This is a genomic window from Acinetobacter sp. FL (assembly GCF_040744925.1).
GTDB lineage: Bacteria > Pseudomonadota > Gammaproteobacteria > Pseudomonadales > Moraxellaceae > Acinetobacter > Acinetobacter radioresistens.
The window spans coordinates 2364530-2422200 of the sequence record NZ_CP160437.1 but is presented as its reverse complement, the minus strand read 5'-3'; the positions used below and the strand labels follow the sequence as shown (position 1 = coordinate 2422200).

Sequence of the window (57671 nt, the reverse complement as noted above, 5' to 3'; positions counted from 1 at the left end):
TTAGATATGGTATCTAGCTGCCCATAGCCTGTTTTATTATTTACTTAGGACACACAAAGCAGCCGAAGCTGCTTTTTTATTCACATGATTTTTATAGTATTGGATCAGACTGCATCATTCTCTAGCTGTACATTTAGCTGTACGCCTGTAACCGCCTGAATCTGCTCTAGCGTCACCTCTTTGGCCAGTTCTATCAGTTTCACCCCTGCGGCGTCAATATCCATCACACCAAGGTCAGTAATAATCCGGTGGACTACACCTTTACCTGTAAGTGGCAGGCTACACTGTTTTACAATTTTTGGTGTTCCGTCTTTCGCACAGTGTTCCATCAACACCACGACTTTTTGTACACCTGCAACCAGATCCATGGCTCCGCCCATGCCCTTAACTTTCTTGCCCGGAATCATCCAGTTGGCCAGATCTCCCTGTTCGGAAACTTCCATTGCCCCTAAAATCGCAATATTGACGTGTCCACCACGAATCATGGCAAAGGATTCGGCACTTGAGAAAAATGCAGCGCCGGGCCGGGCTGTTACGGTCTGCTTACCCGCATTGATCAGATCAGCATCCACCGTTTCTTCAGTCGGAAACTCCCCAATCCCCAGTAAACCGTTTTCAGACTGGAGCCAGACATTGACCTGTTCTGGAATATAGTTGGCGACCAAGGTCGGCAATCCAATACCCAGGTTGACATAGAATCCGTCTTCGAGTTCCTGTGCGGCACGCTGTGCCATTTCATTACGTGACCAGGCCATATTTATCCCTCCGCCGTTTTCAGTGTCATCTGTTCAATCCGTTTTTCAGGTGTGGCATTGAGTACAATACGGTTAACATAGATTCCCGGCAGGTGAATAGCATCCGGATCCAGCTCACCAATCTCGACAATCTGTTCAACTTCAGCCACGGTAATTTTTCCGGCCATGGCACAGACCGGATTAAAGTTCTGTGCGGTTTTACGAAAGACCAGATTTCCGGCTTTGTCGGCTTTATAGGCTTTAACCAGCGATATATCGGCTGTCAGTGATTCTTCCATAATATAGGTTTTGCCGTTGAACTCTCGCTCTTCCTTCCCTTCAGCAATGAGAGTGCCTACGCCGGTCTGGGTAAAAAAAGCGGGGATACCAGCACCGCCGGCCCGCAGTTTTTCGGCCAGCGTACCTTGAGGGGTAAGTTCAACTTCAAGTTCACCACTCAGGTATTGACGCTCAAATTCTTTATTTTCTCCAACATAGGATGAAATCATTTTCTTGATCTGACGGGTAGCCAGCAGCTTTCCTAAGCCGAAGTCATCTACTCCTGCATTATTGGAAATACAGGTCAGATCTTTTACTCCGGTTTCTTTTAGAGCTGAAATCAGAGCTTCAGGAATACCACACAGGCCAAAACCACCGACTGCCAGAGTCTGTCCATTTGCGACTACATCCTGAAGGGCAGCAGTTGCACTTTCATAGACTTTATTCATAAGTTGAATTCCTATGGTTTAAGCGGTAGTCTGATCCAGTTCGTCAGCATGCAAAAAATGAGTATGATGAGGCGCACGCTTGGTTTTACTCCATTCTTCTAGCATCTCATATTTCATTTCTTCAGTAATCATGGCAATTTTCTGCGGGGCTTTTTCATCATCATAAGCCAGCTCCAGACGGTGACCGTTTGGATCAAAGAAATAAATTGAATGGAAAATGCCGTGGTTAGTAATACCGAGTACATCTACACCATTTGCCTCTAGATGTGCTTTGGCGGCTTCAAGAGCTGTACGATCTTTAACTTTCAATGCAATATGCTGGACCCATTTTGGTGTATTTTCGTCGCGGCCCATTTCTGGCTGGGTTGGCAGTTCAAAAAAAGCAAGAACATTACCATTCCCGGCATCTAAAAACAGGTGCATATAAGGGTCAAAAGCTTTGGTAGAAGGTACATGGTCTTCGGCAAATGCCAGAATAAAATCCATGTTCAGGTTTTTCTTATACCATTCGACGGTTTCTTTAGCATCTTTACAGCGGTAGGCCACATGGTGAATTTTTTCGATTTGAATAGTCATGAACAAATGTCCTTATTTTTTATGCGGCATCCGACTGCGCTTCTGGCGCAGCATTCTGGAATGCGCTCAATGTTGAGCAGTGTGTATAAATACTTTCAATTTTGGGGAAAGCTGTCAGGTCAATATTAAAACGCTTGGCGTTATAGACCTGAGGAATCAGGCAGCAGTCTGCCAGTGTAGGAGTATCGTTAAAACAGTAGCTGCCATTTGAGTCGTGTAATAAAGCTTCAAGTGCTTTAAAACCTTCAGTCACCCAATGGGCGTACCATTCAGATTTTGCTGTTTCACCAATTTGCAGGGTTTGACTTAAATACTGTAATACCCGCAGATTGTTCACCGGATGAATATCACAAGCAATACTCTGACAAAATGCCCGAATTCTTGCTCGCGAATGTGCATCTTTGGGTAAGAGGGGCGTTTCAGGATGAGTTTCTTCAAGATACTCTAAGATACTCATGGACTGGCCCAGATTGAAGTCTCCATCTGTGAGCGTAGGCACCAATGCAGTTGGGTTCATGCGGCAGTAAGCTTCAGAACGCTGTTCGCCTCCATTTTTCAGCAGATGTACAGGCACAAGTTCGTAGTGCAGTCCTTTAAGATTCAGGGCAATACGCACCCGGTAAGCCGCGGAACTACGGAAGTAACTATACAGCTTCACGTTGCTCTACCTCTGATTCATCAGTATTAAAATCAAACTGGACAGCTGGCAGTACCTTGCCGCTTACCTCACCAAAACCGATACGCAGACCATCTTTTTCACAGTAGCCTTTCATGACCAGGGTATCGCCATCTTGCAAGAAACTGCGCTGTTCGCCATTTGAGAGTGTAAGTGGCTTGGTCGTATTCCAGGTAAGCTCCAGCAGGGAGCCATAAGAATCGGGGGTAGGGCCAGAAATGGTACCTGAACCCATCAAGTCACCGACCTGAACGTTACAGCCAGAAATCGTATGGTGAGTCAGTTGCTGGGCCATTGACCAGTACATATATTTAAAGTTGGTTTGGCAGATCACATCGGCCTGTACCTGTCCGGCTGCCTGAAGTTCAACAGAAAGCTGGATATCGTAACTGTTGGCACTGTTGTCTTCACGCAGATAAGCTAATGGACGTGGTTCCTGTTCCGGACTGTTGGTCTTGAAAGGTTGCAGGGCGTCTAGCGTGACAATCCACGGTGAAATAGAGGAAGCAAACGTTTTGGCATTAAATGGACCAAGTGGTACATATTCCCATTGCTGAATATCACGTGCTGACCAGTCATTAAACAGTACCATTCCAAAAATATGGTCCCAGGCATTTTCAATGGAGATCGGTTCGGCCAGCTGGTTTGGTTTGCCAATAATAAAACCGGTTTCCAGTTCAAAGTCGAGCTTGCGACAGGCAGTGAATACAGGGCGTTCTTCACTTGGCAGTTTAACCTGGCCCGACGGGCGAACTATATCTGTACCACTAACTACTACTGAGCTGGCACGACCATTATAGCCGACCGGAAGTTCTGACCAGTTAGGAAGCAAGGCATTCTTGGGATCACGGAACATACAGCCAACATTGGTAGCATGCTCTTTTGAAGAATAGAAATCGGTATAGCCGGGAATATGGACTGGTAAATGTAGCACTACTTCTGAGCGTTTAAAGAAGGCTTTTTCACGCAATTCGCTATTATCACGCAGTTCTGGATTTGTACTGGAAAGAAGCAATTGCAGGGTAGAGCGAACTTGAGTCCACTGATCACGTCCAGACTCAATAAACTGATTTAAGGTTGACTGATCAAAATAGTTTCTGCCTGCTTCAATCGTGAGTAAGCCAGCCTGTTCAAGTACTGCCAGATCTACTACATACTCACCTAGTGCAACACCGGCGCGACGTTTTCCATCAGCTGTTTCACTAAAAATACCATAAGGCAGGTTCTGAATCGGGAAATCTGAATCTGGTGCAACATCGATGAATGATTTAAGTTGTGTCGTCATTTAACTGTTCCTTTTGTCCAAATGAAGGCAGCCTGCCGCTTTTATCTGACCTGATGTATCTATGGAAATCAGGCTACTTGCTTAAAGTTAGTTCATGTCCAGAAATTAAAATGTCTGCAAATTTTCCAAAGCTTAAGACAGCTGTTTTTATCTTAGTTCTATCATACTTATTTTTATATATTACACAATATATAATTTAATTATGGATATCGTAATAAGCGAAAATTAAAATAATACTCAGCCATTATTTTTCGGTTTTTATATAGAATGACCTATTGAAATCCGCTTGCACCCCGGCAAAAATCCGTTATGCTGATATAGCTAATATACGATTTGTGGACCTGAACGTGCGCCTTGGCAGACTTTTAAAACAGTCTTGGCTTATCTGTTTTCTTGTTTTTCTAACAGGATGGTCTACTGTGTCTGCTCATCTGCTAAGTCATTCCGGCGGATCTCAACCTACGCAGCAAGTGAACCAGCATGTTGGCCATGCAGGCTGTCACGAAGTGTCTCATGCTGCATCACAATCTGCGCAGTATTCTTGTATCAATGGTGATAACCATCAAACAGTGCAGCAGGTTCATTGTCACGATTGCAGCTCACTACATTGCAATACACTGCAAGTGGTTTTAGCAGCAGCTGATAACGTGCCTGAATCTTTATCAAATCTTTCTTTACCCGAAACAAGCCACAGCCATTATTTTGCCCGTTACTTGCCAGGATACTGGCAGGAAATTCTGCGCCCTCCTAAAGCCTGACCTTAATTTCACGATTAAAAATTATTTTTAATTATCAAGGTCAAATCATGTCTATAAAACTGAGTCAAGCCCTGTTACTGGGTGCCTGTCTGTCCTCATCCACCTGGTTAATGGCGGCAGTCAAAGAATATCATCTTACTATTGATGAACAGCTGGTAAATGTAACCGGCAATCCACTAAAACGTATTACTGTAAATGGAAAATTTCCAGCTCCTTTACTTGAGTTTGAAGAAGGCGATGAAGCCGTAATTCATGTTTATAACAAGCTTAAAAATGAAGACTCTTCCTTACACTGGCATGGATTGTTATTGCCGGCTTTAATGGATGGTGTACCTGGCTTTAATGGATTTCAGGGTATTAAACCGGGTGGTCATTTTGAATACCGCTTCAAAATTCGTCAGAATGGAACTTATTGGTACCATGCACACAGTAAGGGACAGGAGCAGGATGGCCTATATGGGGCATTTGTAGTCTATCCCAAAGATCGCCAGTCTGTCGCCAAGCATGAACAGGCAGAGCGTGATTACGTAGTGATGCTATCCGACTTTCACCAGAGCAAGAGTGACCAGATTCTAAATAACCTGAAGAAATCAGCAGAATATTATCAGAACCGGCGTGAAACCCTAGGTGATGTCTGGCAGCAGGTAAAACGTGAAGGTTGGTCAGCTACCTGGAAAGACCGTTCTATGTGGAACCGGATGCGCATGCTAAAAACCGATTTATCGGATGTCACAGGTTATACTTTTCTGGTTAACGGCAAGACACCAAAGCAGAACTGGACAGGTCTGTTCAAGTCAGGCGAGAAGATCCGCTTACGTTTTATCAATGCCTCAGCCATGTCCTTTTTTGATGTCCGAATCCCGGGCCTGAAAATGCATGTAGTGAGTGCAGATGGGCAGCCAGTTCAGCCAGTACCTGTAGATGAGTTCCGGATTGGTACAGCCGAAACCTATGATGCAATTGTCGAGCCCAAAGATAGTCATTACCAGATTGAGGCCGAATCAATTGATCGTACCAGCTTTGCACTTGCCTCATTGCATGATCAGGCGGATTCTGCCCGGCCCGCAACCCGGCAGCCTGATGCCAGACCACGTGCCTTGCTGACCATGGCTGATATGGGGATGCAACATGGCGGCCATAATAATGATATGGCCAATCAGCATGCCGGACATATGAGCAATAGCGACGCTCAGGGTGAGATACATTCCCAAATGCCCGTACCGGGCACAGACCATGCTGCCATGGATCATTCCAAAATGATGACTTCATCAAAAAAACAGGAAGCAGCAGAACAGCGGACTATGTCGGATATAACGGAGCAAAGATTATCACAAAGTACCACTACACCGGTCTATGGCTGGGCTAATGCCTCGACCCCTGCAGGACATAAAGCACTCACTTATGCAGACTTAAAATCCTTAAATCCTCAATCTGACCAGCGTCAGCCTGAACAGGAGCTGGTCATCCGTCTGGGGGGAAATATGGAGCGCTATGTCTGGACTATGAATGGTAAGAAATTTACTGAGGCTGAGCCTTTACAGGTGAAATACGGTGAACGTGTCCGGCTAAAATTTATCAATGACAGCATGATGGCCCATCCGATGCATTTGCATGGCATGTTTATGCAGCTGGAAAATGGTCAGCCGCTGGCAAACATGCCGAATAAGCACACTGTGATTGTACCGCCAGGCCAGACCGTCACGGCTTTACTCACCGCCGATGAGTTGGGTGAATGGGCGGTTCATTGTCATCTGCTTTATCACATGAGTGCCGGTATGATGAATAAACTGGTAGTAGCCCAAGTTGGATCAGCAACTCATACGCCAGCAGCAAGTCACTCGTCACAAGGAGCTGGGCATGCACATCACTAAGTTATGTAATCGTCTGCTAATTGGTAGTGGTATTTTGCTTTTAAGCAATATAAGCCTTGCTGAAACTTTGCATGACCATCAGGACAAGTTACAGCAGCAATCTGTTACAATGCAGAAAACCATGACGGTAACTTCAGAAGCACAAGCTCATGCCAACCATATACGTGAACATGGTGGACAAATTTTTCAACGTACTGAACTTGAGCATCGTTGGATCTGGAATCCGGATGGGCAGGGAATATTAAAAACCGAACTTGAAAGCCGAATCGGAACAGATGAGAACAGGCTGTTTATAAAAGGTCATATTCATAAGGCTGAGTCAGAACAGGCAGATTATGATATTGCCGCTTTGTATAGCCGGGCTATTTCTGACTTCTGGGACGTGCAGACCGGTGTGCGTTATCGCTACACAGAACGGCAACCAGAGCAGCAGGAGCAGATAGACGCCATGCTTGGATTGCATGGTCTGGCGCCCTATTTCTTTGAAACAGATGCCTACCTGTATGCTGGAAAAGACCAGCAACTCTCTTTTAACTTGAAGAGTGAGCGTGATCTGTTAGTAACGCAAAAGCTGATTTTACAGCCTTATATTGAGTCAGAGCTGGTGTTAAGTGATGATTCAAAGTATGCGCGTAAAAAAGGTTTATCCAGCTTGCAACTGGGTGTGCAGACCCGTTATGAAATTAATAAGCGAGTCATGCCTTTTATTGATGTGGCTTATGCCTATGAGAAAGGGCGTGAAGCTACAGTTTGGCAGCAAGAAACCTCGTCAGAAAAAGACTGGCAGTACGGACTCGGTCTGAAACTGATTTTTTAAATAGATAGAAGTTTATGAACTTGCAATATTTATAAAAAAGGAAGGGCAAGCCCTTCCTTTTTGTTAATTATGACTTTAAAAAGTTAAGGTAAATCAAACCAGATCATGCGGCTGTCTGCTAGGGCTTTAACTTCAGTTTCAGCTTCGAAAACTAAAGCATCACCGGCATTTACGGTATATTCACCAATTTGCACACAGCCTTCAATTACATGAACATAGTTGATCTTATGCTTTGCAGCAATCTCTAGAGAAGCATCTTTTTGCAAGACAGCAGTTTTAACCTCTGCATCTTGGCGTATGTGCATTGGTGCATTTGCTTCTGGTCCGGCAATCAGATGCCACTGGTCCGGATGTTTGCCCGGGTCCAGACTGATCTGTTGATAATTTGGCTCAGCATTTTTGATATTAGGATGAATCCAGATCTGGAGCAGATGTACGGGCTCATCATGATTATTGATTTCACTGTGCTGAACGCCGTGGCCTGCACTCATGAGTTGCCATTCACCGGCATGAATCTGGCCTTCATTACCCATACTGTCGCGATGAGAAATAGTTCCAGACAGGACACAGGTCAAAATTTCCATATTGTCATGGGAATGCGTACCAAAGCCGTTATGGGCCGCAATCCGGTCGTCATTGATAACACGTAATGCACTGACACCCATGTATTTTGGATCATACCACTGACCAAAGGAAAAGCTGTGTCTTGTGTCGAGCCAGCCTGCCTGCACATGACCCCGGTTTTCACTGCGGTGTAAATAAGTATTCATTTTGACACCTCTATATAACTGTTCTATCTGTTATCTATTTTATTGTTTTTAGCGGCACGATAAACCCGTATAGCTATAACGAAACGTAGCATTTTTGGAACGATAAGAGCTGATCTGTATCTTTCCATACACCCGATTAAAAATTCTGGTTTTTCTATTAAAAGGCACAGTAAATTAGCTGAAAATTACCTGCCAAAATAATTGGTATTTAAACCATGTCTGTCCAGATTCCTACTACACCAGTAATCACCATATCAATTGCAATTGTACCAATGAGTAAGGCAGCCAGCCGTCCGACAATTGCAGTGTACATATCTACATAACGGGTCGAGCGTTTCTGTAAATGATCATGTGCATATTTCATCAGGATCAGCAGGCTACAACTGAGTAACAGGGTAAATGCAATGACTGCCGCTGTCTCTAGTATAGACATTTTCATACCGGTAATGACTGCTGCACTGATGGTCCCTGGCCCGATCATGAAGGGCATGGCAATTGTGCCGGCCAAATGCTCGGGTGCTCCACGCATAACGCCGATAGTTTCTGCACCTTCAAAAACATACCGATAGCCAATTACTAAGAAGATCAGGCCACCAAAAATCTGGAAAGATTCAAAACGCACATGTAGGTACTGGTTAAATACCGTTTCACCACCCCAGGCAAAAAGCAGAAAAACCATGAAACTGATCAGACTGCCTGTAATCAGCGCTGTATTGAATGTTTTTGCCTCAGAGGTGCGGATAATTCCCAGCATATAAATGCTCATCAGGAAAGGATTGAGCAGTGAAAAGAACAGGGCAAATGAATGGATTGCATCTGGGTTCATTGGAGTCATCCGTATTGAGTTTAAGCATCTGGATCTGGGAAAAGTGGCCGTGTACCCGGACTAATCCGGTTAATGTGCAGGAACATCATATGACGTTCATATTTATCCAGAATATCGTTAATCACCTGTTCGCGACTGTAACCAACCAGGTCATTTCCTTGGGAACCTTCATAGAGATAGCTTTCCAGACGGTAATAGTGGCGTTTACCACGTTTGCCACGTTCACTAAAGTTGGGTGTGATGTAGCGTATCGGCCAGATCTGATAAATAAAATTCTGTTCCTGTTCTAAATGAATAATAATATCCAGATGATAAAGCGGCAGTTCATCTTCAAGCAGTTTTTGTTCTACACTGGCTTCAACACCCCGTTTCATCAGTTCATCTGCTACAGCCTGCATGGCGGGCAAACAGACCTCATCCAGCATACGCTTGGTTTCGGTAGTTCCCGGATGGTGCATAACCCGGTTCAGACGTTTTTTCCAGTTAAAAATATCGACATTGCCCACCACAGGAGCGGCGTTCATACTGGTACTGGCTTGCCGGAAATCTTCCAGACGTAATGATTTATATAAACCGGCCATAACCAGAAAAATTACAAAGCTAAAGGGCAGTCCCATAATAATAGTGGCATTTTGTAGGGCTGTAATACCGTTTGCCATCAGCATTGCCAGCGTAAGCAGGCCAATCGCAACTGACCAGAAAATGCTGAGCCAGCGGGGTGAATCATGGTCAATGTGGGTAAATTTCGTTGTAAAGTTCCCCAGCACCAGCGCCCCTGAATCGGCTGAAGTCACATAGAACAGGAGACCAGTAATAGTGGCCACTGAAGCAATAAATGGAAAGCCCGGATACTGGGCCAGCAGATCATAAAAACCATGGGCCGGGTTGGCAATTACTGTCTCGGCAAGCTGAATATTGCCTTCAAAAATTACACTATGAAGGGCGCTGTTACCAAAGATGGATAGCCATGTCATGGTAAACAGCAAAGGAATGATCAGGGTGCCACAGACGAATTCACGGATGGTGCGGCCTCGGGAAATACGTGCCAGAAATAGACCCACAAAAGGAGACCATGCCACCCACCAGGCCCAGAAAAACAGTGTCCAGCTCTGCATCCACTCTGTTGGCTGTTCAAAGGCAAAACTCTCTAAAGTAAGTTTTGGAAACTGGCTAAGATAATCGCCGAAATTTTGAATTAGGGCATTCAGCAGGAACTGGGTATTGCCCAACAGCAATATAAAAATAAGCAAACCCACTGACACATAAATGTTGACTTCGGAAAGTATCCGCAAACCTTTATTTACACCAGATGTGACCGAGATAATACAGATAATTACAGCCACTAGAATTAGCAGAGTTTGGACCCATAAATTCTCTGGCAGGCCAAGAAGTACGTGTAAGCCATAGTTAAGCTGTACAACACCAATACCACAAGTGGTAGCTATACCAAAAATTGTTCCCAGTACCGCAGCCGTATCGACCGTATGACCCAAGGCACCATTAATTCTTTTACCAAAGATGGGATAAAGCGCAGAACGAATGGTTAAAGGCAAATTATAGCGATAGCTGAAATAAGCCAGTGACATACCGATCAGGGCATACATACACCAGCCAGTCAAGCCATAGTGAAACATGGTCCAGACCATACTCTGCCGCGCAGCTGCATAAGTTTCGCCCGTACCTACTGGCGGATTAATATAGTGTGACAGTGGTTCAGCCACCGAAAAAAACATCAGATCGATACCGATTCCGGCGGAGAACAGCATTGCTGACCAGCTGAGCAGACTAAATTCCGGCTTTGAATGCTTGGGTCCAAGTTTAATATTGCCATAACGTGAACAGGCAATAAAAATAACAAAGACCATATACAGGGTAGCTGCGAGGAGGTAATACCAGCTAAATGTACTGGATACCCAGTTTAGTACAGCTGTAATGACATAATTTGCCTGTTCATTAAATAAAATAGTAATAGTAGAGAACAGTAGAATGAGTGAAGCAGAAACGTAAAAGACCACCTTATTCAGGCTGTCCCTCGGCTGCTCGACTGTTTTATTCGCCATAAATCTCGAGATTCCAAAGAATATGTAAATTTCGGATTTACAGTACACTTTATTCTTTTTTAAACAGTTTTTTTAAGTAAATAGCTTGGTTTTAAAGCTACAACGGGTCCAAAAATAAAGTGTGCTGTACATCTTTGCTATAAAACTATAGTTTTTTTTAATTGAACGTTCAATAAAAATAAAGATAAAATATGTAGCAGTTCACACTTGTTCTGTATTTTGGAAGATAAGACCAATGCCTAAAGTTGGAATGCAACCGATTCGTCGCCAACAACTGATTGATGCCACACTGGAAGCTATTAACGAGTTAGGCCTTGCTGAGGCTTCAATCTCCCAGATTGCCAAAAGAGCAGGTGTATCGACCGGTATTATCAGTCACTACTTTAAAGACAAGCATGGTCTTATTTTTGCCACCATGCAGTATTTGCTGGCGCAGCTGGAAACTGCAGTGGTACAGGCATTAAGCCAGACAGAAGCTTCTCCCAAAGCTCGGCTTATGGCCATTGTGCGGGGCAATTTTTCGCCTTCCCAGGTAAATCAGGCTGCCATGAAAACTTGGCTGGCTTTTTGGTCGGTTAGTTTATATCAACCGGATTTACATGAATTACAGCAAGTCAATGAGCAATGGCTGTATTCCAGCCTTAAACACGAATTTTGCAAGTGTCTGGATGAAAAACAGGCCGAAGATGCAGCTCTTGGACTCGCTGCACTGATCGATGGTTTTTGGTTACGCGGCGCATTAAGCCAGACACCGCTCAGGATCGATGAAACCATCCGGATCTGTGAGCAATACATCGATCACAAGCTTGCATATTAAAAATCACAACAAAAGGAGATTTCTCATGTCGAAGTTCAATCTGCAACGTCCCTACATCCACGGACAATTTACAGACAGTTCTTCTCCTGATGTTTTTAAGACCATTAACCCGGCCAATGGTGAAGTTCTGGCAGAGGTTCAAGTCTGTACCAAAGATGATATTGACCGGGCAGTTATGTCTGCACAAAAGGGTCAGAAAATCTGGGCAGCTATGACCTTGATTGAACGTTCACGTATTTTAGCAAGAGCAGTCAGCATCTTACATGAACGTAATGATGAGCTTGCAGTGCTTGAGAGCCTCGACAGTGGCAAGGCATATAGTGAAACTTCAACGGTCGATATCGTGACTGGAGCCGATGTACTTGAATATTATGCTGGAATTTTACCGATGCTTGAAGGGCAGCAGATTCCATTACGTGAGGGTTCATTTGCCTACACCCGCCGTGAACCATTAGGGGTGGTAGCAGGGATTGGGGCTTGGAATTATCCAATTCAGATTGCCTTATGGAAATCTGCCCCAGCTTTAGCTGCCGGAAATGCAATGGTATTTAAGGCCAGTGAAACTACACCACTGACGACCCTGAAACTGGCTGAAATTTATACCGAGGCCGGCGTGCCAGCCGGTGTCTTTAATATTGTAACTGGTGGGGGAGAAATCGGGCAGTATCTGATGGAACATCCTGATATTCAGAAAATCTCGTTTACCGGTGGGGTAGAAACCGGCAAGAAAGTTATGGCGTCAGCAGCAGGTTCTTCTTTAAAAGATGTAACGATGGAACTGGGTGGGAAATCACCTCTGATTATTTGTGAAAATGCCGATCTGAATCTGGCTGCCGATATTGCGATGATGGCAAACTTTTTCAGTTCAGGTCAGGTGTGTACTAACGGTACTCGGGTATTTATTCCTAAAAAATTACAGTCAGCTTTTGAAACAAAGCTTCTGGAGCGGATTCCATATATTCGGATAGGAGATCCCTTGAAACCTGATACCAATTTTGGTCCGCTTGCCAGTTTTCCTCATATGCAGAAAGTCTTGGACTTTATTGAGCGCGGTAAGCAGCAGGGTGCACGTGTATTAACCGGGGGGCATCGGCTTACTGCAAATGAACTGGCCAAGGGTGCTTTCGTTGCACCCACTATTTTTACTGACTGTCATGACGAGATGGAGGTTGTGCAGCAGGAAATTTTCGGGCCGGTCATGAGTATCTTGAATTATGAGAATGAAGAAGAAGTCATTCAGCGCGCTAACGATACCCATTACGGACTTGCCGCGGGAGTAGTAAGTTCAGATCTGGCACAGGCACATCGAATGATTCATCAACTTGAAGCCGGAATCTGCTGGATCAATACGTGGGGAGAATCGCCTGCACAAATGCCTGTTGGAGGATACAAACAGTCTGGTGTAGGGCGTGAGAATGGTATCCAGACCCTGCAAAATTATACCCAGCTCAAATCGGTACAGGTAGAACTGCAACCATTTCAGTCTATTTTCAAAGCCTGATCAGGAGAGGATAGTGTGCAAAAAGAATATGACTACATCATTATCGGTGCCGGCTCTGCAGGTAACGTACTGGCAGCACGCTTAACTGAAGATGCGCAGACCAGTGTCCTTTTGCTAGAGGCAGGTGGACCGGATCACCGTCTGGATTTTCGTACCCAGATGCCGGCTGCTCTGGCTTATCCTTTGCAGGGACGCCGTTATAACTGGGCTTATCAGACTGACCCTGAGCCTCATATGAATAACCGCCGTATGGAATGTGGCCGCGGTAAAGGTCTAGGTGGCTCTTCACTTATTAATGGCATGTGTTATATCCGGGGTAATGCCATGGATCTGGAACAGTGGGCCAGCTTTAAAGGTTTAGAAAACTGGAGCTATGCAGACTGTCTGCCCTACTATAAAAAAGCAGAGACACGTGATATTGGTGGCAATGATTATCATGGAGATTCAGGTCCCGTTTCTGTAGCCACCCCTAAACAGGGCAATAATGAGTTATTCCATGCTATGGTTGAGGCAGGGGTACAGGCTGGTTATCCACGTACTGATGATTTGAACGGCTACCAGCAGGAAGGTTTTGGTCCTATGGATCGTACTGTAACACCGCAAGGCCGACGTTCCAGTACAGCGCGTGGCTACCTGGATATGGCGAAGGGCCGTCCGAACCTCACGATCCTGACTCATGCCACGACTAACAAAATTTTATTTCAGGGCAAACGTGCTATTGGCGTTGAATATATTCAAGGTGCAAATACTGCTCAACTACATCAGGTATATGCTAGAAATGAAGTGTTACTGTGTGCAGGAGCTATTGCTTCACCGCAAATCTTACAGCGCTCAGGCATCGGACAGAGTACTTTTTTGAAGTTAATGGATATACCGGTAGTACATGACTTGCCTGGGGTGGGCGAGAACTTGCAGGACCATCTGGAAATGTACCTGCAATACAGATGCAAAAAACCGGTCTCACTTTATCCTGCGTTAAAGTGGCATAATCAGCCGGCAATTGGCGCCGAGTGGCTGTTTTTAGGAAAAGGTATTGGAGCCAGCAATCAGTTTGAAGCAGGTGGTTTCATTCGCAGTTCAGATGAATTTACATGGCCCAATATCCAGTATCATTTCTTGCCGGTTGCCATTAACTATAATGGTTCTAATCCGGTGAAAGAACATGGCTTTCAGGCCCATGTTGGCTCTATGCGTTCACCTTCACGGGGCCGGATCAAGCTTAAATCCAGAGACCCATTTGAGCATCCGAGTATCCTGTTCAATTACATGAGTACTGAGCAGGACTGGCGAGAATTTCGTGATGCAATCCGTATCACCCGAGAAATTATGCATCAGCCCGCATTAGATGCATATCGTGGGGAGGAGATTAGCCCGGGTAAAAACTTACAATCTGATGCTGAACTGGATGAATTTGTGCGTAATCATGCAGAAACAGCTTATCATCCCTCCTGTAGCTGTAAAATGGGTGAAGATGATATGGCTGTAGTTGATGGTCAGGGCCGTGTTCACGGCATAAATGGTTTAAGAGTAGTTGATGCGTCTATCATGCCCGTGATTATGACCGGGAATCTGAATGCAACCACCATCATGATTGCAGAAAAACTGGCTGACCGGATTCGTAACCGGCCATCTTTACCCAAATCACAGGCCCCATTTTATCGGGCAAGTTAAACAAAAGCCGGCATCTGCCGGCCTTTCTATTCAGGCAGATGTACTCATTAAAAGCCTTAAAGCTTCTATTAATATGTTTTTAAATAACTTATTTTATTGTTACAGGTGATTTGCCGCTTTGAACATGTTTTTTCAGTGAAAAGCGATATAATAATGTCCCTTAAATATCCCAGTTATAGATGAGACAAAGAGACAATGTCACCATTAGATCAAGTCGTTCCTGCTACAGATGATCAATCTGAACTTACAATGTCTGTCCTGATGACGCCTGATATGGCTAACTTTTCAGGTAATGTCCACGGAGGAACGATTCTGAAGCTACTGGATCAGGTGGCATATGCTTGTGCCAGCCGCTATTCAGGAAGTTATGTGGTGACGCTGTCTGTAGATAAGGTAAATTTTAAAGAACCCATTCATGTTGGTGAGCTAGTGACTTTTCTGGCCAGCGTAAACCATGTAGGCCGTACTTCAATGGAAATTGGCATACGGGTAGAAGCACAGAATATTCAAAAGCGTACAGTGCGCCATACTAATAGCTGTTATTTTACTATGGTTGCCGTAGATGAGCAGGGTAAACCACGTCAGGTTCCTCCACTGAATTTGAACAATGACTGGAAACGTTGCCGCTTTGAAGCTGCTGAACAGCGTAAGGTGCTACGCCTGCAAGAGCATCATCATCCTTCTTGCAGTATTTATAAAAAGACAACATCCCCAAGTTAAGCCAATATATTTACCAGATGATCGCTCCGGCGATCATTTTTTATATCTCTTATTTAAACTTAAATAAATATATTTCAATCATAATGTACTAAAAAGCAAAAGGCCAAGCCGCAGCAAGGCTTGACCTATTTCTTTAAAACTTTTATACAGCTTTAAAAAAATGATGTCACTAAAACATAAAATTACTGTGGCTGAGCAACAGAATCTTTAGCTTCTTCAGCAGCACTTTCAGATGCAGGCTGAGCAGTTGTAGGTTGAGCAGCTGCACTTTCTGTACCAGCAGCAGTTGGTTGTTCCTGAGTTGAAACAACCACTTTTTCTTCAGTAGCTGACTGATCTTTAGCAGTTGCAGCAAAGCTGGTAGCAGCAGTTAGAGCAAGAGTAGTAGCAAGTAATGTTTTAACAAGTTTCATATTGGCATCCTTCTATTTGTAAACAATAAAGAACCCAGTACATATCCCTCAACAGTGTATATGTTCAGGACTTCTGGGTTGGATGTCATGCTATGTTCCCTTTTCTGAGCCTGCAATAATTCATACAAAGCGTAACTTTACGGTTACACTCAAAACACAATTAAGGATTTAATGTAAGTTTAATGTAAAAAATTAAATGATAAATCATACTAAAATGTATAAAATCATGTAAATTAGATTAATATTTGATCAATAAATTAACCTAAATACACAATAGAGGTGATATATTTTTATAGCAATGATTGGTTATTTCTTATATTTTTTATAAATCAATAAAATTTAACAATCATAGAAATTAAATTTATTAAACAATTCAATAATTTGCTTAATTTAAGGTTCTTTCTTTATTTTTCTAAAAATTATTATAAAAATCCAGTAAAAATCTTGTATCTTGAGAAAATAAACTATATTTAAATTAAATTGATTAAAAATTGATCTTAAATGTAAGCAAATAAAAATTATTATGTTCATCATTTATATTTAATATGAGCCTAAAACTCTTAAAATCACATAAATCTGGTCAACAAAACACAGCTATAGAATGGTTCAGAATTTTAAAACAGTAGTACGGTGTTTTTGAAAATTATTTTTCCATCTGTATATAGTAAAGAAAAATAAATTTGAAAGAGGATTATTTGAATAGATACATGGCGGAGAGCAGTTAAAAAGTAAAAACTTAAATTAAAAAGATTTCGCAAGCTTTATAAGAGTAAGATTAAGCCTGAATAATTTGTTTATGTTCAGATTTCAATGCAAGTCCAAGTAAAAACTGAACCTATGGTATGAATAGGTCACCAGTATAAAATTGAGATCCCTTGTCTACTATTTTCATTAAGCAGAGTAATTTTCGTGAAGTTGATTCAGACACCAGCCGCAATACCAACCCACATTATTTCCGGTTTTCTAGGTGCAGGAAAAACCACACTGTTACAACATCTGTTGAGGCAGAAACCAAAGCATGAAACCTGGGCTATTTTAATGAACGAATTTGGTCAGATCGGAGTTGACCAACAACTGTTACCTCAGCAGCAGGGGTACGCAATAAAGGAGCTGCTGGGAGGGTGTTTATGCTGTAGCAGCCAGCTTCCTATGCAGATTGCTCTTTCAAGACTGTTATCTGAAACCAAGCCAGACCGGCTATTTATTGAACCTACTGGGCTTGGACATCCGGCCCAGTTACTCGAACAGCTTACTGAGCCTCATTGGCAACAGACGCTTACCGTTCGTGCTCTGGTGACAGTGCTGGATGGTTCACGTTTACACGAACAGGAGTGGGTAAGCCAAAACCTTTATCAGGATCAGCTTAAAGCCGCACAAATCATAGTGGTTTCACATGGTGATCTGATGAGTTTTGCTGATGGGGAGGCTTTAGAACAGCTCAAAAAGGAATATGCGGCCTATGGCCAAGACTGGATAATGGCCGAACAGGGGCAGCTTGATCTGGCAGAAATTGATTTGCTGTATCAGGGTATACAGCGCAAGTTACAGCCTTTGCTTAAAGTACAGCGTTTACAAACAGCACTGCTGAGTGAAGAACCAATTAAAAAGTTACCTTATCATTATGTAGAAACTGCACAAGGTTATAGTGTAGCGGGCTGGAAATTACCTAAGCGCTGGCAATTTGATTTTTATGCTTTGCTGGATCTGTTTTGTACAACCGAAAACTGGCTGAGAATCAAAGGGATCTTTAATACTGATCAGGGCTGGATCTATTTTAACTTCAATCCGCAACAGCTGAATTACAAGTCAGGTGAAGAAGGGATAGATAACCGGATAGAGATAATTACAGCTGAAAATCGTAATTGGGAAAATTTTGAGATGAGCCTTTTGGCTGCACAGTTAAATATAGCCGAGGAAAATAGCCAGATTTAAAATTTTCCTTGAGATGGCCATTACTTAAAATAAATAGACCTATTTTTTTGCTATGCTTGGCGCCATTTATACTTTTATGATGAAGATACCGTTATGGCGTTAAAAGCAACAATATATAAGGCAGACCTGAATATTGCCAATATGGATACACACCAGTACAGTGACCATCAGCTGACTCTGGCTTTGCATCCATCTGAAACCATTGAACGCTTGATGGTACGTATTGCTGCTTTTGCTCGTTTTGCTGATGAGCAGCTTGAGTTTACCAAAGACCTGTTTGAGACCACTGAGCCAGCCTTGTGGCAAAAGGACTTAACGGGGCAATTGGAAAAATGGATTGAGGTAGGCTGTCCGGATGAAGATAAAGTTAAAAAAGCCAGTTCACGCTGCAAGCAGGTCGCCATTATAGCCTATGGCAGCCAGGTGTCGGACTGGTGGAAAAAGAACAGCAAGATAAAAACTTTGGATAATGTCGAAGTATGGCAGATTTCTGAGGCATCTACTGAGGCGTTACAAGCCTTGTGTGAACGAACCATGCAACTACAGCTCAATGTAATGGATGGTGAATGGACCTTAATTGGTAACCATGCACAAGCTGTAATTGAGTGGCAACAACTCAAGTAATAGAAGTGTTTTATTCATGATGAAAATTTATTAAAAAGACTTGCCTCATTCAGGACCTGTTGTTTAGATCATGTTTAATATAAAAGCAAGATTCTTCGCGCTATGGACAGTGAACTCTATTATTTGTTATGTGCCGCAGCAATAGGCGCAGTCATCGGGCTGGAACGGGAATATAAAAATAAGACCGCCGGCCTACGTACCATGATTATGGTCAGTATGGCTTCCTGTCTATTTACCATATTGTCTCGGCAAATTGGGGAGGTTAGTGATGACCGTATTGCTGCAAATATTTTGACTGGACTGGGTTTTCTCTGTGCTGGCGTTATTTTTAAAGATGAAAACCGCATTTCTGGTATTACTACCGCGACCACTATCTGGATGGTCGCGGCTTTAGGCATGGCAATTGGCGCAGGCTATATTGCTTTAGGCCTGTATGGCACCATACTGGTACTATTGATCTTAAGCCTGTTAACCTACCTTGAAAAAATGGTAGAAGAATTCAATTTAATCCGTGACTATAAAATGATTTGTCATTATGAGCAGGGATTATCACATTATTATGAGCAACTCTTTAAGCAGTATGGCTTGAAGGCCAAGCATGTATTGCAGGTTCTAAAGTCCGATGAAATTATTTTGCACTGGAATATAAGTGGTAAACGCCAGCGACATGATTTATTGGTTGAAGAACTGAGTCAGGACCCGCGAATTAAACGTTTAAGTTTCTAGATAAAATTCTAGCCTTTCAAAATATTCTGAATTCCAACTTGTCTTCAAAAAGCATGAACTCGGAAAAAGACTGACCAAGTTTCAGTTATAATAAATGCAATATGACGATTTAGAGTGTATTAAATGTCCAATGAACTGGAAATTATAGATTTGAAAGTGGGCTCTGGTAAGGAAGCAGTAAAAGGCGCACTGATTACCACCCATTATACTGGCTGGCTGGAAGACGGAACAAAATTTGACTCATCAATTGATCGTGGTAATTACTTTGAATGTGTGATTGGTACGGGCCGGGTCATTAAAGGCTGGGACCAAGGTATTATGGGTATGAAGGTAGGTGGAAAACGTAAATTGCTGGTTCCCGCACATTTAGCCTATGGAGAGCGAAAAATGGGCAAAATTATTCCGGCTAATTCGAACCTGATATTCGAAATTGAATTATTTGATGTGAAAACCCGTGATGAATAACTGCGGTCTTTAAGAGCTTTTAAAAAGCCCGGTAGCGGGCTTTTTATTTGGTTGTGCTTAAACAGATGATTTGCGGATTTTACCGTGTTAAATAAAAATAGTCCTTTTCCTATAGGAAAAATACCATGACCCCCTTAGAAATCTTTGCTGTTCTGATGAGTGTGATGGGAGTAGCTCTTACCATTCAGCGAAATATACTGTGTTGGGGCTTTAATATTGTGGCATGTGCCTTATATGCTTACCTATTTTTTGAATTTAAACTGTACGGAGAAACCCTTTTACAGGGAATATTTATAATTATGAATTTTTATGGTTTGTACCATTGGTGGACAGATCATCAGCAGAGTCATGAAATCAAGATCATTTCTATTGCCAGGCAGCTGGTAATATTACAGCTCTTACTCTCAGCAGTTTTAGGGCTGCTACTCGGACTGACTTTAAAATACTGGACAGATGCTGCTGTTCCATTGCTAGATGCGCAGCTGGCTGCCTTTAGTTTGCTTGCTACATACTGGACCAGTCGTAGATATATTGCTACCTGGATGCTCTGGGTATGGATTGATATTATTTATGTTGGAATGTTTATCTATAAAGATTTGCTGCTGACAGCAGGTTTATATGCAGGATTTGTCGGGCTGGCTTTATTTGGCTGGTGGCAATGGAAACAGATTGAACAAAAACAGCTACAAGCCAGCTAAGTACTGTTTGACTGTTAAACTCTTGTCTAGCTGCTAATCTTTTCCAGCTGAAAATCTGGATAAGCTGCATAGGGCTGGCCGGATTTAGTATCTATAATTTCGGTATAATCTGCCCCCAATACCAGAATATTACGGTCTTTTACTTCATTTAGCTGAATTTTAAGTTTATCACCATCTAAAAATTCAAAATGTCCGGTGTAGACCTCGGCAGCACTTTGAGTGCTATAGCTGGTGCGCACCAGTTTAAAACTCATATCAGGATGCAGTTCAAGGTCTACGCCCATACTGTCACAGCTTTCACAACGTGAAATACAAGTAGCGCAGGGGATTATTCCTTCATATTTCCCAACCCAGGCTTGCAGTTTGGGATCGCTTGTCTGGCCTTGGTCGGTTTTAACCGCAGAGGTCTTCTGTTCAGGTTCAGTCGTCTGGTTGGAACAGCCAAAAGAAATACTTGCTGCAACAAAAGAGGTCAGAAGTGCTTTTTTCATGGCTTACCGGAAAGAAGTATTAAATTGTTATAATGTTACATAAATTCTTTTTAAACTTCACCTGTTAAATCATTTTAACAGCACAATTATGCAGTCTAGCTTAAAGAAGGTTTATATAATGAGTACCAGACTCATTTAATGTCGTAAGTAGAAGTAACATGCTAATTGATTTTATTCAAACTCAGGAACAGCAATTTTTTCGGGTTGCAGAGAGAATCATGACTGAGCCTGAGCGTTATCTGCGATTTGATTCAATTTCTGATTTTTACAAGGCAGTATGGCTGGCAGAGTTTCCTAAAGGTACGGTCTGGTTTGCAAGCGGGCTTGACGATGGAGCCGAAGAATTTTATGCCGTAATTGAATATCGGCAATATATTTTAAATATGACCTGTACCGGGCAAAATACAGTATGTTCTGGCATCATTCGGAAAGATCAGTATTATTAAAGTCAATGACAGATCTGAAAAATCAGGATTTAATCGAACTATTATAATGTTTTAACCCTGTTTAATAATCAAAAGGGTTTAACAGCGCAATTTGAATGGATCACTTTGCGACAGAGTCTACAATAAAAAAGAAAGGATTAAATTATGGCACATCGTTTTACTGTTCATGCCACTATTCCAGGTGTTTCTCTGAGTGATTTTAAACGGCTGAGTGCCGATACTTCACTGCATGAAAAAGTCTGTAAACGTATTCCGGGGGATAAGCTGGAAATTCTGGAATCCAGGATTGATCAGGGGGTTTATACACTCAAACGTGCTTATAATCTAGATGTCAATATTCCTGACATTGCCAAAAAATTATTAAAAGATGCTTTTCGTCTGAGACGTACAGATATTACCAATCTTGAAGCACTAACCTCGACAGTGGCACTTGGCGCCAACCTGCCACTGGAGGCAAGTTGTGACCGTAGTGTAACTGGTGATGACCAGCAGATTCATATAAAACTGGACTGGCAGGTCAAGGTAAAAGTGCCATTAATCGGTGGAATGCTGGAGAAACATGCTGAAGGTGAAATCCGCAAGTTTAGCGATATCGAAATAGAAATTGTAGAAGATGAGCTCAGAAAAAACTTGCAGGCCTAGAAATGCTTGCCCCTCATTCATTTAACTTAAAAAGAATGAGGGACAACAGACTTATTCAAATTTTGATCTGTAAATTATGGCAGTAAAAAATGCCACCAGACATACCACCCAAATATAGTACATTGCACCAATTTTACTGTAGAGGCTCAGCCACTGTACCAGTGGCAGAGTCAGACCACCCGCAATTGCATAAGCGACATTATAAGAAAATGAAATTCCCGAAAAACGAATCGGGGCGGGGAACATCCTGACCATGCTGTAAGACACCATACCGACCGTACCTGAGAACAGCCCGAGCAGCATATACAATATAAAAATGGTTGACTGTGACACATGACCCAGACTGGTATAAAAAATTCCTGCAATCGCAGCGACGCAGAATGAACCGATCAGAATAACTTTCCCGGCACCAAAACGGTCAGCCAAAAGTCCCGCCAGAATACAGCCTGCCATCTGCATAACAATAGCAGCACTTTGCATGGTAAAGGCATCTGAGCGTTCAATACCGAAAGCGCCGGTAAGCAAGTTAGGCATTGCTAAAATCAGTACCACTACACAACCAGTTAAAAACCAGGTAAACATCATGCCAATAACAACTGCTGTCTTGTGGCGAGCGAGTACCTGCTTGACCGGTAACTCTTTAGACAGTTCTTTACGTGCCTGCATGGCTTTAAAAATGGGTGTCTCTTTCAAGTAAGATCGCAGATATAAAGCAACCAGTCCAAATACACCACCAATAATAAATGGAATGCGCCATGCCCAGTCATGAATCTGCGTTTCACTAAATTTAAGGGAAATAAATAGTGACATCAGGGCACCAAGTAGAATTCCCAGTGAAAGTCCGGCGGTTAACAGGCCATTAGCAAAGCCAATCTTTTTCTCGGGCACATGTTCTGATACAAAAGTCCAGGCAGCCGGTATTTCTCCACCAATTGCAATACCTTGTACTACCCGCATTAGAAGTAATAATAAAGGGGCAGCATAGCCAATACTTTCAAAAGTAGGCATCAGGCCAATGACTAAAGTCGGCAATGCCATCAGCAAGATAGATAAACTAAAGAGACGTTTGCGTCCTACCAGATCGCCAAAATGAGCCATAACTACGCCCCCTAAGGGCCTGAAAAAATAACCGGCTGCAAAAATTCCATAAGTATTCAGCATAGCCCAAAAAGGACTCAGACCAATTGGAAAGAATAGCTCTGAAATAATTTTGGCGTAAAAAACATAAATGACAAAATCATAAAATTCGAGTGCGCCCCCCAAGGATGATAATCTAAGGGTACGTTTATCCTGCGCACTTAAACCTGAATGTGCTTCCATGCATTGAATTCCATAAAATATATTAAATTTAACTGATTGTAATAAAATGTTAATTAGATGATTAATCAATCTTTTTTAAAGCATAGTTAACAAAATTTTATATGCCAGCTCCATGGGCCAAGAGTAATTTTAGTTTACTTTTCTATTAAGTCGAACACTGTGAGCATAGCATCTTTATTTTTAACTTTAGCCTGCTAACGAAAATTATTAAAATATTCTTTAAGCCAGCTTCTGGGTAAAATAAATAAAGATAATACTATGCTTGAACAGGGGGGCTTAGTTTAAAGCCCGTACCGCATCATTTAAGGCCTCTAAAACGGCTTCTTTATTAACTTCTCCAATACTGACAATTCCAATAGCCATATGCCGCTCTGGAATTGGCATAAACAGGCCTACGGCTCCAGATTGCAGCCGACCTTCAGAATAACCATAACCAAGCTGGCGGGCTAGCTTGATTTCTCCTTTCTCCTCCGGTTGAGGCGGATAGGTTGTAGCAATTGCAATACCAGCTGCAGCTGTACCAATCGGATGCCGTGAACCCAGCTGATAATTAATACGTAAATAAGAGGAACCAGTCGATGCAGTTTTAACTACTACACAGTCTGATCCTTCAGCAATTACTAGCGATGCGCTGGCTTGAGTCCGATTAGACAGACTATTCAGAATCTGCTGGCTATTAGATGGAATCGTCATTTCATAGCAGTGATATAAATCCTGAATCTTGCTGCTGAGCTCCAGCCCCAGATTTTCATTGGTTTTAATATAACCTAAATGAGTTAAGGTCCGGGTAATACGGTAGGCAATAGTCCGGTTAATCTCTAATAGTTCAGCCAGCTGCGCTACGGTCAACTGGCCTTGATGTCTGGCAATCAGTTCTAATGCATGAATGCCCCGTTCCAGCGTCTGTAAGGTCTCCAATTCTTTTTCTACTCCGCTTGGTCAACCCGGATTTGGGTCTGTCTTAAATAGTAAACAATTGCAAAAAGACATTTTAGCCAATTGACAACATGTCTGCTCATTATTTATTCTTTTACTATATTAGAACATAATGTACGATAATAGAACAGGAAGTTCAGGATGAACGTAAAAGTACCTATGCATGGGCAATGCCCTTTTCATGCCGAGTTACAACAGAAGGGTAAAAACTTTGACATGTTTGCAGTGCCATATCAGCAAGACCCTGCATTGGCTCTGAAGGAGTTTCGTGCACAGCTCCCGATTTTTTTCTCTGAAGCGATGGGTTACTGGATTGTGACCCGTTATGAAGATGTCAAAGCAATTTTTCGTGATCCTATTACCTTTTCTGCCTGTAATGCACTCGAGAAACTGACGCCTTCTTGCCCTGAAGCATTAAAAATTCTCGAAAAATATAATTATGGTATGAATCGTACACTGGTAAATGAAGATGAACCGGTTCACATGGAACGGCGTCGTGCCTTAATGGATGCTTTTACACCACAGAATCTTGAAGAGCATCAATATTTCGTCAGAGAACTGGTCAGGAAGAAAGTCGACGGATTTATTTATAAGGGACGGGCAGATCTGGTACAGGAAATGCTCTGGGAAATACCCTTAATGGTAGCGTTACACTTTTTGGGTGTACCTGAAGATGACATGCAGGAACTACGTAAATTTGCGGTTGCTCATACCGTTAATACCTGGGGAAGACCAACATTAGAACAGCAGTTGGAAGTTGCCGAGGGAGTAGGACAATTCTGGGAGTACTCTGGCCGTGTGCTGGAGAAAATGAAACATAATCCAGAAGGTAAAGGCTGGATGTATGACATGATTGCTAAAAATCGTGTAATGCCAGAGGTAGTGACAGACAATTATCTGCATTCAATGATGATGGCTATTATGGTTGCCGCCCATGAAACTACCGCACTAGCCTCTGCCAATGCATTAAAACTACTTTTAGCTGACCGGAAAGTGTGGAAAAAAATCTGTGATAACCCGCAGCTGATTCCGGGTGCAGTCGAGGAGTGTTTACGGCATTCAGGTTCTGTAGTGGCTTGGCGCAGACAGGTCACTACCGAGAGTGAAGTCAGTGGAGTCAAGTTTAAGAAAGGCGATAAATTGTTTTTGGTGTCGGCTTCTGCTAACCATGATGAACTGCATTTTGAAAATGCCGATGAGCTGGATATTTATCGTGATAATGCTATTGAGCATCTGACATTCGGTTATGGTGCACACCAGTGTATGGGTAAGAATATCGGCCGTATGGAAATGTGTATTTTCATTGAAGAACTGTCACGCCGTATACCAGACCTGAAACTCTGCGAGCAGGAATTTACCTATCTGGCCAATACCTCGTTCAGAGGACCAGAGGCCTTGTGGGCTGAGTGGCATGCCCAGCCAGAACAAACTGCCAGACAAATTACCAGTTTTCCTATTGGAGCGCCTGATCTCAAGGCCATGACCCGCCCGGTACGTGTCCAGGCAGTTTATCCTGAAGCAGAAGATATTATACGTATTGAGCTGGCTGCTATACACGGTGAAGAATTACCACGCTGGAGTGCCGGTTCACATATTGAACTGGTATTGCCTAATGGCCTGAGCCGTAAGTACTCTCTATGCGGTTTAGCGACTGATCAATTTTATACGATTGCTGTAAAGAGAGAGCCGGAAAGCCGGGGTGGTTCACAATGGATTCATCAGTATTTAAAAGCAGGAGAACAGATCTACATTAAGGGACCTAAAAACTTTTTTAAATTAAATTTACAGGCGAGCCAGTATGTGCTGATCGCAGGGGGGATAGGTATTACTCCTATTCTGAGCATGGCCAACAGCTTACGTGAACAGGGGCGCCCTTATCGACTAATTTATCTTTCACGCCAGCGGGCTAGTATGGCATTACTTAAGGAAGTTGTTGCACATGGTAGTGCTGCCGAACTCTATATTTCTTCTGAAGGTAAACGGATAGACCTGCAACAGCTCTTGTCAGCGCTGCCTGCCGGTACACAGGTTTGCGCCTGTGGTCCGGAAGCATTACTTGATACCTTGACCAACTATACCGAAGACTTTTCACAGGTTCAGCTCACGGTCGAGCATTTTGGTTCAGGGAAGAACCACTTTTTATATGAAAATGATACCGACTTTGAGGTTGAACTGCTGGATAGCGGTTTAACACTGACAGTAGCCCGGGACCAGACCTTATTGGACTGTTTGCTGGACAAAGGAATTGATGTCAGCTTTGACTGTACCGAGGGTTTATGTGGAAGCTGTCAGCTTCCGGTTGAAGAAGGTGAAATTGATCATCGCGACAAGGTGTTGACCCGAGCCGAGCGTGACGGAATGAAATCGGTAATCAGTTGCTGTTCACGAGGAAAAGGAAAACTCAAACTCAAGCTTTAAATGGTAATAACAACAAATCCAGGGAAAATGATAAAAGGAAAACTAAAATGGATCAGATTAAATCTGTAGCGCTGACGGATGTCAGTGCTATACCTCAACAGGTTCATACACAGGCTGACAAAAAAGTTGCCTATGCCACTATTATTGGAACCACAATCGAGTGGTATGACTATTTTATTTATGCAGCAGTGGCAGGCCTGGTCTTTAACCAGCTATTCTTTGCACCTGCCGGACCAGTGGTTGCCAATTTGCTGGTATTTGCCTCTATTGGAATCAGCTTTTTATTTCGTCCTTTAGGTGCATTTATTGCCGGCCATTATGGGGATAAACTCGGGCGTCGTGCCATGCTGGTAATTACCCTTATATTGATGGGTGGCGCTACAGCATTGATCGGTCTGCTTCCTACCTATGCCTCAATCGGTATTGCAGCTCCTATTATCCTGATCATCTTACGGATTCTACAAGGAATTTCAGCTGGTGGAGAATGGGGCGGAGCGGTATTGATGGCTGTTGAGCATGCATCAGAAAACAAGCGCGGGCGTTTTGGTTCATTTCCGCAGCTAGGTATTCCATTCGGGCTATTGCTGGCTTCTCTGGTATTAGTGATTATGACAGCTTGGGTCTCACCAGGGGATGCCTTTGTTGAGTGGGGCTGGCGCATTCCATTTCTGCTTAGCTTGTTGCTACTGCTGATTGGCCACTGGATACGTCGTTCTATTGGTGAAAGTCCAGTATTTGAAGAAATCAAGCAGCGTAAGTCTGCCAATCCGCATCCGATTAAAACCCTATTTAAGCATCATAAGCTTTCAGTACTGCTTGCGGCACTACTATGTGCTGGAACAACGGCACTGGGTTACATGACGACTGGGGGCTTCATCCAGAATTATACAACGAACCCGGCCGGACCGATTGCACTGGAACGCTCGACTATTTTAACGCTCGTAACGTTATCTGCGATTGTGTGGGCTGCATTTACTTGGATTTCTGCCAGCCTGTCTGACCGATTTGGGCGTAAGAAAATGTATATTCTAGGGGCATTACTACAGCTGGGTGCGGCTTTTGTAGTATTCCCTCTGGTCGATACAGCAACCTACTCTGGTATTGCTATTGCCCTGTTTTTGCTGTCAATGGGTGTTGGCTTTACCCATGGTATCAATGCAATTGTTTATACCGAATTATTCCCTGCCTCGATTCGTTTTTCGGGAATCTCAATTACTTATGCACTTGGTTCTATCATCGGCGGCGCATTCGCACCCCTGATTGCAGCCTGGCTCATCAGTGTTTCAAATTCGACCACATTGGTAACTGTTTACTTAATGATGATGGCGAGTTTTGCCCTTATAGCCATCTGTTTACTCAAGGACCGTACCGGCATGCCACTAGGTGCAGATCATGAGACAGAACAGAATCAGTCGCCATTTATCTGGCATAAATAATAGCAAGCTATCTAGCCTCCTATGGGAGGCTTTTTATATTTTATTGATCTAAATCATAAATTTTTGTACTAGATGTCTACTCTATGCCTGGTCAATTTTACTGTCTGATAAACCGGATTGTTCAGTTCTAAAAATGCCATATTATTTTTGGAAATTAAAATGAGGGGGTCAGTTCAATATAAAATTAACGGGAGAATGAGCAAGGAATCTGAATCTTAGCTATGTTTTATGGGAAATCATGTGACCTGAAAGACTTATTTATTTATATCGGTCATCGAATGATACTTATAATATTTGCTCCTTTATATAAATGAAAAATCAACCAATAAAAACAGATTGTGATTGTTTAAATTTAAAAAAAATATTATATTAATTTTTTGATAAATATATATTTTTATAGATTTTAGTAGTAGGCCTGATTGACTTTTAAAATGCTTGATTTTTACTCTAAAACTTAGCATACTAAAAATTATATTTTACGGTAAAAGTAATTTAATTATGTTTATCGTAATTTATTGGACTCTTGAAGATGCTATAAATCTCATAAAAATGCTATAGAAAGAAAAAGCAGAAACTATTAGAAGAAATAGAAGAAAGCACGCAGTTTGAGCAATGCTGCGTTAAAAAACATGACAAGGAGTTCAAATATGCATTTTCCCGAAACGCAGCCAAGAAAGTCACTCTATTATCCTTATCAGGTTTATCCCTACTTTCATAGTCCGCAAAAGACTGTTGCCCAAACAGGTACAGTAACTATTGTAGGAGCAGGACCAATTGGTATGGCAACAGCATTACTGCTAGCCAGACAAGGTATACAGGTCGTTCTACTGTCTGCTGAACAGCAGTTATCTGAAGGTAGCCGGGCACTGGTATACACCAGGCGCTCTATGGAAATCTTACAGTCTGCTGGCGCTGCCCAACGTATCATGCAAAAAGCCCTACCGTGGACACATGGCAACTCTATTTATAAAGGACAGGTGGTTTTTCGAATGGCTTCACCATCTGGCTCACATGATCAGTTCGCACCATTAAATAATCTGCAGCAGAACTGGCTGGAAAGTTACTTGCTTGAGACCATACATGAGCAGGATAATATTGAGATTCGCTGGGGTAATAAGGTCATTGCACATGAACAGAATGATGAAACAGTCACTTTAACCATCCATACTCCAGAAGGTGAATATCAGCATGAAAGTAGCTGGGTGGTTGCAGCAGATGGAGGACGCTCTGCATTACGCGAACAGATGAAGCTGCGGATGCAAGGCGCCAGCTATGAAGGCCGCTTTGTTATTGCGGATATTCGTATCAAGCTGGACTATCCGACCGAACGTTTGGCCTTTTTCTCACCGGACTGGAACCCGGGCAATACCATTCTCATGCACCGCGAACCAGATCATATCTGGCGTTTTGACTATCAGCTTGATCCAAGTATCAGTCCGGAAGAAGCACTCAAACCGGAAAATCTGAGCAAGGCTGTCAATGACCAGCTCAAAATGATTGGACAGGAACATTTACAGTGGGAAATGGACTGGAGTACAGTCTATTCGGCACGTGCGTTAACACTCGACAATTATGTGCATAACCGCATTATATTTGTTGGTGATGCTGCGCATCTGTTACCAATTTTTGGCGTGCGCGGTGCCAATACCGGCTTTCAGGATGCCAAAGATCTGTCATGGAAACTGGCCGGTGTAATTCAAGGCTGGGCATCCCGCGAGCTTTTAGAAAGTTATACCTTCGACCGGGTTGGAGCAGTGCGGGAGATTATTGCTGAGGCCGGGAAATCTACCCGCTTTATGGCACCACCCACCCAAGGCTACCGCTTGCTACGTAACGCAGTACTGTCTTTATCGCTAGAACACGAACTTGTACGTCCACTCTATCATTGGCGTACATCACGGCCACATGCCTATAGCTATTCACCTTTGAACAGTCAAAATGATGACAATGCCAGCATGAAGGAAATGACTGAAAATGGTGCCTTGATTCCTAATGTTAAAACTGTAGATGGTTCATTTTTGTATGACCGGATCGATGGTAAGTTCAACGTTCTGGTTTTCACAGAGCAGGGCGAACTTCCTGCCGGTCTTTATACTGAAATTAAAGCATTACAAGCCTGTGCTATTCCTGTGCAGATTATTGCACTTGCGCTGGATGGCCAGACAGTACATAACGCAGAGATGACTTTAAAGATCACTGCAGAACTTGCAGCAGAACATTTTTTTGCACAAAGTGGTTCAATTTACCTGATACGCCCTGATCATCATATTCATGGCCGCTGGCTGCATTATAGGAACTCTGCCATTACCCAAACTTTTGAGCAGTTTTGTCAGCTAACAAAAGGAGTAGCAGCATGAGTAATATTCGGATTGAAGACCTAGAACAGGTATATGACCATCTGGCAGAAAGTATTGATCATCTGGATGCAGAAAAACGTGAGCTGTTTCTGGTCAAGCTGGCTTTACTCAGTGCAAACCAGATTCAAGACAGCACTATATTTTTAAGACTGATTAACCAGGCAAAAGTATTTGAAGATTAATATCTGACTCTATAAGTATTTTAAAATACGAAAAAAAATGAAAAGTACTTGTATTTCGTATTGAAAATATTTTTAATTTTGAATGATATAACTCTGCTGGTAAAGTTTAAAGCAAGCTAGTACAAGAAAAGAGTTTAAAATAAAAATCCCCTCAATAGAGGGGATTTTTTAAACCGGATATTTACTTAGACAATTGAATCATCCAGATTTGGTGCTAGCCAGCGTTTGGCCTCATCCAGCGTCCAGCCTTTACGTTTTGCATAATCTTCTAACTGATCCAGAGAAATCTTGCCAACATTGAAATACTGAGATTCGGGATGAGCATAATAGAAGCCGCTCACCGATGAAGGGGGCCACATTGCAAAGCTGGAAGTGAGCTGTGTACCAATCTTGTCAGTAGAACCCAGCCAGTCGAATAGAACCGCTTTTTCAGAATGCTCAGGGCAGGCCGGGTAACCCGGTGCCGGACGAATACCGATATATTTCTCTTTAATCAGTTCCTCATTGCTTAGCTGTTCACTGGCCTGATAGCCCCAGAACTCTTTACGGATACGTTCATGCAGGTGCTCGGCAAAAGCTTCGGCAAAACGGTCACCCAAAGACTGAACCAGAATAGCACTATAGTCATCACCTTTAGCTTTATATTCATTGGCAAGTTCTTCAGCACCAAAAATTGAAACTGTAAAACCTCCCAGATAGTCCTGAGTCTGGTTCTCTTCGGTGACAATAAAATCTGCCAGAGATAAATTTGGCTTACCGGTAACTTTGTCAGACTGCTGGCGTAAATGCTCAAAATGATGTGTCGCAGTACCTTGTTCATCGTATACCGTGACAGTATCGGCAGCCGTACGTTTAGCAGGGTATAAACCAAATACGGCCCGGGCATCAAAACGTTTATTCTCAATAATATCTTTGAGCATAATCTGTGCCTGCTGATATAAATCAGTTGCTGCTTCACCGACTACTTCATCTTCCAGAATTTTCGGGAATTTGCCTGCCAGGCTCCATGAAATAAAGAATGGAGTCCAGTCAAAATACTCAACCAGTGTTTCTAGCGGATACTGGGTAATGGTTTGAACACCGATAAAATTTGGTTGCGGTGGTACGTAGTCCGGAGCGATCTTGAAACCGTGCTTAACCGACTCGGCATAAGACAGTTTGGCTGCTTTTGGCTGCTTGTTCGCCAGGCGCTCGCGTACCTTAACATATTCATCGCGGTGACCCTGTACAAACGCAGGCTTCATTTCCGGCGAGAGCAGGGAGGTGGCGACACCTACCGCACGTGATGCATCGGCAACATAAATGACAGCATCATTTGAATATTGCGGATCAATTTTTACAGCAGTATGGGCTTTTGATGTAGTTGCCCCGCCAATCATTAAAGGAATTTTAAAGCCTTTACGCTGCATCTCTTTAGCTACAAAGACCATTTCATCCAGACTTGGCGTAATCAGGCCGGATAGCCCGATAATATCAACTTTTTCATCAATTGCAGTTTGCAGAATTTTCTCTGCCGGCACCATTACGCCTAAATCTACAATGTCATAACCGTTACAGCCAAGTACTACACCGACAATATTCTTGCCAATATCATGTACGTCACCTTTGACTGTTGCCATCAGGATTTTTCCTTTGGCTTCACCAGCAGTTTTTTCAGCTTCAATATACGGGTTAAGCCAGGCTACTGCCTGTTTCATAACCCGGGCCGATTTTACAACCTGTGGCAAGAACATCTTGCCTGAACCAAACAGGTCGCCTACGACATTCATTCCGGCCATAAGCGGGCCTTCAATAACATCCAGCGGACGGGCAGACTTTAGCCGTGCTTCTTCAGTATCTTCATTAATAAAGGCAGTAATACCTTTCACTAGCGCATACTCAAGTCGTTTTTCTACCGGTTCGTTGCGCCATTCCAGATTTTCAGCTTCACGTTGGGTTCCGCCCTGACCACGATATTTCTCAGCAATACTCAGTAACTTTTCAGTGGCTTCCTGTCCGCTTTCTCCCTGATTGCGGTTCATCACTACGTCTTCAACCGCGTCTTTTAGCTCAGCCGGAATATCATCATAAATTGCCAGCTGCCCGGCATTTACAATTCCCATGGTCAAGCCCTGCTTGATGGCGTAATAAAGAAAAACCGCATGAATTGCTTCACGTACCGGCTCATTACCGCGGAACGAGAAAGAAACGTTAGAAATACCGCCCGAGATCATGGCATTTGGCAGGTTTTGCTTGATCCACCCTGTAGCCTCAATAAAGTCCACACCATAGTTGTTGTGTTCTTCAATACCTGTTGCTACCGCAAAGACATTCGGGTCAAAAATAATATCTTCAGAAGGAAAGCCAACTTCATTGACCAGCACATTATAAGATCGTTTACAGATTTCTTTCTTGCGCTCAACCGTATCGGCCTGACCTTTTTCATCAAAAGCCATAACAATGACAGCCGCACCATACTGACGGCATAAACGTGCTTTCTCTACAAACTCATCATAACCTTCTTTCAGCGAGATTGAGTTTACTACGGCTTTACCTTGTACACATTTCAGTCCTGCCTCGATAATTTCCCATTTTGATGAGTCAATCATGATCGGTACACGGGAAATATCAGGCTCAGAAGCAATCAGGTTCAGGAATGTCACCATCGCATTTTGCGAATCAAGCATCCCTTCGTCCATATTGATATCGATGATCTGTGCACCGCCTTCGACCTGTTGACGGGCAACATCCAATGCTTCTGCATAATTCTCTTCACGGATCAGCCGTGCAAATTTCTTTGAACCGGTTACGTTGGTTCGTTCACCTACGTTTACAAATAGTGATTCATCGTAAATATTAAACGGCTCCAGACCACTCAGTCGGCAGGCTGGTTTAATCTGGGGAATCTGGCGGGGAGCGATATCTTTTACAGCATTATAAATAGCTCGTATATGGTCCGGAGTCGTACCACAGCAGCCACCGGTAATATTGATTAAGCCACTTTCTGCAAACTCTTTCAGAAATGCAGCAGTTTCTTCCGGTGTTTCATCATAACCGCCAAAAGCATTGGGCAAACCGGCATTCGGATGGGCAGAAACAAATACATCAGCAACATCAGCCACTGTTTTAACATGTGGGCGCATGGCATCTGCACCCAAGGCACAGTTAAATCCGATTGAAAGCAGATCGCCGTGGCGCACCGAATTCCAGAAGGCTTCAGCAGTTTGTCCGGTCAGCGTACGTCCGGAAGCATCTGTGATCGTGCCGGAAATCATTAAGGGTAATTCATAACCTAATTCTTTAAAGACTTCCTTTACCGCAAAAATAGCTGCCTTACAGTTCAGGGTATCGAACACGGTTTCAATCAGAATAATATCTGCACCGCCTTCAATGAGGGCATGAGTCGCCTCTATATAATTTTCTTTTAGGGCATCAAAAGTAATATTACGAAACGCCGGGTTATTAACATCCGGTGATATAGAACAAGTACGTGAAGTAGGGCCAAGTACACCGGCCACAAAGCGCGGTTTATCAGGGGTTGAATATTTTTCACAAGCTGCTTTGGCCAGCCGTGCAGCTTCACGATTAATTTCTGGTACCAGATCTTCCATATGGTAGTCTGACATGGAAACGCGGGTACCGTTGAAACTGTTGGTCTCGATAATATCTGCACCAGCATCCAGATAAGCTTCATGTATGCCCTGAATAATTTGTGGCTGAGTCAATACCAGCAGGTCATTATTGCCCTTCAGATCATGGGCCCAGTCTGCAAAACGTTCACCACGATAATCTGCTTCCTCAAGCCTATGACGCTGGATCATGGTTCCCATCGCACCGTCAATAATCAGGATGCGTTTGGCAAGAAGCTCTTTTAGGGTGGCAAGCGTAGACATGAAGAGACCCCCAATGCGGATAACTGTAAAATGGGCGCTATTGTAACAGATTCAACTTATATAGTTATGCCTTTGCATGTTAAGCATTTCCTATAAGGATTGTGGCTATTCCTGATATAGCCGGCTACTTTTACCTGATTGGTCCTGTATTTTTTTCATGAAATTGCAATATCTTTGCAGCATAGTCATTAACTGAACATGAAACAAACAATTGGTGACTTATAGCTGTAATAATTCAATAAAAGTAATTTATTAGCCCGTAGCTTGTTCTTTTTTATTATTTTAAATATAAGTTATTGAATTTATAACTATAAAAAATAGTAGGAATAGAATGAGTACAAAGATATGGGTTCTAAGGATGACCTGAATAAGCTCAATTAGATGAAAATTGGCTTTATATGACACCCTTTTGTCATATAATTGTCACAATTTAAATAAAGAATAAGGGGATTTTATTATCCTCTTAAACCATCTAGATGAATTCGAATATTCCTCCCGATTCAGATCCAGTACTTCCCGTGGCATCCAGTAATGTACACGTGCCAACACCGAAGTTTTTTATGCCGGTGTTCCTGACGGTAATTGTTGCCACGCTAATCTATATTGGCTTTCAGGTAAATGCTGATCTGGCTCATGTTCCGCCGCTTGGTTTATATTCTATTATTCTGCTAGCCACTGCTTTATTGATTGCATTAGGCTTTGAATTTGTTAATGGTTTTCATGATACAGCTAATGCTGTAGCGACGGTTATCTATACCAATGCCTTGCCAGCACCTGTGGCTGTGATGTGGGCAGGCTTTTGTAATTTTCTTGGGGTAATGGTAGCAAGTGGGGCAGTCGCGTACGGTATTATTGCGCTGCTTCCGGTTGAGCTGATTATGAATGTCAGTAGCGGTGCCGGTTTTGCGATGGTATTTGCTTTACTGATTGCCGCAATCATCTGGAACCTCGGTACCTGGTTTCTTGGTATACCTGCCTCAAGTTCGCATACCCTGATCGGTTCAATTTTGGGGGTGGGTATCATGAACCATCTTCTAAATGCCGCGACTGGTGCCAGTGGTATCGATATGGATCAGGTCATCAAGGTAGGTAAGGCCTTACTGTTTTCACCACTAATTGGTTTTGCATTTGCTGCGGTCTTATTCCTGCTGGTTAAAAAGATCTTTAAGAAACAAATGGAACTGTTTCAGCCGCCAGAAGGAAACAAGCCGCCTCCGCCACTGATCCGTGCCATCCTGATTTTTACCTGTACCGGTGTTAGCTTTGCTCATGGATCAAATGATGGGCAAAAGGGCATGGGCCTAATCATGCTGATTCTGATTGGTCTGGTACCTTTAGCTTACTCTCTGAATAAAAATCTGGATCAGGCACATTTACAGTCATTTGAACAGCTATCTACTCAAACTGCTTCTGCTATTTATGCTAATTATCAGGATATCCCGGATGAGCAGGCACGGACTGTACTGACCCGTTATATCCAGACCAAGGAAATTAGTCCTGAAGTAGTGCCAGCATTGGCAAGCCTGACTGACCATCTGGGTGAGCGTGTAGCAGCCTATGATAATTTAAGAGACATGCCTGAAGCAGTAGTCAGCGAAATTCGTAATGACATGTACCTGAGTACCACTACATTTAAGCGTCTAGATAAGGCAGAGGCCTTACCTGCGTTACCTGAAGCTCAGAATAAACTGGTAGATGAATATCGCGATAATCTGGATTCATTCCTGCAATATATTCCGACTTGGGTCAAAGTGGCGGTAGCCCTGGCACTGGGCCTTGGAACTATGGTGGGCTGGAAGCGAATTGTCGTGACAGTAGGTGAGCGTATTGGTAAGCATCATATGACTTATGGTCAGGGGATGTCTGCCGAGCTGGTAGCTATGTCTACAATTGCTGCAGCAGATGGCCTGGGTATGCCTGTATCGACTACACATGTTTTAAATAGTGCAGTTGCAGGTACCATGGTGGCCAATAAATCTGGCCTGAACTTTAATACTGTCAAAACCATTCTGTCCGCATGGGTATTTACACTGCCAGCAACCATTTGCTTATCTGGCGGTTTATATTGGCTGTTTCTCAAGTTATTTGTTTAATTAAAATAGACATTAAAAAAGCTTTGCCTCGGCAAAGCTTTTTTTGTATCTGCTGTTATTTATTCAGAAAAAGCTTCAGCTTTTCTTTTTGAATTTTGAAAGAAGTTTTTCTACTGGCAGTTTATCTGAAGCCAGGCCATATAAGGCAGCAAAAGGTAGTGCAGTTCGTGCCAGATAAGCGACACGCCACAGACCGCCATGGTTAGCACCTTCCATCATCAGCTCTAAAGGATGTTCTAGTTCAGTGTCTGGATGTGCAGCTGAATCAGGATTGCGCAGATCGTGGATCCATAGGGCTGCCATGATGGCATTGGTAGTTTCAGGTGCAAATGCCTCTACATCAAATAAGCTGGCGCCAGTAAAGGCAGCCTTTAGTAATGGATTCTTGGTGACAGAATGCGTCGTGGTTGATGGGGCAATATTAATACTGACCTGTTGACCCTGATGGCGTGCGAGTACAGCGCGCCATTGTTGTAGGCGCTTGGCTAGTGCATAATTCGGGCCTTGTTCCAAGACCAGACAGTCAGTAATGCCGTAATGTTTGCCATTATCTGACTTTACAAGTATTTGCTGGTTCTTCTGGAAAAAATGTTTCAAAGAAGCGGTTGAAATACCCTTAGTTAGAAGCTTTTGTAACTGCGAGCGGTGTTTGAACTTGTCAGATGCAGCTTGAGCAACTTCTTCCGGCACCGCATATACATCGGTCGGAGTACACATAAACATCAGGCTGGTATCCGGTTTATGCTGGCTGACATATTGCATGATGGCATCCATTGCCATAGAAACCCGTACATGTTTTTCACCATCCAGATAGGCGATAGCTGCCAAATCCAGTTGCTGCTTAAAGGTCACCAGCCACTGGCCAATCTCTGGTAACTGGGTCAACAGATTGGCTCCCAGATGCTCTTTTAGCTCGGAAATACTGGCCTGTTCGGGAAAAGGCTGATCGCTGGGTGCGATAAGCGTGGCATTTCCTGCTTCAATAATATTTAAAATTCTTTCCCATACCTGAGCCCGCGGCAAGTCAATAGCAACAATATTGGCTTTCCATTTGGCCAGCCAGGTTAATGGGCCGGCTTCAGAACCCGCACCCAGCAAAACCAGTGTCCGGTCAGACAGGTCAAACCATTCTGGATGTGCTACAGCCTGCTGCAAAGCTTCAGCATGACTTGCCTCAATGATGCCAGCTGCCAGCCATTTTTCTATCTGGCTGAGCAAACTCTGGCCCTGAAGGTTCTGGCCATGATAAGGCACATACCATTCAGGAGTGTTATCGCTCTTGCCTTGGAACTTGACTGTATGAAGCTGTTTTTCTACAGGAATCTGCATCACATCCTTGAGTAAACAGGATTCACCTGCACGGTAAAATACAAAGCTATGATTTGCCTTATGTAAACCTTGCTTGGCAATAGTAATCGGATGATTAACCTGCCGGATACCCTGATACACCAGCGCTTTAAAATATTTTGGATATGTCTTGCGCCAATTTTTTTCTTTAGATGCCTGCTGTGAACTGTCGGAATCGACCAGTGATAATGCTTCAGCAATAATTTCTTTACCGGTACGGGTCGTACTTGGCTTGTTAGAACCTTCCTGTACAGGAAATTGTAAACCTTCAAGTGGGTTAGACATGCAAAATATCTCTTCGGATCATTGATTTAATATACAGTTGTATACATTATCTATGCCAGATTGGATTAAGGGGTGGCATTATGTGACAAAATTGCAAGAAAATAAGAAAACTGATCTGGTGAGTAAAGAGAGTAAAACCGTCTACCAGTAGAACGTCTTTCTCTATAAATAGATCAACTGTGAATTTGCCTGACCTGTCTTGATGAGTAGAAATCGTCTGGATAATGATAAAAGCCACGCTGGTTCAAACATAATATTTGCTTGTTCAGTATGGGCTACAGCTATTTAAACCTATTCAGCAGTTTACCGAAAAATAATAAAATTTCTTTTATGAATCAATCTTGGTTTTTGTTTTTATTATATTTATTTTTAACTATTTACTATGATAGTTGCTTTATGATCTTATGGCTCAAGCCATGAATTAAAGCTTATAAAACAATATATGGTCTTTACTCTGTTTAATTTTTTCTGTGTAAAATGAGCCAGTAAAGGTAATTATTTACCACGGTCAATAGTACGGAACCCGGTATGAGTCGTAGCAAGGTTAAATTCTTGTGGATGACGGCTACTTTTTCTATAACGGGCACAGTATTGACTGGCGCAAAGAAAGGAGCCCCCCTTAATCACAAAGGCTTGTGGGATATGCTGCGAAGTTCTTAACGCTGAATAATTTCCCATATGCTCATCATGAGCACCGGTATATACGGAACTGGTCCATTCCCAGACGTTACCAATCATATCATAAAGCCCAAAGGCATTCGGGCTGAAACAGCCCACAGGGGCTATACCTTTAAAATGGTCTTCTTGAGTATTCTGAAAGGGAAAATCACCTTGCCAATAATTTGCATCAGGCCGGTGCTGATGATTACGCGGTTCATGTTTTAAGGGCACATCTGTCTCGTCATTACCTTTGGCTGCGTATTCCCATTCAACTTCAGAAGGTAAATCATGGCCGAGCCAGAGCGAGTAATGTTCAGCATCGTTTTTGGTAATATACCGTACTGCTTCGTTAGCGCGGGCAGGTGGTCCCTCTGGCCCTTCAGGCAAGCGCCAGTTATAACCTGATTTAAGTTTCCACCACTGTTGTGGTGACTGCTCATCTGCTTCAAATACGGCAGCTTCGTTCTGTTTTTCGGCATCGGTAATATAGTGTGTAGCTGCTATAAAACTTGCAAACTGAGCCACAGTCACTTCAGTCTGATCAATCCAGAATCCTTTCACTTTCCTTTTTTGAGCCCCAAAATTGATCTCATCTGGATAAGCCAGTTCTGATCCTAATTTCACCTCGCCTTCAGGAATATATAACATCCCGGCATGTGCCTGTTCTAACCAGCCTGAAGGCAGTCCAGAATATGACTGACAGTATTCTATATTCCCCAGATTTAAATTTTTTTTATTTGTGGGGAGGCTATTTTGTTCGGTGTTATGGCAGCCTGCAAAAAGCAGACTGCACAGCCCTAATCTTAACGCTAATTTCATTTGCGGTATTCCAGTACACCATGCTGCTGTGCATACTGCTGATAAATTTGACTCAGCTTTTGAACCTGATCGGGATACTGCTCGGCAAGATTCTGATTTTCGCCGCGGTCATTTTTCAGATTATAAAGTTCCCACTGGCCTGTACCAAGTTCAGGTTTCGCCTGCAAGGCTATTTTCCATTCACCTGAACGTAGATATTTGTTGCCATGTAATTCATCCCCGAATATGAAATCGGCAGGGCGAACCGAGGCAGCTTTATTTTGTAGGAGTGCTTTCCATGAATAGCCATTTGGTGTGTTAATTTTTCTGCCCTTATATTCACTTTGCGGTACAGGAATGCTGGCGAAATCCAGTACAGTAGGCAGTACATCAAGTACTGAAGTAAACCCATGATATTTTTGTGAATCTGATAATATATTAGGGGCTTTTATTATTGCAGGGGCAATAGTTGCACCTTCACCAGCAGTTTCTTTCCATAGATGAAAAGGAGCAGCACTGACCTCTGCCCAACGTGGACCAATATAATGATAGGACTGTGCTGTACCGACAGCATTTAGAGAAGCATCGAAACTCGAATCGCTTGCTCCGCGAATAGTACCTTCTGCACCATTATCAGAAACAAAAAAGATAAGGGTGTTATCATAAAGACGGTTAGCTTTTAAGTACTGGATAATTTTGCCAATATTAGCATCCAGGTTTTCTACCATACCCGCATAAACTTCCATTTTACGGGCTTCTATAGCTCTTTGTTCTGGACTCAGTTCAGTCCATTGGCCATAACCTAATTTATCAGTTGCCAACGGTGTGGCTGACTGAAAGTCAGGAGGAATAATACCGAGCTGTTTCTGGCGTTTAATCCGGTTTTCGCGGATGACCTCATATCCTGCATCATAAACGCCTTTATATTTATTGCTATAAGCTTCAGGCGCCTGTATGGGCCAGTGGGGTGCGGTGTAAGCTGCATAAGCAAAGAAAGGTTTGCCACTATTTTTGCCACTTTCCAGATATTCCAGTAATTTATCAGTAAAATAATTTGTTGAAAAAAAGTCATCAGGTAAATCTGCGATAGAAATAATTTTCCCGTCTTCTGTATAAGTCGCTGTGCGTTTAAATGCAGCAGGTGCGTCTTTAAAATGTAAATCCAAGCCCTGAAGCAAGGTGAAAGAGCGGTCAAATCCTTTGACATGAGCATTACTCTCAGGCGTCAAGCCTAAATGCCATTTTCCACTGATATAAGTACGGTAACCATGATCACGCAAGACTTCTGCAATTGATAAAGATCGCTCGTTCAGATAGCCCTCATAACCTGGTTGACCTTTTAAATGGGCAGGAGTGAGTTCTGCCATTGCACCAATTCCGGCCAGATGATGATCTGTACCTGAAATCAATTGGGAACGGGTAGGAGAGCAGGTTGCGGCTGTATGATAATCGGTAAGAATTTTACCCGCTTGCGCCAATGCATCCAGATTAGGCGTATGTATTTCACTGCCAAATGCTCCCAGATCTGAATAGCCTAAGTCATCTGCCATAATAAACAATATATTAGGCTGCTGTATTTTATTCTGTTTATTGTCTTCGTTTTTATCATCATTACAGCCAGACAGAGAAAAACTGAGTGCCAAACTGGTAAGGGTAAAAAATAGTTTAATTTTTTTCATAATCTAATCAAGTGGCAATAAGCTTGCTGCCAAGCCTAAGACAAAGCCACTCGTTGAAAAATGAATAAATTTTGCTTTAGTAAGTAAGAAAATTGCTTAGAACAATTGTCACTATACTAAGCAATTTTTTTAAGAAGAAATTTAATTGATTACTACATTCAGATTATTAAAAAGAAGGCAGTTGTGATAGTTTGTTCAAAAAGTGTGGAATCAGGCGTGGCTCAAGAATAACAGTCATTATCACCCCGTAAGCAGCACCCCATAAGTGAGCACTATGGTTAATATTACTGTTACCTCGCTTACCGGACCAGATACTGTACGCTATATATAAAACTGCAAAAATAATAGCGGGTACCGGAATAAAAAATACAAAAATCAGTTTCCAGGGCTCAAACAGGATGTATGCAAACAAAACAGCAGAAACTGCGCCGGATGCGCCTAAGCTGGCCCAACGGCTATCATTTTTATGTTTAAGGTAACTTGGCAGAATTGCAATGATTAATCCACCCAGATAAAACAGAACGAAGCCCAGATCATAAAAGTACTGTCGATAAAAGCTTTCAATAATACTGCCAAAGAAAAACAGGGTAATCATATTGAACAGCAGATGAGCGCCATCTGCATGCACAAAACCATGAGTAATAAAACGGTCATACTGACCTTTCTGCATGGCTGGTGGCCAGAAAATCAGGCGATTCATCAGGGCCTGATTGGAAAATGCCAGCAGTGAAACGATCACTGTGATAATAATCAGGGTAACGGTATGATTAAAAGGTAGACCTAGCATAAAATCTCGTATTCATTTGGATCTGTTTAAAGTCATCATGCCATTAAAACAGATCGTGGATGGGAGTTTCATAATAATTCCGACAATTTTAGTTGATTTTTTCGAAATCCCCCGCATCTTCAGTTAAAATACTTGCAATAGCTTGAGGAATAATTGTTATGTCGACTGAGACCAACAGCACTGCAGTAGCAGAAGAGATCCCGAACCTGTTAATTACTCCAAATGCACAAGAGTATTTGCATGATTTGCTAGAAAAGCAGAATACTCCGGGAATTGGTGTTCGTATTTTTGTAGAAAATCCGGGAACACCACGTGCTGAATGCTGTATGGCGTATAGTGCTCCGGAAGAGATTATTCCTACTGACTACAAACAGGATTATCCAGATTTTCCTGCATTTATCGATGCCCCGTCTATTCCATATCTACGTGATGCGGTTATTGACTACAATAAAGACCGTTTCGGCGGGCAGCTGACATTCCGTGCCCCAAACTCTAAAGTACCACGTGTCGGTCCAGATGCGTCAATCGAAGAGCGTATTACCTATGTACTCCAGTCAGAGATTAATCCGGGACTGGCAGGACATGGCGGTAACTGTGCATTGGTGGAAGTGGTAGAAGAGGAAGAACATGGCCTAACAGCTGTACTTAAATTTGGTGGAGGCTGCCAGGGCTGTTCAGCAATTGATGTAACCCTAAAACAGGGTGTAGAAACTACGTTGAAACAGCATATTCCCGAGTTGTCACGCGTAGTCGACCAGACTGACCATAGTCAGGCGGAAGGTGCTTACTTTAAGTAAGTTCTACTTTAGGTCAGATATATATCTAGAAACCTCCTTCGGGAGGTTTTTTTATAACCACAAGAAAATATAAATAATGAGAATTGTTATCAATATCATTCCTAATTTAAAAGTTTTTTGTTACACTGCGCAACATTAAATTTCATTTTTCTCCATAAATCCGTAATTTGGGGGCAGTAATGTCTAACCGTATGATGAAGTCTGTACTTACCGTTTCGATTCTCTCAGCTATGTTATCTGTAGCCAATGCAGCTGAAACAGACAAGGTTCAGCAGCAGGAAAATGAGAGCCAGCCACAGGATGCTGTCAAATTAGAAACTATGGTTCTTACCGCAGAAGAGCAGGTAAAACAGTCTTTGGGCGTTTCTATCATTACAGAAGAAGATTTAAATAAATTACCCGTAACCAATGATATCTCGGAATATGTACGTCGTATGCCAGGTGTAAACTTAACCGGTAACAGTGCTACTGGCCAACGTGGCAATAACCGTCAGATCGATATTCGCGGAATGGGTCCTGAAAATACCTTAATTCTGATCGATGGCAAGCCGGTAAATTCACGTAATTCTGTACGTTATGGCTGGCGAGGTGAACGTGATACGCGAGGTGATTCTAACTGGGTACCAGTCAATGCAATCGAGTCAATTGAAGTGTTGCGAGGTCCTGCTGCTGCCCGTTACGGTTCTGGCGCTATGGGAGGCGTGGTCAATATTAAAACTAAAAAAGTGTCCAATCAATTACATGGTTCTATTGAAACTTATACCAACCAGCCAGAAAATAGTAAAGAAGGTGATACTAATCGTGTAAGTGTCAATTTGAGTGGACCGATTATTCAGGATGTTCTGTCTTATCGGATCTATGGAAATTATAATAAAACCGATAATGATGCGCCAGATATCAATCCTGTAGTGGGGTCAAACGGTTATCGTGCCGCAGGCCGTGAAGGGGTAGAAAATAAAGATATTAATGCCCGCTTGGCCTGGAAAATGACTGATCATCAGCATTTGCTTTTTGATATAGGTTCGGGCCGGCAGGGTAACCTGTATGCAGGTGATTCACAGAACAGTAATCTTGACCCGACTATTAATGACATCTTGTCTCAATTATTTGGTAAAGAAACTAATACCTTGTATCGCGATAACTATGCTTTGACTCATGAAGGAGAATGGAGTTGGGGTGATAGCAAGCTTATTGCTCAATTTGACCGTACCAAAAACAAGCGACTACCCGAAGGAACAGCAGGAGCAAGTGAAGGCCGTATTAACAGTCTGGAAGACCGGGTGACTTCTACCCTCGATACATTGCGTTTTAATGGAGAAGTCACAGTCCCTCTTGAACTGTATGTCCCGCAAAACCTGACGATAGGTGCTGAATGGGTTGAAGATGATTTTAGCGATCAGGAAAATACCAAGCAGGGTGATGGCTCGTACGGTGAAAATTTAACTACGGGAGACCGTAGCAAGATGAAGTCGCGCATAGCTTCTGGATATCTTGAAAACAATATGAAAATTACTGATGCTACAGATATGGTGGTCGGTATACGTTTCGATGACCATAACCGGTCAGGTTCCAATTGGAGCCCAAGTTTAAACCTCAGCCACAAACTGGGTGATTACTTCACTTTAAAAGGTGGCATTGCCAAAGCCTATAAGGCACCGAACCTTTATCAAAATGCGGAAGGATATTTGCTGGGTACAAAAGGAAATGGCTGTCCGATTGGTCTGAGTCAGTGTGTACTGCAAGGAAATGCCAATCTAAAACCTGAAACTTCAATCAATAAAGAAATTGGTTTCGAATTTCAGAAAGATATTGTAAATGCCAGTCTGGCATGGTTCCGTAATGATTATGAAGACAAAATTACTTCTGGAGATGAAGTAACGCAGCAGGTAGTTATTGGGGATACAACCTATAATGTATTGCAATGGACCAATATTCCTAAAGCACTTATTCAAGGTCTTGAAGGAAGTATCAGTCTGGATTGGGGGGATGTAACCTGGACTAACAACTTTACTTACATGATTGACTCGGTAAACAAAAAGACAGGAAATCCTCTCTCGGTGGTGCCAAATTATACAATTAACTCTATTTTCAATTATGACATTACTGATGCATGGGATGTAAATTTTGTTTATACCCAGTATGGCCGTCAAAAACCGCGCCAATATAAAGAAACTTCGCTTGAAGATAAGCAGGGTATAATTACTGAGAGTGTTAAAAGTTATGGTCTGGCCGGTATCAATACAGGCTATAAATTTAATGACAATTTCAGTGGCCGGATTGGTATTAGCAACCTGTTTGATGAGCAAAAACTGCGTGACAATACAGTAAATCAGACTTATAACGAACCTGGCCGTGCATATTATGCAAGCTTGAAGTACGAATTCTAAAATCTCTAAAAAAGCCGCTTTCAAAGCGGCTTTTTCAATTTATCCGTTTAAAATATTTTGAGCAGATTCGGAAGCATAAAACCGTTCCAGATATACTCTAGCCCGCTTACGCAGATATTCGGAACTGCACATCGTCTGAATTACTGGCTGTAACAGTTGTTGTAACTCATGCTGGATCAGTGACTCATCAATGTTCAGATCACGGAGTAAAAGATCAAAATTACGTTCCTGATTGCGGACGTACCAGGCATGTACACCATCATGAATCTGCTGTTTCAAGTACTCGCTCTGGCGCATAAAGTCCCAGATTTCATGCCCCAGCTTCACAGTATTGGGTAAGTCCTCAACTTCAATATATTGCCGTAAAACACTTAAAGGCTGTTTTTTAATTTTATGCCAGAGATTGGCCTGAAAATGATAGAGCTTGTCATTATCGAAATGCTGGTTCAGCACATGTTCACTCATCTGGCTGAGTTTCAATATATTTTTTTGCAAATAATGGTGGATTGTATCATCCAGGCTGCTATCAGTAACAGTTTCCAGGACTGATTTTCCCATTTTCATAAAACGGCTTACACCCGGCACCTTTTTTGAGACTATAGAGTTATCCAGATAATCCTGAATGGCATGCTGAATGAGCTGGGTAATCATGGCAGAAAAAGCCGGACTATTTACGACGCTTTTAATGAGGCGTTCACGATGCTTACTTTTGCTGGCTACATATTGGGCAATACGATCAACTGTAAGTACTGGAATAACGTCTTCTATCCTAGTCGAATCGTTACACGGATGAATCAGTGCAAAACGGATATGTTCGGTAATCTGTTCAATCAAGAAACTGCTGGCGGGTGTGGCCAGAATCTGCTTTTGTAATAAATGATTAATCTCTTCAAAAGACCAGAGATCCTGTAAATACTGCTTTCTGAACCATTGATAAAAACTGCTAAATTCCAGCGCAATAGTTTCAGGCAAACTAAATTCATGTTGTAAAAAATCAAGATGAGCTTCGATCAGCTGTTCGGTTTTTGTGGCTATTGTCATAATCGTTTTTCTATGGCCTAAGGTTGAGTGGGCTGAGTATTTAACGGTTTTTTCAGGTTCCGGGTCTTCGCCAGAAAAGGCAGGTAGTGCTGGATGACCAGCTGTTCTGCCTCCATGATGGGCATATGGCCGACCTGGTCCAGAATTACGGGCGGTTCCGCGTGTTTTAATAGTGTTTTTAACTCTTCGGCAACCTCAAAATTAATGATTCTGTCCTGCTTGCCCCAAATAATCAAACTCGGTGCATCAATAGTTCGGGCCAAAAGTGCAAAAGACTGCGGTGTATAGGTACGATTTAAAGCCACCAGCTGGTCTACCATTTTTGCTGTTTGTGGTGCCTGAGCAATCATGATCTGTTCTTGCGCCTGCTTGTAACGGCGTGGCAAGAAGGGAGGGTTCTGCATTACAGTTTTGAGCAGATAGTTAAAATCTCCAGGTTTAGAAACCACCAGCTGTTTAAGGTAAGCCGGATTATGCAGATAAGGCGTTCTGGCATTTCGAAATACGCCGCCACTACTGACCAGAAATAGACTCTGGGTTTCAAAAGGATATTGGGCTGCATATAGCATGGCAATTGCACCACCCAATGAATGCCCAGCAAGATGCACCTGGTTTGGAATATTAGCTGCCTCGACAAAACGGCGTAACTGCTCGGTAATGTGCGGAACAGACATATCAAAATCTGCTGGGGTCCGGGTTTCACCTCCTATAGGCAAATCTGGAATGACCACATGATAATGCGGCGTTAAATAATGAGCCAGCCGGTTCCAGTTGTCACGGCTTCCGGAAAGACCGTGCAGGAGGAGTAGCGTGGGCTTGTCAACCGGCCCGCCTTCACTGTAGGACCAGGTCACTTCACCGACTTTCAGGGTTTTGCTGCGTAGCCCGGCCCAGCTCCGTTCTTCCTGTAAGGCCTGCTGAAATTCCTTCTGTAATTCTTCATTTTGGGCAATTGCAGTTGGACTTAATATACTTAAACAGCTTCCGAGTAAAATCATGGCAACTGTAGAGGAAAATTTAAAAGTACGCTGCATGCTTGAGCCTGTCATTTATCGGACTTCCCTGAAAAGTTACTCATTATATAAAAAAATCGCTATTGTTATCGACTCTGGCACAGATAGCATACCTGACTGACAACTAATCAGATAAAATGCAGTCAATTCCGTCAGCAGGAAAATAGCGGGTCTGATCATACAGTGTCTTTTATTTTGACAAAGTATTGATACGTAACCATATGAATCAATCATTATAAAAACGTCTCATTTATGAAGTTCGATAAAAAAGTACGCGATACTCTATTTTTTGTCAGTGACATTCAAAAATTGCAGGATTAAAATATTTTTTAACATTTAAAACAGATGGGAAATAGAATGCTAACTGCCCAAGAAGCTTTAGAACGCCTCAAACAGGGAAATCAACGTTTTGTGAAGGGAGAGACGACTCACCCCAAGCTTCTGTCACATCAGGAACGTGCAGAGATGGCAGAAGACCAGAATCCGTTCGCCATTATTCTGGGCTGTTCTGACTCACGTGTTCCGGCAGAAATGGTATTCGATCAGGGCCTCGGTGACCTGTTTGTTATTCGTGTAGCTGGTAATATTGTTGCACCTTCGCAGGTAGGAAGTGTCGAATTTGCTGCAGAGCGTTATGACTGTGCTGTAGTTGTGGTACTAGGCCACAGTCATTGTGGTGCAATTCAGGCCACTATTAATGCTCTGAATAATCCGGATCAGGAACCTTCCATGAACCTGATGTCAATTGTGAACCGTGTACGGCCTTCAGTTGAAATCCTGATGCAGACCGAACTTAAAAATGATGTTAAGAAACTGTCCAAACATGCAGTACGTTCTAACGTGTTCGCATCAGTTAACCAGTTGCGTCATGGTTCAGCCGTACTGGAAAGCCTGATTGCTAAAGGTAAGATGATTGTTGTAGGGGCAGAATATTCACTCGAGACAGGTGAAGTAGAGTTTTTGGATTTTTAACACAGAAAAATATTTAATCAGGCCTTGTATGCCATGACATATAGGGCCTTTAATTTATAGTGCGCCCTTAATATAAGGGTAAGCATTATTGAGTAGCCTCATTTGGGCCTTGCTATTGGGGTGTACCAGATCTGTCTGCATCAAGGTTTTATTGCCAGCAATTCCTTCCATAAAAAATGGCATCAATTTTACCTGATACTGCTGGCTAACTCTTTTATAAGTATTTTCAAAACTCTGACTATAAGCCGCACCATAGTTTGGTGGTATCTTCATGCCAAATAGCAGCACTTTGGCTTTTGAAGCTTTTGCCTGTTGTACAAGTTGTCCAAGATTTTTCTCAATCATCTGTGGTGGCTGTCCACGCAGACCATCGTTCCCGCCCAGTTCAATCACGACCACATGGGGTTTATAGGTTTGTAAAAGCTTTGGAAAACGGGCCAGTGCACCACTAGTGGTTTCACCGCTGACGCTTGCATTGACCACTTTGTGCTGTTTCGGGTACTGTTGGTCAAGGCGCTTTTGCAATAATTGAACCCATCCCTGTTCCGGTTTCATACCATAACCGGCACTGATACTATCGCCTAAAACCATAATAGTTTTAGCTGACGCCATTAGCGGAACTGCAGCCAAGCCTGCAATAGCCAGATGTTTAAGAATTAAAGACCACAATTTTCGATTTTGCATATCAGGAATTTTATGACTCAGGCCAATTTGCGATCTTCCATCATGCCACAACCGATTATTTCTGCCCAGCAGATCACACAAAGCATCCAACTACCGCATCAAAATTTAACAATTCTAAAAGAGGTTAATTTACAGATTATGCCGGGAGAGCAGGTGGCTATTACAGGTCGCTCCGGTTCGGGTAAATCGACATTGCTGGGTATTCTGGCAACACTGGATCAGGCCAGTTCTGGTGAACTGATTATCTACGAAGAAGAAGTTCATCGGTTAAATGAAGAGCAGCGTGCTCAGGTGCGCCTGAAATACATTGGCTTTATTTTTCAGTCTTTTCAGTTATTGCCAGCCTTAACTGCTGTCGAGAATGTGATGTTACCACTCAGGTTACAGCCAGACTTCCATTACCAGACAGCTGAGCAAAGGGCTTTAAAACTTCTGAAAAGGGTAGGGCTTGAGCGACAGGCCGGTCAGACTCCAAAAGTACTTTCGGGCGGCGAGCAGCAACGTGTTGCCATTGCACGGGCACTCATCAGTGAGCCTGCGATCATTTTTGCCGATGAGCCAACAGGCAACCTCGACGGACAGACAGCTGAAGAAATTGAGCAGTTACTGTTTGAACTGAACCATGAACTGGGCACTACACTGGTACTGGTTACTCACGACCCTGAACTTGCCCGACAGTGCCAGCGTCACTTCGAACTGGTGAATGGCCATCTGATTGAAAAGACTTCAGGAGATACCCATGTTAAGTCCGGTGCTTAAACCGCTATTAACACAGAGCTTTCGTAGCAGTGGTATCTATCTGTTGATCATTGCACTGGTTCTGGCTATCAGTGCCACAACCGCAGTTAAATTCAGTAATCAGCAGGTACAGCAGGCGGTTGCCTTACAGGCAGCGGAAATGCTTGCCGCTGATCTGGTGCTAAGTGATACCGCGCCGCTCGAGCAAAAATGGTTCCAGCAGGCCCGGCAGCTGGGTTTGACACAGTCAAAGGTTACTGTATTTAGCTCAATGGCCCATACGGATGACCAGTTTGTTATGGTTAATGTTAAGGCCATAGATCAGGCCTTTCCTTTGAGAGGAGAACTGCAGAGTACCTCTGCTGCTCAAACTCCCAATCCGGGAGAAGTCTGGCTTAGCCCACGTGCCTTGGAACTATTAAAGGTAAAAGTAGGTGACCAGATCCAGATTGCAGATGGCAGTTTTAACGTTGCAGCAGAAGTTGTTAAAGACAGCAATCAGGAGTTAGGTTTTTCAGGATTTTCACCTACTGTCATTATTCACCAGCAAGATATCGCACGTACAGGAGCTATTCAGGTGGGTAGCCGGGTACAGTACCGTTTATTAATGGCCGGATCACCGCAACAGGTACAAGCTTTTGAAAAAGGTTTTGAACAGCTCACCGGACAAAAGCAGAAAAATAAAATTGGTACAGAACAGGCAGGGGAAACTAGCAGCCTGCAGTTGTGTAATGCGGGTGAAGCCAATACGCGTCTGATGAAACCGCTTGAGAATCTGGATACTTTTTTGCAACTGGCAAATATTCTTACCATTTTACTCTGCGGTATTGCTATCGCGCTCACTAGCCAACGCTATGTCATGCAAAACCAAGACCATCTGGCGCTGCTGCGCTGCCTGGGTGCTTCCAAACATAGTATTTTATGGGCTTATCTTATACTGCTGGTGATTATCATGCTGATTGCCATCAGTTTTGGCGCAATACTGGGAATTGGACTTGGTTATGGCTTGCTTCAGTTGATGCTACAGCTCATCCCTAATTTGAACATCCAGTTTTCGGCACTGGCCATGCTACAGGGCCCGTTGCCTGTAGCCATGTTTACCAGTGCCATTGTGTTGTTGGGTTTTATCGGACCAAGCTTATGGCAACTCTTGAATACGCCCCCTATTCGGGTGATTCGTCAGCAGGAAAAATCGGTTATCTCCATTCTGGTCATGCTTTCCACCGGGCTATTAAGTCTGGTGATCTTTAGTGTGGTACTCACAGAAAATCTGCGACTGACGGCATGGGTAATGCTGGCGATTATCCTGTTATGTACAGTACTTTACGGCTTAGTCTGGCTTATTCTGAAAATATTAAAAGCAGCAAAAGGCCGGATTTCAGCTTATGTGCGTACACCCTATCAGACTGCTTTACAAATAACAGCGCTGGCCTTGGGTTTAAGCCTGATCACGGTGCTGGCCGTATTGCGTACCGATATGCTGGAGCGCTGGCAGCAGCAACTCCCTGTAGATACACCGAACCAGTTCGTTTATGGCTTGCCTCCTTTTGACCTTGAACCATTTCAGCAACAGGTTCGACAAAATGGCTGGGCTGGAACAGCACTTTATCCAAATATCCGGGGACGTTTGACTGAGAAAAATGGTCAGCCTTTCTCAAGTGAACTTATTCAGAAAAGTAACTCCTTGCAACGTGAGCTTAATCTTACCCAGACAAAGCAATATCCGGCAGATAACCGGATTATTGAGGGAGCTGCTTCATTTAGCCAGGTTGGACAGGTTTCAGTTGAAGCAAAAACAGCAGAAGAGTTAGGAATCAGGGTCGGGGACGAGTTGGGTTTTAGTTTGCCAGAAGGCCTGTTAAAAGCCCGGGTTATTAATCTGAGAACTGTTGAATGGGAAAGTTTCAGTCCTAATTTCTTCTTTATTTTTTCACCAGATACAATAGATGAAAATGCAGGCAGTTATCTGGGCAGTTTTTATGTACCTGAAGAAGACAGGCCTAAACTGGTTAATCTGATTCAACAATTTCCGAATACGGTTTTTATTGATGTCAGTATGATTCTGGAACAGGTTAAACAGCTGGTAAATGTTCTGGTACAGATTATTACTGTACTGGCAGTACTGGTGAGTATCTCCGGTTTTCTGGTACTGCTGGCATGTCTAAACCTGCTGATGGACGAACGTAAGCAGGAAGTTGCACTATTACGTTCTTTTGGCAGTTCAAAACATAAATTAAAACAGATGCTGAGTCTGGAAATTGGATTAATCGGTTTTATTTCCGGAGCGGTCGCTTGTCTGTTTGCAGAGGTGATCAGTGCAATTGCCAGTTACCGTATGGAGTTGCCGATACAGTTACATGCTGAGATCTGGCTGTGTCTACCACTTGTCATGACAGTCGTATGTGCCATCATTGGCCGATATCGCTTGAGCTATCTCTGTGATATTCCACCATTAGAGAGTCTGCGTTCGATTAATCAGTAAAAGTTTTTAGATAAATGCCAGCCTGGTTTAAAAGCCAAGCTGGTTTTTCATCTGGCTTAAAATTTCCTGCCAGAGGGGCTGAATCTGCTGAATCTGCTCCAGATTATACTGATATAAGGCCAGACAGCATGCTGCACCTATCAATAGGCCAGCCATTCCCCCTATAACGCTGACACGTAAACGCTGGCTGAGATACCAGAGCAGTGCTAACAGTATACCCATCATCATGCCACCGATATGGGCTGCGTTGTTGATGCCACTAATCATAAAACCCATGCCCAGATTAAGCCCCATAACCAGCAATAAGGATTTGCGGTCCAGAATAAACTGCTGTCGGGGCAGTACTGGTAATAAAGATAGTATAGCCAATGCTGCCCCCAGTCCCATGACTGCGCCCGATGCGCCTGCACCTACACGTGGCAATAGCTCGGGGTCAAACTGATTCAGCAGGCTATATGTATTTTGAACATCAATATAGCCGCTGAGCAGACTTCCCATAAGACCGGCCAGTACATATAAACCGATAAAATAGGACCGTCCAAACAGCTGTTCAGCCACACTGCCAAAGATATAAAGGGCCCACATGTTTAACATAAGATGGATCAGACCAAAATGAAAAAACATGCTGGTGAATAGCCGTTGAGGTTCCTCTAAATAGGTTAAAGGTGCATAATCAGCACCCCAGCGGATTGCATCAATGATCTCAGGCTGGGTAATATCAACACCAGCGAAAATCTGCCAAGCGAACAACCCGACATTGATTGCAATCAGAAGCGCTGTACACCACCAAAGCTGCGTATTGGATTGAACCGGAAAAGGTGAATAGTTCGACATGCTTTTTTAAAAACAGATACGATATGGTCGAAGACAGCTTAACACGAAAAAAAATGAATACAGGAGTAACTCTCTGACATGAAAGCTATTATTGTTCGCACTTTGTTAATTCTTGTCAGTCTGTTTCTTTTAGTACAACTCTGGATTTTTAGCAGTCTGGTGTGGTGGCGTACCCATCCGGTTGAAACCACCATGTTTATGCGACTAGATTACTGGGCAGATCGAAGTCAGCCTATCCAGCATGAGTGGCGTGACTATGACCAGATCAGCGATTACTTTAAACATGCAATTGTCGCTGCAGAAGATGGCAAATTTCTTCAGCATCATGGATTTGACTGGGATGGCATCCAACACGCTATTGAACGTAACGGAGAAAAGGGGCAAGTGGTGGCCGGTGGTTCGACTATCTCCCAGCAGCTTGCTAAAAATCTGTTTTTATACAATAAACGCTCTTTTTTACGTAAAGGTCAGGAGGCTATCGCGACCTGGATGATGGAGCGTATGTGGACCAAACAGCGTATTTTAGAAGTTTATATGAATTCGGTTGAGTTCGGGGAAAATATCTATGGGGTAGAAGCTGCGACCCAGCATTACTTTGGTAAAAGCTCGCATAGTCTAAGCCGTGAACAGGCCGCTTTTCTGGCTGCACTTTTACCAAATCCGAAATACTATGATGAAAACCGGAATGACCGGAAATTACAGTATCGCAAGCGTATGATCAGTAAATATATGCGCTATAGCCATATTCCTTAATAATTTTTTAAAGATAAGCCCATTTTTTGGGCTTTTTTTTATGAAATTGTCAAAATTTTAACGCATACTTGAATGAAATATATCAGTTCTCATTCGTATAGGTTGCAGCATGAATAGTATAGTTCCAGCCAGTCCTTCAGAATATACATATAATGACCGCTACATTAACCGTGAACTGTCCATTCTGGACTTTCACCTGCGGGTACTGGAACAGGCTGTTGACCCGATACATCCCTTGCTGGAGCGTATGAATTTTCTGCTGATTTTTTCCCGTAATATGGATGAGTTTTTTGAAATCCGTGTTGCTGGAGTTATGGAGCAGCTGTACTTGGGAAATGAAAGCCGCAGTCCTGACGGTTTAACTCCCAAACAGGTCCTGGAAAGCATTTCCAAAACTGCACATGAGGCCATTGCCCGCCAGTACCGGATATTAAATCAGGAAATTTTACCCAAGCTGCGTGAAGAAGATATCTGTTTTCTGCGCCGTGGTGATTTAACACCTGCCCAATCCGCCTGGGTCAAAAAGTATTTTCAGGAGCAGGTCGCCCCAGTACTTACACCTATCAGTTTAGATCCAGCGCATCCATTCCCAAGACTGGTAAATAAAAGCTTAAATTTTATTGTCACCTTGGAAGGTAAAGATGCATTTGGCCGGCAGATTGATCTGGCTGTTGTTCCTGCCCCCCGGTCATTACCGCGTGTAGTTCGTTTACCCGATGAACTGACTGGTGGTAAAGAGCATCATGTCATGCTGTCTGCGATTATTCACGAACACGTTTCAGACCTGTTTCCGGGTATGACAGCTACCGGCTGTTACCAGTTCCGTGTGACCCGAAATGCCGATCTGGCACTCAATGAGGATGTGGAAGATCTGGCTAAAGCTCTTAAAGGCGAATTGAGCTCGCGACGGTTTGGCCGTGCAGTACGTCTGGAGGTAACTGAAAACTGTCCACAACATATTTATGAGTACCTGCTAAATGAGTTTGATCTGGATGAGGAGCAGTTATATAAAGTGGATGGTCCGGTCAATCTGGCCCGGCTGCTGTCAAACTTTAAACGTCCTCATCTACGCTATAACTCGCATACTCCGATAATTCCTAAAGTCCTAAAAAAATCGGAAAATATTTTCTCTGCCATGCAGAAACAGGACATTTTACTGCACCATCCATTTGAATCTTTTGCACCGGTAATTAACCTGCTGCGTGAAGCAGCGCGAGATCCGCAGGTATTGGCCATCAAGCAGACTCTATACCGTTCTGGACCGGATTCTGAAATTGTACAGGTTCTGGCAGAAGCTGCACGTAATGGCAAAGAAGTAACCGCAGTGATCGAGCTGCGTGCCCGTTTTGATGAAGAGTCCAATATTGAGGTAGCCAATGTCCTGCAGGAGGCAGGCGCGGTAGTGGTATACGGCATTGTGGGCTATAAAACTCATGCCAAAATGATTCTGGTTATTCGCCGTGAAAACAACAAGCTGGTACGTTATGTGCATTTGGGTACAGGTAACTACCATGCAGCCAATGCACGGATTTATACTGACTATGGCCTGATGACCACTGACAAAGAGCTTTGTGAAGATGTACACCGTATTTTCCAGGAATTAACTGGAATGGGTAAAATGGCCAAGCTGAAAAAGCTGCTGCATGCCCCATTTACACTTCATCAGCAGTTGATTCACTATATTGAAGAAGAAATTGCCAATGCCAAAGCTGGGAAAAAAGCCCGTATTATCGTAAAGGTCAATGCTTTAACTGAAATGCAGCTGATTAACAAACTGTATGAGGCTTCACAGGCTGGGGTCAAGATTGACCTGATTATTCGCTCTATCTGCTGCCTGCGTCCGGGGTTGCCAGGCCTTTCGGAGAATATTCAGGTCCGTTCTATTGTAGGGCGTTTTCTGGAGCATACACGGGTTTATTATTTCTCAAACAATGGCAATCCGCGTATTTACTGTTCCAGTGCCGACTGGATGGACCGCAATTTATTTAATCGGGTAGAAGCCTGTTTCCCTATCGAAGATCCGGCATTGAAAAAACGTATCTATGAACAGGGGCTGGCAACCTATCTTAAAGATAACCAGCAGGCATGGATATTACAGGGCAACGGGCAGTGGCATCGTGCCCAGCTGGCTGAAGGTGAGGTACCTTACAATGCCCAGCAGACGCTACTGGAGATTTTTCAATCATGATAAAAAGGAGCCTTAAGGCTCCTTTTTACACTAAATAAAATAATCAGACATGAGCCTGAGCTTGTAACTCACTGCTGATTTTCTGAAAAATCTGTAACAGGACGTCGAACTCGCTCTGTAACGGTGTACTTTTACGGGTAACCAGTGCAAGCGTACGGTTTGGCGCCGCCTCAATCGATTTCACCATCAGCTCTTCATTGCACTTAATCATATTATTATGAATGGCAATTTCAGGAAGCAAAGTAAAGCCCAAGTTAGAAGATACCATTTCTACCAATGTAGGTAATGAGCTGGCTTTGAGGCGACTATCATTTTTACGCTCACCAATCGGGCAGGCACTCAAAGCATGGTCACGTAAGCAGTGGCCTTCTTCAAGCAGCATCAGTCGCGACAGATCCAGATCTTGCAGACTGTTTGCATTGGCTGCTTTCTGGTCAGCCTTATGATAAACCAGATACAGATCTTCTTTTGCGATTTCAGCCACTTTCAAATTACGGGTATCAAACGGTAGAGCCAGAGCAACCATATCCAGATTACCATGTTCAAGCTTTTCTACAATTTTCTCGCTTTGAGCTTCATGCAGATGTAACTGAATCTTGGGTAACTGTTTATGCACTTCTTCAAGTAGCTGTGACAATAGAAAAGGTGCCATGGTTGGGATAATGCCCAGATGCAGGTCACCAGTCAACGGCTCGCTCATTTCACGGCTTAAACGCATTAAATCCTGAGCATCGGCCAGCAATACACGCGCTCGTGCGACCACCTGTTCACCCAGGGGAGTTAAACGTACATTCTGGCGGTCACGTTCTACCAGAACCCCACCAAGCAAACGTTCCAGCTCCATAATTCCGCCCGATAAAGTGGACTGGGTTACGAATGAACGGCGCGCTGCTTCAGTGAAATGCAACGTTTCAGACAGTGTTACAAGATATGACAGCTGTCTTAAAGAGGGTAATGCAGCCATAGTGTCCTAATGTGTATGATTAAAATGATGAGCAAATAAACTGCTAAGTTTAGGAATAAAATGCGGCGGAATATCATGCCCCATTCCATGAATCAATTCAAACTTAGCGCCTGGGATTGCTTTCGCAACAGCTTTGCCGTGGCTCGGTGGAAGTAAACGATCACGTGATCCATGGATCACTAATGTGGGCTGATGGATCTGTTTATCCAGCTTTAGCAATGAACCTGTACATAATATTGCTAAAAACTGTTGAAGTACACCCGCTGGATAATAACTCCGTTGATATAGTTTACGTGCACTCTGTATGGCTTCAACCTGATTAATATAGCCGGGAGATCCTATAATCTCAAATAACTTCAAACTATGACTAATAATTCCTTCTTCATCATTGCTTTCAGGCT

Annotated in this window: 49 protein-coding genes (1 of these 49 cut by a window edge); 26 read left to right on the top strand and 23 right to left on the bottom strand. The window is 43.1% G+C overall.

Going from position 1 to position 57671, the window contains the following annotated elements:
• Positions 1-104: 104 nt before the first annotated feature.
• From ABZP31_RS11290 to fahA, 5 genes are read right to left on the bottom strand one after another with little or no spacing between them, the layout of a single operon-like run.
• Positions 105-755 carry a CoA transferase subunit B gene (locus ABZP31_RS11290; protein ID WP_248130295.1) on the bottom strand — a complete coding sequence of 217 codons (651 nt, stop codon included), beginning with the start codon at positions 753-755 and terminating at the stop codon, positions 105-107.
• Between the two features lie 2 nt (positions 756-757).
• Complete coding sequence (locus ABZP31_RS11285) at positions 758-1462, bottom strand: CoA transferase subunit A (RefSeq protein ID WP_005018972.1); 705 nt, start codon at positions 1460-1462, stop codon at positions 758-760.
• A gap of 18 nt (positions 1463-1480) precedes the next feature.
• The gene (locus ABZP31_RS11280; protein WP_005018974.1) at positions 1481-2038 is read right to left on the bottom strand and encodes a VOC family protein; all 558 of its coding nucleotides are present in this window, start codon (positions 2036-2038) and stop codon (positions 1481-1483) included.
• A gap of 19 nt (positions 2039-2057) precedes the next feature.
• Positions 2058-2696, bottom strand: a complete 639-nt coding sequence (maiA, locus tag ABZP31_RS11275) for a maleylacetoacetate isomerase (protein ID WP_005018975.1) — start codon at positions 2694-2696, stop codon at positions 2058-2060.
• Complete coding sequence (fahA, locus tag ABZP31_RS11270) at positions 2683-3999, bottom strand: fumarylacetoacetase (RefSeq protein ID WP_174498750.1); 1317 nt, start codon at positions 3997-3999, stop codon at positions 2683-2685. The genes maiA and fahA overlap by 14 nt, the downstream gene beginning before the upstream one ends.
• A 419-nt stretch (positions 4000-4418) precedes the next feature.
• Here fahA and ABZP31_RS11265 point away from each other — a divergent pair, with 419 nt between their 5' ends.
• The 3 genes from ABZP31_RS11265 to ABZP31_RS11255 are packed head-to-tail and all read left to right on the top strand — an operon-like array spanning position 4419 to position 7445.
• A complete protein-coding gene (locus ABZP31_RS11265; protein ID WP_174498751.1) occupies positions 4419-4757 on the top strand; it encodes a hypothetical protein in 339 nt (112 codons plus the stop codon).
• Between the two features lie 47 nt (positions 4758-4804).
• The gene (locus ABZP31_RS11260) at positions 4805-6628 is read left to right on the top strand and encodes a copper resistance system multicopper oxidase (protein WP_174498752.1); all 1824 of its coding nucleotides are present in this window, start codon (positions 4805-4807) and stop codon (positions 6626-6628) included.
• The gene (locus ABZP31_RS11255) at positions 6615-7445 is read left to right on the top strand and encodes a copper resistance protein B (protein ID WP_174498753.1); all 831 of its coding nucleotides are present in this window, start codon (positions 6615-6617) and stop codon (positions 7443-7445) included. Before ABZP31_RS11260 ends, ABZP31_RS11255 begins: the two co-directional genes overlap by 14 nt.
• Positions 7446-7528: 83 nt before the next feature.
• Here the strand turns inward: ABZP31_RS11255 and ABZP31_RS11250 are convergent, their stop codons facing one another.
• The 3 genes from ABZP31_RS11250 to ABZP31_RS11240 form a co-directional block, all read right to left on the bottom strand.
• The gene (locus ABZP31_RS11250; RefSeq protein WP_174498754.1) at positions 7529-8215 is read right to left on the bottom strand and encodes a pirin family protein; all 687 of its coding nucleotides are present in this window, start codon (positions 8213-8215) and stop codon (positions 7529-7531) included.
• A gap of 208 nt (positions 8216-8423) precedes the next feature.
• Positions 8424-9041, bottom strand: coding sequence for a MarC family protein (locus tag ABZP31_RS11245; RefSeq protein ID WP_005018990.1), 618 nt, complete (start codon positions 9039-9041; stop codon positions 8424-8426).
• Between the two features lie 20 nt (positions 9042-9061).
• Positions 9062-11101, bottom strand: a complete 2040-nt coding sequence (locus ABZP31_RS11240; RefSeq protein ID WP_026443985.1) for a choline transporter — start codon at positions 11099-11101, stop codon at positions 9062-9064.
• A 235-nt stretch (positions 11102-11336) separates the two neighbouring features.
• Between ABZP31_RS11240 and betI the strand changes: the two genes are divergently transcribed.
• From betI to ABZP31_RS11220, 4 genes are all read left to right on the top strand, one after another.
• On the top strand, positions 11337-11918 hold the full coding sequence (gene betI / locus ABZP31_RS11235) for a transcriptional regulator BetI (protein WP_248135142.1): 582 nt from the start codon (positions 11337-11339) through the stop codon (positions 11916-11918).
• A 25-nt stretch (positions 11919-11943) separates the two neighbouring features.
• Positions 11944-13419, top strand: a complete 1476-nt coding sequence (betB, locus tag ABZP31_RS11230; protein WP_248135145.1) for a betaine-aldehyde dehydrogenase — start codon at positions 11944-11946, stop codon at positions 13417-13419.
• A 15-nt stretch (positions 13420-13434) separates the two neighbouring features.
• The gene (gene betA / locus ABZP31_RS11225) at positions 13435-15090 is read left to right on the top strand and encodes a choline dehydrogenase (protein WP_248135148.1); all 1656 of its coding nucleotides are present in this window, start codon (positions 13435-13437) and stop codon (positions 15088-15090) included.
• 195 nt (positions 15091-15285) lie between these two features.
• Positions 15286-15810 (top strand): acyl-CoA thioesterase, encoded by a 525-nt coding sequence (locus ABZP31_RS11220; RefSeq protein WP_005018999.1) that lies wholly within the window; start codon positions 15286-15288, stop codon positions 15808-15810.
• A gap of 182 nt (positions 15811-15992) precedes the next feature.
• Here ABZP31_RS11220 and ABZP31_RS11215 read toward each other — a convergent pair whose 3' ends face one another.
• Positions 15993-16223: a hypothetical protein gene (locus ABZP31_RS11215; protein ID WP_005019002.1), complete on the bottom strand. Its 231-nt coding sequence runs from the start codon at positions 16221-16223 to the stop codon at positions 15993-15995.
• A 909-nt stretch (positions 16224-17132) separates the two neighbouring features.
• Between ABZP31_RS11215 and ABZP31_RS11210 the strand changes: the two genes are divergently transcribed.
• The 5 genes from ABZP31_RS11210 to pnuC all read left to right on the top strand — a co-directional run bounded on the left by ABZP31_RS11210 (position 17133) and on the right by pnuC (position 20668).
• On the top strand, positions 17133-18155 hold the full coding sequence (locus ABZP31_RS11210) for a GTP-binding protein (protein ID WP_248135151.1): 1023 nt from the start codon (positions 17133-17135) through the stop codon (positions 18153-18155).
• A 93-nt stretch (positions 18156-18248) separates the two neighbouring features.
• Complete coding sequence (locus ABZP31_RS11205; protein ID WP_248135154.1) at positions 18249-18779, top strand: YaeQ family protein; 531 nt, start codon at positions 18249-18251, stop codon at positions 18777-18779.
• 102 nt (positions 18780-18881) lie between these two features.
• Positions 18882-19505, top strand: a complete 624-nt coding sequence (locus tag ABZP31_RS11200) for an MgtC/SapB family protein (RefSeq protein WP_101161213.1) — start codon at positions 18882-18884, stop codon at positions 19503-19505.
• 123 nt (positions 19506-19628) lie between these two features.
• Positions 19629-19970, top strand: coding sequence for an FKBP-type peptidyl-prolyl cis-trans isomerase (locus ABZP31_RS11195; protein WP_005019015.1), 342 nt, complete (start codon positions 19629-19631; stop codon positions 19968-19970).
• 125 nt (positions 19971-20095) lie between these two features.
• On the top strand, positions 20096-20668 hold the full coding sequence (gene pnuC, locus ABZP31_RS11190; protein ID WP_005406732.1) for a nicotinamide riboside transporter PnuC: 573 nt from the start codon (positions 20096-20098) through the stop codon (positions 20666-20668).
• A gap of 26 nt (positions 20669-20694) precedes the next feature.
• On the opposite strand, the gene ABZP31_RS11185 is transcribed toward pnuC, so the two are convergent.
• On the bottom strand, positions 20695-21159 hold the full coding sequence (locus ABZP31_RS11185; RefSeq protein ID WP_248135157.1) for a copper resistance protein NlpE N-terminal domain-containing protein: 465 nt from the start codon (positions 21157-21159) through the stop codon (positions 20695-20697).
• Between the two features lie 158 nt (positions 21160-21317).
• Between ABZP31_RS11185 and ABZP31_RS11180 the strand changes: the two genes are divergently transcribed.
• Both ABZP31_RS11180 and ABZP31_RS11175 read left to right on the top strand, forming a co-directional pair.
• Positions 21318-21605 carry a hypothetical protein gene (locus tag ABZP31_RS11180; protein ID WP_138000826.1) on the top strand — a complete coding sequence of 96 codons (288 nt, stop codon included), beginning with the start codon at positions 21318-21320 and terminating at the stop codon, positions 21603-21605.
• A gap of 144 nt (positions 21606-21749) precedes the next feature.
• Entirely contained in the window at positions 21750-22247 is a 498-nt protein-coding gene (locus ABZP31_RS11175) for a DUF2505 family protein (protein WP_248135159.1), read from the top strand.
• 51 nt (positions 22248-22298) lie between these two features.
• On the opposite strand, the gene ABZP31_RS11170 is transcribed toward ABZP31_RS11175, so the two are convergent.
• Positions 22299-23567, bottom strand: coding sequence for an MFS transporter (locus tag ABZP31_RS11170; protein ID WP_248135162.1), 1269 nt, complete (start codon positions 23565-23567; stop codon positions 22299-22301).
• Between the two features lie 276 nt (positions 23568-23843).
• Positions 23844-24485 (bottom strand): helix-turn-helix domain-containing protein, encoded by a 642-nt coding sequence (locus tag ABZP31_RS11165; RefSeq protein ID WP_017400806.1) that lies wholly within the window; start codon positions 24483-24485, stop codon positions 23844-23846.
• Between the two features lie 159 nt (positions 24486-24644).
• Here ABZP31_RS11165 and ABZP31_RS11160 point away from each other — a divergent pair, with 159 nt between their 5' ends.
• The 4 genes from ABZP31_RS11160 (at position 24645) to ABZP31_RS11145 (ending at position 30896) form a co-directional block, all read left to right on the top strand.
• On the top strand, positions 24645-26921 hold the full coding sequence (locus ABZP31_RS11160) for a cytochrome P450/oxidoreductase (RefSeq protein ID WP_034675801.1): 2277 nt from the start codon (positions 24645-24647) through the stop codon (positions 26919-26921).
• Between the two features lie 47 nt (positions 26922-26968).
• Positions 26969-28357, top strand: coding sequence for an MFS transporter (locus ABZP31_RS11155; RefSeq protein ID WP_034675804.1), 1389 nt, complete (start codon positions 26969-26971; stop codon positions 28355-28357).
• 647 nt (positions 28358-29004) lie between these two features.
• The gene (locus ABZP31_RS11150; protein ID WP_034675808.1) at positions 29005-30714 is read left to right on the top strand and encodes an FAD-dependent monooxygenase; all 1710 of its coding nucleotides are present in this window, start codon (positions 29005-29007) and stop codon (positions 30712-30714) included.
• A complete protein-coding gene (locus tag ABZP31_RS11145; RefSeq protein WP_005019038.1) occupies positions 30711-30896 on the top strand; it encodes a hypothetical protein in 186 nt (61 codons plus the stop codon). Before ABZP31_RS11150 ends, ABZP31_RS11145 begins: the two co-directional genes overlap by 4 nt.
• 185 nt (positions 30897-31081) lie before the next feature.
• Here ABZP31_RS11145 and metH read toward each other — a convergent pair whose 3' ends face one another.
• Positions 31082-34768 carry a methionine synthase gene (gene metH, locus ABZP31_RS11140; RefSeq protein ID WP_034675811.1) on the bottom strand — a complete coding sequence of 1229 codons (3687 nt, stop codon included), beginning with the start codon at positions 34766-34768 and terminating at the stop codon, positions 31082-31084.
• A gap of 476 nt (positions 34769-35244) precedes the next feature.
• Here metH and ABZP31_RS11135 point away from each other — a divergent pair, with 476 nt between their 5' ends.
• Positions 35245-36861 carry an inorganic phosphate transporter gene (locus tag ABZP31_RS11135; RefSeq protein WP_005019044.1) on the top strand — a complete coding sequence of 539 codons (1617 nt, stop codon included), beginning with the start codon at positions 35245-35247 and terminating at the stop codon, positions 36859-36861.
• 75 nt (positions 36862-36936) lie between these two features.
• Here ABZP31_RS11135 and ABZP31_RS11130 read toward each other — a convergent pair whose 3' ends face one another.
• The 4 genes from ABZP31_RS11130 to ABZP31_RS11115 all read right to left on the bottom strand — a co-directional run bounded on the left by ABZP31_RS11130 (position 36937) and on the right by ABZP31_RS11115 (position 42417).
• The gene (locus ABZP31_RS11130; RefSeq protein ID WP_367156804.1) at positions 36937-38493 is read right to left on the bottom strand and encodes a hypothetical protein; all 1557 of its coding nucleotides are present in this window, start codon (positions 38491-38493) and stop codon (positions 36937-36939) included.
• A 495-nt stretch (positions 38494-38988) separates the two neighbouring features.
• The gene (locus ABZP31_RS11125; protein ID WP_034675817.1) at positions 38989-39972 is read right to left on the bottom strand and encodes an SUMF1/EgtB/PvdO family nonheme iron enzyme; all 984 of its coding nucleotides are present in this window, start codon (positions 39970-39972) and stop codon (positions 38989-38991) included.
• The gene (locus ABZP31_RS11120) at positions 39969-41630 is read right to left on the bottom strand and encodes an arylsulfatase (RefSeq protein ID WP_248135168.1); all 1662 of its coding nucleotides are present in this window, start codon (positions 41628-41630) and stop codon (positions 39969-39971) included. The genes ABZP31_RS11125 and ABZP31_RS11120 overlap by 4 nt, the downstream gene beginning before the upstream one ends.
• Positions 41631-41796: 166 nt before the next feature.
• A complete protein-coding gene (locus ABZP31_RS11115; protein ID WP_005019051.1) occupies positions 41797-42417 on the bottom strand; it encodes a rhomboid family intramembrane serine protease in 621 nt (206 codons plus the stop codon).
• 158 nt (positions 42418-42575) lie between these two features.
• Here ABZP31_RS11115 and nfuA point away from each other — a divergent pair, with 158 nt between their 5' ends.
• Positions 42576-43214 carry a Fe-S biogenesis protein NfuA gene (gene nfuA, locus ABZP31_RS11110; RefSeq protein WP_248135170.1) on the top strand — a complete coding sequence of 213 codons (639 nt, stop codon included), beginning with the start codon at positions 42576-42578 and terminating at the stop codon, positions 43212-43214.
• A gap of 179 nt (positions 43215-43393) precedes the next feature.
• Positions 43394-45601 (top strand): TonB-dependent siderophore receptor, encoded by a 2208-nt coding sequence (locus tag ABZP31_RS11105; RefSeq protein ID WP_034675823.1) that lies wholly within the window; start codon positions 43394-43396, stop codon positions 45599-45601.
• Positions 45602-45640: 39 nt separating this feature from the next.
• Here ABZP31_RS11105 and ABZP31_RS11100 read toward each other — a convergent pair whose 3' ends face one another.
• Both ABZP31_RS11100 and ABZP31_RS11095 read right to left on the bottom strand, forming a co-directional pair.
• Positions 45641-46642, bottom strand: a complete 1002-nt coding sequence (locus tag ABZP31_RS11100) for a hypothetical protein (RefSeq protein WP_034675826.1) — start codon at positions 46640-46642, stop codon at positions 45641-45643.
• A 17-nt stretch (positions 46643-46659) separates the two neighbouring features.
• Positions 46660-47691 carry an alpha/beta hydrolase gene (locus ABZP31_RS11095; protein WP_034675828.1) on the bottom strand — a complete coding sequence of 344 codons (1032 nt, stop codon included), beginning with the start codon at positions 47689-47691 and terminating at the stop codon, positions 46660-46662.
• Positions 47692-48012: 321 nt separating this feature from the next.
• On the opposite strand from ABZP31_RS11095, the gene ABZP31_RS11090 reads away from it, so the two are divergent.
• Complete coding sequence (locus ABZP31_RS11090) at positions 48013-48627, top strand: carbonic anhydrase (RefSeq protein ID WP_005019060.1); 615 nt, start codon at positions 48013-48015, stop codon at positions 48625-48627.
• A 54-nt stretch (positions 48628-48681) separates the two neighbouring features.
• On the opposite strand, the gene ABZP31_RS11085 is transcribed toward ABZP31_RS11090, so the two are convergent.
• The gene (locus ABZP31_RS11085) at positions 48682-49311 is read right to left on the bottom strand and encodes an arylesterase (RefSeq protein ID WP_139880570.1); all 630 of its coding nucleotides are present in this window, start codon (positions 49309-49311) and stop codon (positions 48682-48684) included.
• A gap of 12 nt (positions 49312-49323) precedes the next feature.
• Here ABZP31_RS11085 and ABZP31_RS11080 point away from each other — a divergent pair, with 12 nt between their 5' ends.
• A complete protein-coding gene (locus tag ABZP31_RS11080; RefSeq protein ID WP_139880571.1) occupies positions 49324-50070 on the top strand; it encodes an ABC transporter ATP-binding protein in 747 nt (248 codons plus the stop codon).
• Positions 50051-52531, top strand: a complete 2481-nt coding sequence (locus ABZP31_RS11075) for an FtsX-like permease family protein (RefSeq protein ID WP_139880573.1) — start codon at positions 50051-50053, stop codon at positions 52529-52531. The genes ABZP31_RS11080 and ABZP31_RS11075 overlap by 20 nt, the downstream gene beginning before the upstream one ends.
• A gap of 27 nt (positions 52532-52558) precedes the next feature.
• Here ABZP31_RS11075 and ABZP31_RS11070 read toward each other — a convergent pair whose 3' ends face one another.
• Positions 52559-53365: a rhomboid family intramembrane serine protease gene (locus ABZP31_RS11070; RefSeq protein ID WP_139880574.1), complete on the bottom strand. Its 807-nt coding sequence runs from the start codon at positions 53363-53365 to the stop codon at positions 52559-52561.
• 78 nt (positions 53366-53443) lie between these two features.
• On the opposite strand from ABZP31_RS11070, the gene mtgA reads away from it, so the two are divergent.
• Together mtgA and ppk1 are read left to right on the top strand one after the other, a co-directional pair.
• A complete protein-coding gene (gene mtgA, locus ABZP31_RS11065) occupies positions 53444-54118 on the top strand; it encodes a monofunctional biosynthetic peptidoglycan transglycosylase (RefSeq protein WP_005019068.1) in 675 nt (224 codons plus the stop codon).
• 109 nt (positions 54119-54227) lie between these two features.
• A complete protein-coding gene (gene ppk1, locus ABZP31_RS11060) occupies positions 54228-56306 on the top strand; it encodes a polyphosphate kinase 1 (protein ID WP_005019069.1) in 2079 nt (692 codons plus the stop codon).
• Positions 56307-56349: 43 nt separating this feature from the next.
• On the opposite strand, the gene oxyR is transcribed toward ppk1, so the two are convergent.
• Together oxyR and estB are read right to left on the bottom strand one after the other, a co-directional pair.
• Positions 56350-57270, bottom strand: coding sequence for a LysR family transcriptional regulator OxyR (gene oxyR / locus ABZP31_RS11055; RefSeq protein WP_005027304.1), 921 nt, complete (start codon positions 57268-57270; stop codon positions 56350-56352).
• Between the two features lie 6 nt (positions 57271-57276).
• Positions 57277-57671, bottom strand: the end of a protein-coding gene (gene estB / locus ABZP31_RS11050) for an esterase EstB (RefSeq protein WP_005019072.1). Its footprint extends 550 nt past the window's final position; 395 of the gene's 945 nt are visible here — the last part of the coding sequence; the start codon falls outside the window, past its right edge; it ends in the stop codon at positions 57277-57279.

Excerpts from the sequence above, each read along its gene's own strand:
- ABZP31_RS11290 (WP_248130295.1), bottom strand. The coding sequence starts at position 755 with ATGGCCTGGTCACGTAATGAAATGGCACAGCGTGCCGCACAGGAACTC.
- ABZP31_RS11285 (WP_005018972.1), bottom strand. The coding sequence starts at position 1,462 with ATGAATAAAGTCTATGAAAGTGCAACTGCTGCCCTTCAGGATGTAGTC.
- ABZP31_RS11280 (WP_005018974.1), bottom strand. The coding sequence starts at position 2,038 with ATGACTATTCAAATCGAAAAAATTCACCATGTGGCCTACCGCTGTAAA.
- fahA (WP_174498750.1), bottom strand. The coding sequence starts at position 3,999 with ATGACGACACAACTTAAATCATTCATCGATGTTGCACCAGATTCAGAT.
- ABZP31_RS11260 (WP_174498752.1), top strand. The coding sequence starts at position 4,805 with ATGTCTATAAAACTGAGTCAAGCCCTGTTACTGGGTGCCTGTCTGTCC.
- ABZP31_RS11255 (WP_174498753.1), top strand. The coding sequence starts at position 6,615 with ATGCACATCACTAAGTTATGTAATCGTCTGCTAATTGGTAGTGGTATT.
- ABZP31_RS11250 (WP_174498754.1), bottom strand. The coding sequence starts at position 8,215 with ATGAATACTTATTTACACCGCAGTGAAAACCGGGGTCATGTGCAGGCA.
- ABZP31_RS11245 (WP_005018990.1), bottom strand. The coding sequence starts at position 9,041 with ATGAACCCAGATGCAATCCATTCATTTGCCCTGTTCTTTTCACTGCTC.
- ABZP31_RS11240 (WP_026443985.1), bottom strand. The coding sequence starts at position 11,101 with ATGGCGAATAAAACAGTCGAGCAGCCGAGGGACAGCCTGAATAAGGTG.
- betI (WP_248135142.1), top strand. The coding sequence starts at position 11,337 with ATGCCTAAAGTTGGAATGCAACCGATTCGTCGCCAACAACTGATTGAT.
- betB (WP_248135145.1), top strand. The coding sequence starts at position 11,944 with ATGTCGAAGTTCAATCTGCAACGTCCCTACATCCACGGACAATTTACA.
- ABZP31_RS11220 (WP_005018999.1), top strand. The coding sequence starts at position 15,286 with ATGTCACCATTAGATCAAGTCGTTCCTGCTACAGATGATCAATCTGAA.
- ABZP31_RS11215 (WP_005019002.1), bottom strand. The coding sequence starts at position 16,223 with ATGAAACTTGTTAAAACATTACTTGCTACTACTCTTGCTCTAACTGCT.
- ABZP31_RS11205 (WP_248135154.1), top strand. The coding sequence starts at position 18,249 with ATGGCGTTAAAAGCAACAATATATAAGGCAGACCTGAATATTGCCAAT.
- ABZP31_RS11200 (WP_101161213.1), top strand. The coding sequence starts at position 18,882 with ATGGACAGTGAACTCTATTATTTGTTATGTGCCGCAGCAATAGGCGCA.
- ABZP31_RS11195 (WP_005019015.1), top strand. The coding sequence starts at position 19,629 with ATGTCCAATGAACTGGAAATTATAGATTTGAAAGTGGGCTCTGGTAAG.
- pnuC (WP_005406732.1), top strand. The coding sequence starts at position 20,096 with ATGACCCCCTTAGAAATCTTTGCTGTTCTGATGAGTGTGATGGGAGTA.
- ABZP31_RS11185 (WP_248135157.1), bottom strand. The coding sequence starts at position 21,159 with ATGAAAAAAGCACTTCTGACCTCTTTTGTTGCAGCAAGTATTTCTTTT.
- ABZP31_RS11180 (WP_138000826.1), top strand. The coding sequence starts at position 21,318 with ATGCTAATTGATTTTATTCAAACTCAGGAACAGCAATTTTTTCGGGTT.
- ABZP31_RS11175 (WP_248135159.1), top strand. The coding sequence starts at position 21,750 with ATGGCACATCGTTTTACTGTTCATGCCACTATTCCAGGTGTTTCTCTG.
- ABZP31_RS11170 (WP_248135162.1), bottom strand. The coding sequence starts at position 23,567 with ATGGAAGCACATTCAGGTTTAAGTGCGCAGGATAAACGTACCCTTAGA.
- ABZP31_RS11160 (WP_034675801.1), top strand. The coding sequence starts at position 24,645 with ATGAACGTAAAAGTACCTATGCATGGGCAATGCCCTTTTCATGCCGAG.
- ABZP31_RS11155 (WP_034675804.1), top strand. The coding sequence starts at position 26,969 with ATGGATCAGATTAAATCTGTAGCGCTGACGGATGTCAGTGCTATACCT.
- ABZP31_RS11150 (WP_034675808.1), top strand. The coding sequence starts at position 29,005 with ATGCATTTTCCCGAAACGCAGCCAAGAAAGTCACTCTATTATCCTTAT.
- ABZP31_RS11145 (WP_005019038.1), top strand. The coding sequence starts at position 30,711 with ATGAGTAATATTCGGATTGAAGACCTAGAACAGGTATATGACCATCTG.
- metH (WP_034675811.1), bottom strand. The coding sequence starts at position 34,768 with ATGTCTACGCTTGCCACCCTAAAAGAGCTTCTTGCCAAACGCATCCTG.
- ABZP31_RS11135 (WP_005019044.1), top strand. The coding sequence starts at position 35,245 with ATGAATTCGAATATTCCTCCCGATTCAGATCCAGTACTTCCCGTGGCA.
- ABZP31_RS11130 (WP_367156804.1), bottom strand. The coding sequence starts at position 38,493 with ATGTCTAACCCACTTGAAGGTTTACAATTTCCTGTACAGGAAGGTTCT.
- ABZP31_RS11125 (WP_034675817.1), bottom strand. The coding sequence starts at position 39,972 with ATGAAATTAGCGTTAAGATTAGGGCTGTGCAGTCTGCTTTTTGCAGGC.
- ABZP31_RS11120 (WP_248135168.1), bottom strand. The coding sequence starts at position 41,630 with ATGAAAAAAATTAAACTATTTTTTACCCTTACCAGTTTGGCACTCAGT.
- ABZP31_RS11115 (WP_005019051.1), bottom strand. The coding sequence starts at position 42,417 with ATGCTAGGTCTACCTTTTAATCATACCGTTACCCTGATTATTATCACA.
- nfuA (WP_248135170.1), top strand. The coding sequence starts at position 42,576 with ATGTCGACTGAGACCAACAGCACTGCAGTAGCAGAAGAGATCCCGAAC.
- ABZP31_RS11105 (WP_034675823.1), top strand. The coding sequence starts at position 43,394 with ATGTCTAACCGTATGATGAAGTCTGTACTTACCGTTTCGATTCTCTCA.
- ABZP31_RS11100 (WP_034675826.1), bottom strand. The coding sequence starts at position 46,642 with ATGACAATAGCCACAAAAACCGAACAGCTGATCGAAGCTCATCTTGAT.
- ABZP31_RS11095 (WP_034675828.1), bottom strand. The coding sequence starts at position 47,691 with ATGACAGGCTCAAGCATGCAGCGTACTTTTAAATTTTCCTCTACAGTT.
- ABZP31_RS11090 (WP_005019060.1), top strand. The coding sequence starts at position 48,013 with ATGCTAACTGCCCAAGAAGCTTTAGAACGCCTCAAACAGGGAAATCAA.
- ABZP31_RS11085 (WP_139880570.1), bottom strand. The coding sequence starts at position 49,311 with ATGCAAAATCGAAAATTGTGGTCTTTAATTCTTAAACATCTGGCTATT.
- ABZP31_RS11080 (WP_139880571.1), top strand. The coding sequence starts at position 49,324 with ATGACTCAGGCCAATTTGCGATCTTCCATCATGCCACAACCGATTATT.
- ABZP31_RS11075 (WP_139880573.1), top strand. The coding sequence starts at position 50,051 with ATGTTAAGTCCGGTGCTTAAACCGCTATTAACACAGAGCTTTCGTAGC.
- ABZP31_RS11070 (WP_139880574.1), bottom strand. The coding sequence starts at position 53,365 with ATGTCGAACTATTCACCTTTTCCGGTTCAATCCAATACGCAGCTTTGG.
- mtgA (WP_005019068.1), top strand. The coding sequence starts at position 53,444 with ATGAAAGCTATTATTGTTCGCACTTTGTTAATTCTTGTCAGTCTGTTT.
- ppk1 (WP_005019069.1), top strand. The coding sequence starts at position 54,228 with ATGAATAGTATAGTTCCAGCCAGTCCTTCAGAATATACATATAATGAC.
- oxyR (WP_005027304.1), bottom strand. The coding sequence starts at position 57,270 with ATGGCTGCATTACCCTCTTTAAGACAGCTGTCATATCTTGTAACACTG.